Here is a 54046-nt window from a genome sequence, read left to right on the forward strand (position 1 = left end):
CGGCACCAGCACGAACGCGCGCTCGTGGGCGCGCGGGTGCGGCAGCGTGAGGGCCGGGTCGTCGGAGAGCACCGGGGTGCCGTCCTCGCCGGTCACCGTGACGACGTCGACGTCGAGGGTGCGCGCCCCCCAGCGGACCTCACGGGTGCGCCCGGCGGCCTGCTCGAGCTCGTGCGCACGGGCCAGCCAGCCGGCGGCGTCGCGCTCGCCGCGGACGACCACCACGGCGTTGAGGTAGGGCGGCTGCTCGACCGGGCCCCACGGCGGGGTCTCGTACAGCCGGGAGCGGGCCACCAGCCCGTCGGGCCGCAGCGCCTCGATCGCGCCGCGCAGGGCCCCGGCGCGGTCGCCGAGGTTGGCGCCCAGGGACAGGACGGCGCGGCTCACGGGCGCTCACGCCGGATGGTGACGGTGACGTCGTCGAAGGGGACGCCGAGGTCGGCCTGCGGCTTGTGCACGGTGATCTCGGCGGCCTGCACCAGCGGGTCGGCCAGGCAGGCGTCGGCCAGCCGCCGGCACAGCGTCTCGAGCAGGTCGACCGGCTCGCCGGTGAGCACGGCGTGCAGCCGCTGGGCGAGCTCGGCGTAGTTCACCGTCAGCGCGAGGTCGTCGGTGGCGGCGGCCGGGGCGGTGTCGACCTCGAGGACGGCGTCGACGGAGAACGTCTGCCCGTTGTCGCGTTCGAAGCCGTAGACGCCGTGGTGGGCGTGCGCGGTCAGCCCGCGGACGGCGATCCGGTCGGGGGTGCCGCCGCCGGGGGTGGGCTGCTCAGTCACGGCGGCTCTCCTCGCGGGCGCGCTGGACGGCGGCCACGGTGGCGACGGCGTCGGCGGAGGCGGCGGCGTCGTGGACCCGCACCCCCCAGGCGCCGGCCTCGGCGGCCAGGACGGTGGTGGCGAGGGTGGCGGCGTCCCTCCCGGCCGCGGGGCGCGGCGCCCCGCCGGGGCCGGCGAGCAGCCGGCCGAGGAAGGACTTGCGGGAGCTGCCGACCAGCACCGGCAGGCCGAGGGCGACCAGCCGGGGCAGCGCGGCGAGCAGCGCCCAGTTGTGCGCGGCCTGCTTGGCGAAGCCCAGGCCGGGGTCGAGCACGAGCTGGGTGGTGTCGACCCCGGCGGCCAGCGCGGCGTCGACCCGGGCGGACAGCTCCGCGCAGACCTCGCCGACGACGTCGTCGTACTCGGCGCGGGCGTACATCTCCCGGCTGTGGCCGCGCCAGTGCATGAGCACCCACGGGACGCCGGCGTCGGCGACCAGCGCGGCCATCCCGTCGTCGGCCAGCCCGCCGCTGATGTCGTTGACCAGCACCGCCCCGGCCGCGAGTGCGGCCTCGGCGACCTCGGTGCGGGTGGTGTCGACGCTCGCCCGGACACCGGCGGCGGCCAGGTCCCGGACGACGGGGACGACGCGGCGGCGCTCCTCGGCGGCGTCGACCCGGTCGGCGCCCGGGCGGGTGGACTCACCGCCCACGTCGACGTAGTCCGCGCCGGCGGCGGCCATCGCCAGGCCGTGGGCGACCGCGGAGTCCCGGTCGGCGAAGCAGCCGCCGTCGGAGAAGGAGTCGGGCGTGACGTTGAGGACGCCCATCACCACGCACCGTCCCGGGTGCAGCAGCTGCGCCCCGGGTGCGCTCACCGGCCGGGCTTCATCGACCCAGGACGAGGCTCATCGCCTCGGCGCGGGTGGCGGGGTTGTCGCGGAAGATGCCGCGCACGGCGGAGGTGACCGTGGTCGAGCCGGGCTTGCGGATCCCGCGCATGCCCATGCACAGGTGCTCGGCCTCGACGACGACGATCACGCCGCGCGGCTTGAGGTGCTCGGCGAGGGCGTCGGCGATCTGCCGGGTCATCCGCTCCTGCACCTGCGGGCGGCGCGCGTAGACGTCGACCAGCCGGGCCAGCTTCGACAGCCCGGTCACCCGGCCGTCCTCGCCCGGGATGTAGCCGACGTGCGCGGCGCCGTGGAAGGGCACCAGGTGGTGCTCGCAGGTCGAGTACATCGGGATGTCCTTGACCAGCACCAGCTCGTCGTGGTCCTCGTCGAAGACCGTTGCGAGGATCTCGCCGGGGTCCTGCCAGATGCCGGCGAAGGTCTCCGCGTAGGCGCGCGCCACCCGGGCGGGGGTGTCGCGCAGCCCGGGCCGGTCGGGGTCCTCCCCGACCGCGATCAGCAGCTCGCGCACGGCCGCCTCGGCGCGCGCGGAGTCGATCCGCGCCGGGTCGGGGCGGACCTCGTCCTCGGGTTCCTCGGGGAGGACGCTCATGCCACGTCCGCCGAGCTCGCGCACCCGCTCACCGCTGGACGGGTGCGCCGATGTCCCCGACCGGGTTGGTGCCGCCCTTGACCAGCCCGGTGCCGTTGCCGTTGGCCCCGACCGCGGTGGCCCCGTGGCCGGCACCGTGGCCGTTGGCCGCGGCGGCCTCGGCGGGGGTGAGCACCGGCGGCTGGTCCGAGGGCGTGCGCTTGCCGAACCCGTTGTAGGGCGCGAGCGAGGGCCGCTTGGTGACCGGCGCGCAGATGCGGGCCATGTCCTCCTTGGAGAGGGTCTCCTTCTCGATCAGCTCGAGCACGAGCTGGTCGAGGACGGCCCGGTACTCCACGAGGATCTCCCACGCCTCGTCGTGCGCGGCCTCGATGAGCGCGCGGATCTCGCCGTCGATGTCGGCGGCGACGGCCTCGGAGTAGTCCGGCCGCGAGCCCATGTCCCGGCCGAGGAACGGCTCGGAGTCGGTGCTGCCGTACTTGACCGCGCCGAGCTTGGCGCTCATGCCGTACTGGGTGACCATCGCGCGGGCCATGGAGGTGGCCTTCTCGATGTCGTTGCCCGCGCCGGTGGTCGGCTCGTGGAAGACCAGCTCCTCGGCCGCGCGCCCGCCGAGGGCGTAGGCGAGGGTGTCGATCATCTCCGAGCGGGTCTGGGTGTACTTGTCCTCGGTGGGCAGCACGAGGGTGTGCCCGAGGGAGCGGCCGCGCGGCAGGATGGTCACCTTGTGCACCGGGTCCAGGTTGGGCAGTGCGTGCGCCACCAGGGCGTGCCCGCCCTCGTGGTAGGCGGTGACCTTCTTCTCCTTCTCGCTCATCGCCCGCGTCTTGCGCTCGGGGCCGGCGATGACGCGGTCGATCGCCTCCTCGAGGACGGCGTCGGTGATGACGGTGGCGTTGCCGCGGGCGGTGAGCAGCGCGCCCTCGTTGAGCACGTTGGCGAGGTCGGCACCGGTGAAGCCGGGGGTGCGGCGGGCGACGGTCTCGAGGTCGACGTCTGGCGCGAGCGGCTTGCCCTTGGCGTGCACCTCGAGGATCCGCTTGCGGCCCTCCAGGTCGGGCCGGTCGACGGCGATCTGCCGGTCGAAGCGGCCCGGGCGCAGCAGCGCCGGGTCGAGGATGTCGGGCCGGTTGGTGGCGGCGATCATGATGACGCCGCCCTTGACGTCGAAGCCGTCCATCTCGACGAGCATCTGGTTGAGGGTCTGCTCGCGCTCGTCGTGCCCGCCGCCCATGCCGGCGCCGCGGTGGCGGCCGACGGCGTCGATCTCGTCGACGAAGATGATCGCCGGGGCGTTGGTCTTGGCCTGCTCGAACAGGTCGCGCACCCGGCTGGCGCCGACGCCGACGAACATCTCGACGAAGTCCGACCCGGAGATCGAGAAGAACGGCACGCCGGCCTCCCCGGCCACGGCGCGCGCCAGCAGCGTCTTGCCGGTGCCGGGCGGGCCGAACAGCAGCACGCCCTTGGGGATCTTGGCGCCGACCGCCTGGAACTTCACCGGGTTGGCGAGGAAGTCCTTGATCTCCTGGAGCTCCTCGATGGCCTCGTCGGCCCCGGCGACGTCGGCGAACGTCGTCTTCGGGGTGTCCTTGCTGACCACCTTGGCCTTCGACTTGCCGAAGGCCATGACGCCGCGGCCGCCGCCCTGCATGGAGTTGAACAGCCAGAACAGCAGCAGCAGGAGGATGAGGAACGGCAGGAAGCTGATCAGCACGCTGACGAAGACGCTGTCCTGCGTCACGTTCGTCGTGAACTCCACGCCGTCACCGGCGGGCTGGCCGTCCGGGCCGAGCCCGGAGACCAGGGCGAAGACGTCGTCGGAGGCGCCGATCGGGTACGAGGCGCTGATCTGGGAGTTGCCGTCGACCGGGTCCCGCAGGTCCAGGTCGAGCGTCTGCTCCTTGTCGTTGATCGTGACGGACTCGACGTTGCCGTCCTCGATCTGCTGGAGCGCGACGGAGGTCCCGACCGGCTCGTAGGCCGAGCCGCCGCTGAACACGGCGGACAGGCCGAGGGCCACCAGGACGACGAGCACGACCCAGAACCACACGGAGCGGAAGATCTTCTTGCGTTCCATACACCGATGCCGGGCGGCCGGGGCGCCGGCCTGGCCCGTCGACCCTCCTGATCGTCCGGGTGACGCTCCGCGCGACCCGGGCGGGCACCCTGGCGCTCGGTCAGGCGTCGTAGGCCTCGACGGTACACCGGGACGGCTGTGCGTCCCCTGTGTGCGAACTGCACGGACGCCGCCCGCTCACCCCTCGGGAGGAGCCGCGGGGGGCCCTCCTCCGGGGGTCAGGTCTCGTAGACCTCGGGCTTGAGGGTGCCGATGTAGGGCAGGTCGCGGTAGCGCTCGGCGTAGTCCAGGCCGTAGCCGACGACGAACTCGTTGGGGATGTCGAAGCCGACGTAGCGCACCGGCACCTCGACCTTGATCGCGTCGGGCTTGCGCAGCAGCGTGCAGACCTCCAGGGACGCCGGCCGGCGGCTGCCCAGGTTCTTCAGCAGCCACGACAGGGTCAGCCCGCTGTCGATGATGTCCTCGAGGACGAGCACGTGCCGGTCGCTGATGTCGCGGTCGAGGTCCTTGAGGATCCGCACCACGCCCGAGGAGCTGGTGGCGCTGCCGTAGGAGGAGACGGCCATGAACTCCATCTGCGTGGGCAGCCGCAGCGCCCGGGCGAAGTCGCTCATGAAGAGCACCGCGCCCTTGAGGACGCCGACCAGCAGCACCTCGCGGCCGGCGTAGTCGCGCGCGACCTGCTCGGCGAGCTCACCGATCTTGGCCTGGATCTGGTCCTCGGAGAGCAGCACGTGGTCGATGTCGGGGCCGTAGCCGTGGTCGGGCCCCAGCAGCGCAGAGGCCGACGCGGTCTCGCTCATGTGCGTTGCTCCTCCGGATCGGGTGCCTGACCGGCCCTCCCGCCCGGGGAGCCGGCGGGCCGCAGCACCAGCCTGCCAGACGCCCGGAGCGCCTCCGCACCGCCGGGGAGGGTCACCGGCCCCTGGCCGCGCCAGGCCGCGACCAGCGCGTCGACGGCGGTGAGGTGCACCGCCTGCAGGTCCGGCACCCCGCCGTCGCGCAGCCAGCCGCGCAGCACCCGCCGGCGCAGCGCGGCCGGCAGCGCGGCGAGGTCGGCGGCCGGCAGGCCCGCCGGGCCGGCCAGCCGGGCCAGGTGCCCGTCGGCCAGCGCGTCGAGGGCGTCGAGGTCCTCCCGCAGCAGCTCCGCGGTCCGGGCGAGGGCCGGGGCGACGCCGCCGCCGAGGACGTCCTCGAGCAGCGGCAGCACCTCGGCGCGCAGCCGGGCGCGCCGCAGGGCCGGGTCGGTGTTCCACGGGTCGTCCCAGACCGGCAGGCCGAGCGCCGCGCACGCCGCGCGGGTGGTGGCGCGGCGGACCTCCAGCAGCGGCCGCCACCACGGCGGGCGGTCGGCGACCATGCCGGCGACCGAGCGCGGGCCCGAGCCGCGGCCCAGGCCGAGCAGCACCGTCTCGGCCTGGTCGTCGAGGGTGTGGCCGAGCGCGACGCGGGCGCCGTGCGCGGCGGCCTCGCCCGACAGCGCCGCGTAGCGAGCGGTGCGGGCGGCGGCCTCCGGTCCCCCACCGGTGCCGACGTCGACGGCGACCACGCGCACCGGGTCCAGGCCGAGCCCGCGCAGCAGCTCCGCCGTCGACGCGGCGCGCTGCGCCGAGCCCGGCTGCAGGCCGTGGTCGACGGTGACCGCCCCGGCCGGCACCCCGGCGCGCGGCGCCTCGAACGCCACGGCGGCGGCCAGCGCGAGGGAGTCCGCTCCCCCGCTGACGGCCACCAGCACCGGCCGGGCGTCGGCGCGCAGCCCGGGCCGGACGGCGCTGCGGACGCGCGCGACCGCGGCCGGCGGGCCGCTCACCCGGGGCGGCTCAGGCGGTCACGGCGGGGCGGCCGTGCACCCGCTCGACCCACCGGGCGGGGTCGGTGAGCTCCTCGACCAGGGGCAGGGTCGCAGGGCCGGTCCAGACCCGGTTGAAGCCGTCCATGCCGACCAGGTCGACGACGCCCCCGACGAAGTGCCGCCCGTCGGCGTACTGCTTCATCTTCTGCTCGAGCCCGAGCAGCCGGCGCAGCGCGCGGTCCAGCGGACCGCGGCCCTTGCGGCGCTGGGCGAACCGCTTGCGCAGCGTGCGCACCGACGGGACGACGTCGGGGCCGACCCCGTCCATGACGTACTCGGCGTGCCCCTCGACCAGGCTCATCACGGCGGTCACCCGGTCGAGCACGGCGCGCTGCGCGGGGTCGCGCACCAGCGCCATGAGGCCCTGCCCGCCGCCGTCGTCGTCCCCGCCGCGGACGGCGTCGGTGACCCCGCGCAGCAGGTCGGTGAGCCGGTCGCGCAGCGCGTCGGGGCTGAGGTCGGTGGCGTCGACGAACTCGGCGATCTGCCCCTCGAGGTGGGTGGTCAGCCACGGGAAGGCGGTGAACTGCAGCTGGTGGGTGACCTCGTGCAGGCACACCCACAGGCGGAAGTCCGCGGGGTCGACGCCCAGCTTGCGCTCGGCGTCGACGATGTTGGGCGCGACGAGCAGCAGCCGGCCCCCGGTGCCGAAGACCTCGTACTGGCCGAGCACCCGCGAGGACAGGAAGGCCAGCAGCGCGCCGGCCTGCACACCGGTGGCGCGGGAGCCGATGGCGGTGGCCAGCGGCCCGGGGCGGCTCTCCTGCCGCTCGGCGAGCGCGGTGACCAGCGGGTCCATGAGCGCGGCCATGCCGCTGGTGTTGGCGGCGATCCAGCCGGGCCGGTCGACGACGGCCACCTCCGGCACCGGCCCCCCCTCGACGGGGTGCAGCCCGGTCAGCCCCTCCACGTGCGCGACGGCGGCCGCGGCGGCCTGGTGCAGCTCCCGGACGACGGCGGTGGCCTCCTCGCGGGTGGTCTCCGGACCCTGCCCCGACAGCCGGCGGGCGGTGCGCCCGGCGAGCTCCCAGTCGACCAGTGAGCTGCTCGTCATCGCCTCACCGTACGCGGGCGGCCCCCCGGGACGCCCCCGCGTCAGCGGCAGCCGCAGGCGGCCAGCGCGGAGGCCACGTCGTCGAGGGCGGCCTCCTCGGGCAGGCCGCCGCCGACGCTGCCGTTGACCACCAGCGCGTAGGCCAGCAGCCGGCCGTCGGCGGTGACCACGGTGCCGGCCAGGCCGTGCACGCCCAGCAGCGTGCCGGTCTTGCCGCGGACGGCGCCCGGCGCGGTCGCGGGGTCGTCGTCGCCGCGGTCGGCCAGGGTGCCGTCGTACCCGGCCACCGCCAGGCCCGAGACCACGGCCGAGGTGCCCTCGATCGACCCGTCGGCGGCGCCGGCGACCAGGTCGGTGAGGACGGCCAGGGGCACCCGGTCCAGCCGGGACAGGCCGCTGCCGTCGTGCATCTCCACGCCGGAGACGTCGACGCCGGCGTCGTCCAGCGCCGCGGTGACCCCCTGCGCCGCGCCGTCGAAGGTCGCGGGCAGGTCGCGGGCGAGGGCCACGTGGCGGGCCAGCGACTCGGCCAGGAGGTTGTCCGACTGCGACAGCGCCTGCTCGACCAGGCGGGCGACCGGCGCGGAGGAGACGGTGGCCAGCGTCTGCGCGTCCGCCGGGGCCGTGCCGAGCTCGACCACCGCCCCGGGCGCGCCGAGAGCGGTGGCCAGGGCCCGGCCGGCGTCGGTGCCGGGAGCGCCGCTGCGGGGGTCCTCGCCCGGCACGACGCGGGCGCCGTCGACGGCGGTCGCGGTGACCGGCGAGGCGTAGGTCGACGGCGCGTCCTCGGGACCCCAGCCCTCGGCGGTCAGCGGACCCTCGAACAGCGAGTTGTCGACGACGACGCGGCTGACGGCGGTGCCCGGCGGGAGGGCGGCCTGCACCTGGGCCGCGAGGTCGGCCACGGTGGCCGCGCCCGGGTAGTCGACCGACGGCGCGGTGGTCGACAGGGTCGGGTCCCCGCCGCCGACGAGCACCACCTCGCCGGGCGCGCTGCCGGCGACGACGGTGGTCTCCAGGGTGTCGTCGGGGTCGAGGGTCCTCAGCGCGGCGACGGCGGTCAGCAGCTTGGCCGTGGAGGCGGGCGTGACCGCCCGGTCGGCGCCGTCGTCGAGCAGGACCTCACCGCTGGCGACGTCGACGACCTCGGCGGACAGGCCGCCGCCGAACACGGGGGCGGCCAGCAGCGGGCGCAGCGTCGCGGCGAGGGCGGCGGGGTCGGGGACCGGCGCCTCCGACGACAGCGGGGCGAGCACCGGCGCGGGGTCGCCGACCTCGGGCAGCTGCGCGGAGGGGGCGGCGGGACCGGCGGTGGTCGTGCGCTCGTCCCCGCCGAGGGACAGCACCACGCCGGTGGCCACCGCCGCCACGAGGACCAGCGCCAGCAGGCTCACCAGGAGCCGTCGGCGCAGCCGCCGGTAGCTGGGCGTGACGGTCGAGGACCCGCTCGGCGTGATGGTGCGCTCCCCCCGGAAGAGGCCCCCCGGACGCCCTGCGCCGGTGGACCTGGTACCGGTGCGCCACACTAGCTGCCGTGCAGTTCGACGTGACGGTAGAGATCCCCAAGGGCCAGCGGAACAAGTACGAGCTGGACCACGCCACCGGGCGCATCCGGCTCGACCGGATGCTGTTCACCTCGACCCGGTACCCGGCCGACTACGGGTACATCGAGAACACCCTCGGTCTGGACGGCGACCCCCTCGACGCCCTGGTGATCCTCGACGAGCCGACCTTCCCCGGGTGCCTGATCACCTGCCGGGCCATCGGCATGTTCCGGATGACCGACGAGGCCGGTGGCGACGACAAGGTGCTCACGGTCCCGGCGACCGACCCCCGCATGGCCCACCTCCAGGACATCACCGACGTGTCGGAGTTCGACCGCCTGGAGATCCAGCACTTCTTCGAGACCTACAAGGACCTCGAGCCGGGCAAGTCGGTCGAGGGCGCCGAGTGGGTCGGCCGCGCCATGGCCGAGGCCGAGATCGAGGCCTCGATCAAGCGGGCCCAGGAGGCCGGCGGCCACTGAGCCGCACCCGTCCGGCCCCGGGCCGGAGGGACGAGCAGGACGGACGACGACGGCGGCGCGCCCCGACGGGTGCGCCGCCGTCGCCGTCCCGGGACCCGGTCCTCAGCGGCCGGTGTCGTGCAGCACGGCGGTCAGGAAGCCCAGCTCGCCGCGGTAGCCCTCCAGCCACTGCCGCCGGTGCGTGCGGGCGGCCGCCAGCGCCTCCTCGCGCTCGCCGGGCTGAGCCTCGGTCAGCGCCCACTCGGTGACGGCGCCGGTCCAGCACCACTCGTACTCGTCCCACTCGGCGAGGGTGCTGACGTGGCCGTAGCCGGGCTCGAACCCGGCCCGGGCCACCTCGGCCAGCAGGCCGGGCAGGTCGGGCAGCTCGCCGGGCTCGGCGCCGAGGCCGGCCAGCGCCGCCTCGCTCGGGCCGGCCTCCCAGAACCCGTCCCCGAAGAGCACGCGCCCGCCGGGACGCAGGTGGCGGCGCACGGCCTCCAGCGCCCCGGCGGTGCCGCCGAAGGCGTGCGCGGCGCCGACGCACAGCACGACGTCGGCCGGTTCACCCTCCCAGGTCGCGGCGTCGGCCTCGACGAACGCGACGCGGCCGACCAGGCCGGCCATTGCCGCCCCGTCGCGCGCGGCGTCCAGCGCGGGCGCGGAGGTGTCGACACCGACCCCCACCATCGCCGGGTGCGCGGCCAGCAGCGCCAGCAGCCACGAGCCCGGCCCGCAGCCGAGGTCGAGGGCGCGGCCGCCCCGGCCGGCCGGGGCCAGCCGGCCGACCAGGCGGGTCAGGGCCTCGTCGGAGACGGGGGCGGCGACGGGGTGCCAGCGGTGCGCGACGGCGCTGAGTCGGGCTCGGTCCACGCCGGGATCAGATCAGGCCGCGGGAGCGCAGGTCACGCAGCTCGGCGAAGACCCGGCGCCGGATGGTGTCCTCGCGCCGCTCGCCGAGCCCCACGAACCGCAGCGACAGCTCGGTGTGGTGGTCGTCGCGGGGGTGGCGGCGGATCACCTCGGCCTTGGCGGCCAGCCGGTCCCCGTCGAGGTCGACGACCACGGGGAGCACGGTGCCGACCTCGATCTCCGGCCGCTCGGCCCCGGGCTTGCCGGTGAGCAGGCAGTGCGTGCCGCCCTCGCTGAGGTCGATGGTCGTGCCGGCCAGCACGCGCTCCCCCACGGCCAGCTCGACGGGCACCGACATGGGGGCGCGGACGGCGTTGCGCCGCTGCCCCCGGGACGCCGGGCCGACGATCTTCAGCCGCCACGTCGGCGAGTCCCCGGTGACCACCTCGACGAGCTCCGCGGGCAGGGACCGCAGCTCCTCCGGTCCGCGCCAGATCAGCTCCAGGTGCTCACCGGTGTCCAGCCGCACGCGCCGCTTCTGCGCGTCCTCGCCCACGCTGACCACGAGCTCGGAGCCCGACACCCGCTCGACGAAGCTGGTCAGGACGTCGGCGCGGCTGCTGGCCTTGACGTCGAGCACCGCCTTCTCCTCGGGGTGGTCCACTCCCGGCGTCGTCATGCTCCGTCCTCCGTCTCCGGCGTTCCGGTCCTCGTCCCGCTCTGCGGTCCTGGGGACAGGCATCGGCACGGAGGGGCCGGAAGTGCAGCCGGGCGGTGCAGGAATCCGGTCTCAGCCGCCGACGTAGGCCGCCAGGTGCTCGCCGGTGACGGTGGAGCGGGCGGCGACGAGGTCGGCCGGGGTGCCCTCGAACACCACTCGGCCGCCGTCGTGGCCGGCGCCCGGACCGAGGTCGACGATCCAGTCCGCGTGCGCCATGACCGCCTGGTGGTGCTCGATGACGACGACCGACGTGCCCGAGTCGACGAGCCGGTCGAGCAGCGCGAGCAGGTTCTCCACGTCGGCCAGGTGTAGGCCGGTGGTCGGCTCGTCGAGGACGTAGACGCCGCCCTTCTCGCCCATGTGGGTGGCCAGCTTCAGCCGCTGCCGCTCCCCGCCGGACAGCGTCGTCAGCGGCTGGCCGATGGTGAGGTAGCCCAGGCCGACGTCGGCGAGCCGGCCGAGGACGGCGTGCGCGGCCGGCGTGCGCCCCTCGCCGGAGCCGAAGAACTCCTCGGCCTCGGCCACCGACATGGCCAGCACCTCGGCGATGTCCCGGCCGCCCAGCGTGTAGTCCAGCACCGCCGGCTGGAACCGCCGGCCCTCGCACGCCTCGCAGGTGGACTCGACGGTGGCCATGACACCCAGCTCGGTGTAGACGACGCCGGCGCCGTTGCAGGCCGGGCAGGCGCCCTCGGAGTTGGCGCTGAACAGCGCCGGCTTGACGCCGTTGGCCTTGGCGAAGGCCTTCCGGATCGGCTCGAGCAGGCCGGTGTAGGTGGCCGGGTTGCTGCGCCGGGAGCCGCGGATGGCGCCCTGGTCGATGGTCACCACGCCCTCCCGCCCGGCGATCGAGCCGGAGACGAGCGAGCTCTTGCCCGAGCCCGCCACCCCGGTGAGGACGACGAGCACGCCGAGGGGGATGTCGACGTCGACCCCCTGCAGGTTGTTCGTGCGGGCGCCGCGCACCTGCAGCGCGCCGGTGGGGGTGCGCACCGACGGCTTGACCGACGCGCGGTCGTCGAGGTGCCGCCCGGTGAGGGTGCCGCTGGCCCGCAGCTGCTCGACGGTGCCCTGGAACACGACCTCGCCGCCGCCCGCGCCGGCCCGGGGCCCGAGGTCGACGACGTGGTCGGCGATGGCGATGGCCTCGGGCTTGTGCTCGACGACGAGCACGGTGTTGCCCTTGTCCCGCAGCTGCAGCAGCAGCCGGTTCATCCGCTCGATGTCGTGCGGGTGCAGCCCGATCGTGGGCTCGTCGAAGACGTAGGTGACGTCGGTGAGCGAGGAGCCCAGGTGGCGGATCATCTTGGTGCGCTGCGCCTCGCCGCCGGACAGCGTGCCCGCGGGCCGGTCGAGGGAGAGGTACCCCAGGCCGATGGTGGCGAAGGAGTCGAGCAGGTGCTGCAGCCCGGCCAGCAGCGGGGCGACCGAGGGCTCGTCGAGCTCGCGCACCCAGTCGGCGAGGTCGGTGATCTGCAGGGCGCAGACGTCGGCGATGCTCTTCCCCCGGATCAGCGAGGACCGCGCCTCCGCGCTCAGCCGCGTGCCGCCGCAGTCGGGGCAGGTCGTGAAGGTCACCGCCCGCTCCACGAAGCGCCGGACGTGCGGCTGCATCGCCTCGACGTCCTTGGACAGCATCGACTTCTGGATCCGCGGGATCACGCCCTCGTAGGTGAGGTTGATGCCCTCGACCTTGATCTTGACCGGCTCCGCGTACAGGAGCGTGTCCAGCTCCTTCTTCGTGTAGTCGCGGATCGGCTTGTCCATGTCGAGGCCGGCGCCCTGGAAGAGGCGGCCGTACCAGCCGTCCATGCTGTAGCCGGGGATGGTCAGGGCGCCGTCGTTCAGGGACTTGGCGTCGTCGTAGAGGGCGGTGAGGTCGATGTCGTTGACCGAGCCCATGCCCTCGCACCGCGGGCACATGCCGCCCTGGTAGACGGCCTCGCGCACCACGTTCTTCTCGACCCGGCCGCCCTTCTCGGTGCTCATGACCCCGCTGGCCTTGCGGGTCGGCACGTTGAAGGCGAACGCGGTCGGCGGGCCGATGTGCGGCTGCCCGAGCCGGCTGAAGAGGATGCGCAGCATCGCGTTGGCGTCGGTGGCCGTGCCGACGGTGGAGCGCGGGTTGGCGCCCATCCGCTCCTGGTCGACGATGATCGCCGTCGTCAGCCCCTCCAGGAGGTCGACGTCGGGCCGCGACAGCGACGGCATGAAGCCCTGCAGGAAGGCGCTGTAGGTCTCGTTGATCAGCCGCTGGGACTCCGCGGCGATCGTGCTGAACACCAGGGAGCTCTTCCCCGAGCCGGAGACGCCGGTGAAGGCCGTGAGCCGGCGCTTGGGGATGTCGACGCTGACGTCCTTGAGGTTGTTCTCGCGGGCGCCGTGCACGCGGATGAGGTCGTGCACGTCGGCCGGGTGCCCGCCGGGCTCCCGCGTGCGGGTCCCCGTGCCGTCGCTGGTGGCGGTGCTCATCGTGTCTCCGTCCGGTGGGCGCCGCCGTCGTCGGCGCCCTCGTTGTCTACCTGCTGGGGGTGACGACCGGAACGGCGCGACGCCCGTCCGGCTGACGCGGGGCTCAGCCGGTCTGCTGGATGCGGACCAGGTTGCCGGCGGGGTCCCGGAAGGCGCAGTCGCGGATCCCGTAGGGCTGGTCGGTGGGCTCCTGGACGACCTCGGCGTCGCCGGCCTGCAGCCGGTCGAAGGTGCCGTCGAGGTCCTTCGTGGCCAGCAGGATCCAGCCGTAGGTGCCCTTGGCCATCATCTCGGCGACGGTGCGGCGCTCGTCGTCGGTGATGCCCGGGTCGACGGCCGGCGGGGCCAGGAGGACCGAGGTCCCTGGCTGGCCGGCGGGGCCGACGGTGATCCAGCGCATCGCGCCCCGGCCGACGTCGGTGCGCACCTCGAAGCCGAGGGTGTCGCGCCAGAAGGCCAGGGAGGCCTCGGGGTCGGTGTGCGGGAGGACGGTGGTGTGGATGGTGAGGTCCATGCCGGTCACGCTAGGGACGGCGCACCGGCCGGTGCTTCTCGATTCCTGACCGGTCGGGTGACCTGCTTGGCGACGCACGCCGGCAGGCCCTCGGTGCCCTCCGCGGCGAGGCGCCGGTAGGTGCTCGGCGGCATGCCGACCAGTTCGGTGAAGCGGGTGCTGAAGGTGCCCAGCGACGAGCAGCCGACGGCGAAGCAGGCGTCGGTGACGCTCACGTCGCCGCGGCGCAGCAGGGCCATGGCCCGCTCGATGCGCCGGGTCATCAGGTAGGAGTACGGGGACTCGCCGTAGGCCCGCCGGAAGGCGCGGCTGAGGTAGCCGGCGGAGACGTGCACGCCGCGGGCGAGGGCCTCGACGTCGAGCGGCTGGGCGTACTCCCGGTCGATCCGGTCGCGGACGCGGCGCAGCCGGGCGAGGTCGCGCAGGTGCTGCTCGGCGCTGCCGCTGGTCACGTCCCGGGATGCTGGCAGAAGGAGCCGACGATCCCCAGGGACGGGGGTGCGAGCCGCCTGTCGGAATCGAACCGACGACCTTCTCATTACGAGTGAGATGCTCTACCGACTGAGCTAAGGCGGCGGACGTGCGGTGCCCAGCGTACGGCACCGTCCTGCCGCGCCCGCGCCGGCCCGGCGGCTACGCGGGCAGGCGCAGCGCCACGGTGAGCGCCTCGACGGCGACCTGCGGCTTGACGTTCTGCTCCAGCGCCGTCCGGCAGGCGAGCACCGCGTCGATGCGCCGCAGCGCCCCCTCCGCGCCGATGCGCCGGGCCAGCTCCTCGGCGTCGGCGCGCCGGTCGGGGTGGTCCAGCGGCAGCGACTCACCGGGTGCGGCGGCGAGGACGAGGGCGTCGCGGTAGAGGCCGGCGAGGTCGACCAGCGCCCGGTCGAGGGAGTCGCGGCCGATGCGGGTGGCCCGGCTCTTCTGCCGCTTCTCCAGCTCCTTGAGCTGCCCGGCCCCCCGGCTGGCGGCGGCCACGCCCGGGCCCCGCGCGCCGACGCCCAGGCTGGCCTTGACCGCCTCGGTCTCGGCGCCGTCGAGGGCCGCGGTGGTCCGGTCGGACTCCTCCTTGGCCGCGCCGACGAGGTCGTCGGCGGCGGTCAGGCAGGCGGCCAGCGACACCAGTGACAGCGGGACGTCGAGGACGGCCTTGCGCACCAGCCGGGCGCTCTCGTCCTGCGCCAGGTGGCGTGCCCGCCCGACGTGCCCGCCGGCCGCGGCCGCGGCCCAGGCGGCCAGCGCCGGGTCGACGCCGTCGCGGCGCACCAGCACGTCGGCGACGGCGTCGGTCGGCGGCGTCCGCAGGCCCACGACGCGGCAGCGGGAGCGGATGGTGACCGGCACGTCCTCGGGGTGCAGGCTCGGCGCGCACAGCAGGAACACCGTCCGCGGCGGCGGCTCCTCGATCATCTTGAGGACGGCGTTGGCGGCCTGCTCGGTCATGCGGTCGGCGTCCTCCACGACGACGACCTGCCAGCGCCCCTGCGACGGCGCGCGGCCGGCCACCCGCACCAGCTCGCGCGCCTCCACGACGCCGATCGACAGGCCCTCGGGGACGACGGTCTGCACGTCGGCGTGGGTGCCAGCGAGCACCGTGCGGCAGGCGTGGCAGGTGCCGTCACCGCCGTCGGGGCACTGCAGCGCCGCGGCGAAGGCCCGCGCGGCGACCGAGCGGCCCGAGCCGGGCGGGCCGGTGAACAGCCAGGCGTGGGTCATGGCGGCGGGGTCGGCGACCGCGGCCTGCAGCTCGGCGACGACGGCCGGCTGGCCGACGACCTGCGCCCAGACCCCGCCCGGCGCGGCTGAGCCTCCTGGCGACCTCGCGAGCTCGGTCATGCGACCCGCCCGGGCAGCAGGGCGGCGACCCGCTCGCGCACGGCGCCGGCGAGCTCCTCGGCGGGCCGGCCGGCGTCGAGGACCAGGTAGCGGTGCGGCTCGGCGTCGGCCAGCGCGCGGAAGGTGGCGCGGACGCGCTCGTGGAAGTCGACCGACTCCGCCTCGAGCCGGTCGGCGGCGGCGCGGCCCAGGGCCCGCGCCAGGCCCGCCTCGGGGGGCAGGTCGAGCAGCACGGTGAGGTCGGGCACCAGCCCGCCGGTGGCCCACTGCGACAGCCGGCGCACCTCCTCCAGCGCCAGCGCCCGGCCGGCGCCCTGGTAGGCCAGCGAGCTGTCGACGTAGCGGTCGGTGACCACGACCTCGCCGGCCTCCAGCGCCGGGCGGACCACCGCGTGCACGTGGTGGGCGCGGTCGGCGGCGTAGAGCAGCGCCTCGGCGCGCGGCGCGAGGTCGCCGGTGGCCGGGTCGAGGAGCAGCGCGCGGATGCGCGCGCCGGGTGGGGTCCCGCCGGGCTCGGAGGTCAGCCGCGCGGGGATCTCGTGCCGCCCCAGCCAGTCGAGGAGCAGGCGGGCCTGGGTGGACTTGCCGGTGCCCTCCCCGCCCTCGAAGGCGACGAACAGCCCGCGGCCGGGCAGGCGCGGGTGGGCGGCGATCGGGAGCTCCCGGGGGTGGCTGGCGGGGTGGGTCACGGCCGGTCCACGGTACCGGCCGGGTCCGACGCCGCCGGGTTCCCGCAGCCCCTAGCGTCGCCGGCGTGGACGCCGCCTGGGACCCCGCGACCTACCTGCGCTTCGCCGGCGAGCGGGCGCGCCCGTTCGCCGACCTGCTGGCCCGCGTGGACGCGGCCGACCCGCGGGTCGTGGTCGACCTCGGCTGCGGCGAGGGTGCGCTGACCGCCTCGCTCGCGGCGCGCTGGCCCGGTGCGCGGGTGACCGGCGTCGACTCCTCCCCGGAGATGCTGGCCGCGGCGGCCGCGCACGCCGTCGACGGGCGGGTCGGCTTCGCCCTCGGCGACGTCCGTGAGTGGCGGCCCGACGGGCCGGTCGACGTCGTCGTCTGCAACGCCGTCCTGCACTGGGTGCCCGGCCACGCCGGGCTGCTGGCGCGCTGGGCCGGGCACCTCGCCCCGGGCGGGCGGCTGGCGGTCCAGGTGCCCGGCAACCACCGGGCGCCGACGCACCGGCTGCTGGCCGACCTGTGCACCTCGCCGCGGTGGTCGGCGCGGCTGGCGGCCGCCGCTCCCCCGCCGGACCCGGTGCTCGACCCGGCCGGCTACCTCGACGTGCTGGTGGGTGCGGGCCTGTCCGCCGACGTCTGGGAGACCACCTACCTGCACGTGCTGCGCGGGACGGACCCGGTGCTGGGCTGGGTGCGCAGCACCGTGCTGCGGCCGGTGCTGGCCCTGCTCGACGACGACGCCGCCGCCGAGCTGACCGCCGCCTACGCCGCGGCGCTGCGGGAGGCCTACCCGGCGCGGCCCGACGGGACCACCGTGCTGCCGTTCCGGCGGGTGTTCGCGGTGGGCTCCCGGCCGCTCAGCGGGGGGTGAGCCGGTAGGCGTCGGTGCGGTAGGGCAGCTCCAGGACGTCGCGTCCGGCGGTGTCGGGATGACTCGCGAGCAGGTCGCGCAGGCCGCCGAGGAAGGCCGCCCGGGCCCGCGGGGTCATGGTGGCCACGTAGCTGCGGGTGCCGATGCCGCCGACGACCTGCTCGGGGGGAACCCGCTGGACGACGCGGAACGGCGCGTGGGTGACGTCGGCCGGCAGCGCCCGGGCGAACCGGCCGACGACGCCCTGGTCGGCCTCGTGGCCGCGGGCCTCGGCGGCCAGCGCGGCGCCGAGCGCGGCGACCCACGGCACCCGCTCGTCGCGGACGTTCCACACGAGGCCGACCACGCCCCCGGGCCGCAGCACGCGGCGCAGCTCGGCGGCCGCCGGCTCCGGGTCGAACCAGTGCGCGGCCTGGCCGGCGACCACGGCGTCGACGCTGCGGTCGGGCAGCGGGACCGCCTCCGCGCCGCCGACGTGCACCGGCACGCCGGGGTGGCGGGCGTGCAGCTGGTCGAGCATCTGCGGTGCGGGGTCGACCGCGACCACCTCGTGCCCGGCGGCGAGCAGGACGCCGGTGAGCAGGCCGGTGCCGGCGCCCAGGTCGAGCACCCGCCGCGGCCGCCCGCCCAGGAGGAAGGCGACGGCGGCGGGCGGGTAGCCGGGTCGCAGGGCGGCGTAGTCGGCCGCGACCGACCCGAACGACGTCCGCCGCTGCTGCCAGTCGGCGGGGTCGAGCGGGTCGGTCACGGCCGCGGGTCAGCTCGCGGGGACGGCGTCGGTCGCCTTCGTCGCGGCCGTCTTCTTCGCCGTCGCCTTCTTGGCGGTGGTCTTCTTCGCCGTCGTCTTCTTGGCCGCCGTCTTGGCCGGTGCCTTCTTCGCCGCCTTCTTCTTCGTGGCGGCCGGCCGGCTGCGGCGGTCGGCGAGCAGCTCGGCGGCGCGGTCGAGGGAGATGGTCTCGACGTCGTCGCCCTTGCGCAGGCTGGCGTTGGTCTCGCCGTCGGTCACGTACGGGCCGAAGCGGCCCTCGCGGACGGTGATCTGGCCCTGGGTCACCGGGTCGGCGCCGAGCTCCTTGAGCGGCGCGGCCGCGGCCCGCCGTCCCCGCTGCTTGGGCTGGGCGAAGACCGCCAGCGCCTCGTCGAGGGTGACGGTGAACAGCCGCTGCTCGTTCTCCAGCGAGCGGGAGTCGCTGCCCTTCTTCAGGTAGGGCCCGTAGCGGCCGTTGAGGGCCTGGATCTCCTCGCCGTCGGGCGCGGTGCCCACGGTGCGCGGCAGCGTGAGCAGCTGCAGCGCGTCCTCGAGGGTCACCGTCTCCGGGGCCATCGAGGAGAACAGGCTCGCCGTCCGGGGGCTGTCCTTGCTGCCCTCGGGGACCACGGTGGTGACGTAGGGGCCGTAGCGGCCGGCCTTGACCACCACCGGGGAGCCGCTCGCGGGGTCGGTGCCCAGCTGCCGGTCACCGGAGGGCGCGGCGAGCAGCTCGGCGACCTTGCCGCTGGTGAGCTCGTCGGGCGCGAGGTCCTCGGGGAGGCTGACCCGCGGCCCGTCCTCGCCGCCGGCCTGCAGGTAGGGGCCGTAGCGGCCCACCCGGACGACGACCGGCTCGCCCTCCGGGCCGGTCGCCCGCAGCGGGATGGAGTTGACGCCGCGGGCGTCGATCTCCTCCAGCTGCTGGCCGATGACCTGCTTGAGGCCGCCGGACGCGGCGATGCCGCCGGCGTGCCGGCCCTCGCCGCCGAAGTAGAACTCGGTCAGCCAGTCGACCCGGCCCAGCTCCCCCGCGGCGATCTCGTCGAGCTCGTTCTCCAGCGACGCGGTGAAGTCGTAGTCGACGAGCTGACCGAAGTGCTGCTCGAGCAGGTTGACCACCGCGAAGGCGGTGAAGGTGGGCACCAGCGCGGCGCCCTTCTTCCACACGTACCCGCGGTCCTGGATGGTCTGCATGATCGACGCGTAGGTCGAGGGGCGGCCGATGCCGAGCTCCTCGAGCCGGGCGACCAGGCTCGGCTCGGTGTAGCGCGACGGCGGCGTCGTGGTGTGGCCCTTGGGCTCCAGCGAGCGGGTGTCGAGCTGCTGGCCGCGCTCGACGCGGGGCAGGCGCCGCTCGGCGTCGTCGCTGCCGGGCTCGTCGTCGCCGGCGCCGGCGCCCTCGTCGCGGGACTCGACGTAGGCGCGCAGGAAGCCGGGGAAGGTGATCGTGCGCCCCGACGCGGTGAACTCCACCCGCTCGTCGGTGGTGCTGCGCCCGGCCAGCCGGATGCTGACCGTCTGGCCGACCGCGTCGGCCATCTGCGAGGCGACCGTGCGCTGCCAGATCAGCTCGTAGAGGCGGAACTCGTCACGGGCGAGCTGCCCGGCCAGCTGGCCGGGGGTGCGGAAGGAGTCACCGGCGGGCCGGATCGCCTCGTGCGCCTCCTGCGCGCCCTTGGCCTTCTTGCTGTAGCGGCGGGCCTCGGCGGGGACGTAGGCGTCGCCGTAGAGCTCGCGGGCCTGGGTGCGGGCGGCGTTGATCGCCTCGGTGGAGAGGTTGGTCGAGTCGGTCCGCATGTAGGTGATGTGGCCGTTCTCGTACAGCCGCTGGGCCACCCGCATGACCTGCGCGGAGGACCAGCCGAGCTTGCGGCCGGCCTCCATCTGCAGCGTGGAGGTGGTGAACGGCGCGTAGGGACGACGCCGGTAGGGCTTCTCGTCGACCCGGCTGACGCCGACCTGCCGGCCCTCGAGGCGGGCGGCCAGCCCGCGGGCGCCGGCCTCGTCGAGGTGCACGACGTCGCCGGTGACCCGGCCGGTGGCGGGGTCGAAGTCGCGGCCGGTGGCCACGCGGCTGTCGTCGACGCTGACCAGGCGGGCGCGCAGCGTCGTCGGCTCGCCGGCGTCGGCACCGGACCTGCCGGGGACGGCGAAGACGCCGTCGAGGGACCAGTAGTCGGCGGCGGTGAACGCCATCCGCTCCCGTTCCCGCTCGACGACGATGCGGGTGGCCACCGACTGCACGCGGCCGGCCGAGAGCCGTGGCAGGACCTTCTTCCACAGCACGGGGCTGACCTCGTAGCCGTAGAGGCGGTCGAGGATGCGGCGGGTCTCCTGCGCGTCGACCAGGGCGGTGTCGAGCTCGCGGGGGTTGGCCACGGCGCGGGCGATGGCCTCCGGGGTGATCTCGTGGAAGACCATGCGGCGGACCGGGACCCGCGGCTTGAGGGTGTCGACCAGGTGCCAGGCGATGGCCTCGCCCTCGCGGTCCTCGTCGGTGGCGAGGTAGACCTCGCTGGCGTCCTTGACCAGCTGCTTGAGCCGGCTGACCTGCTGCTTGCGGTCGGGGCTGATGACGTAGAGCGGCTCGAAGGCGTTGTCGACGTCGACGCCTAGGCGGGCCCAGGGAGCGCCCTTGTGCTCGGCCGGGACGTCGGCGGCGTTGCGGGGCAGGTCGCGGATGTGCCCGACGCTGGCCTCGACGACGTAGCCGTTGCCGAGATAGCCGGCGATCTTCCCGGCCTTGGTTGGTGACTCCACGATGACCAGCGGGCGACCGCCCCCGGTGGCGGCGGTCCGGCGGCGGGCGGGCGTGCTGGTGCCGCCGGCCGTGCGGCCGGCGCTCTCGCCGTTCTTCGCGGTCTTCGTGGGCACGGTGCTCCTGTCGGTGGTGCTCGCTGGGCGGCGGTGCGGGTGCGGTGTCGGCACCCGGCGCGCCCCTCGGCGGGCCACGGTAGGCCACGACCGCGGAACGCGACCGGCTGGCGACCCCGGGTGGGCGCGCCGTCACCGCGTCCAACGGTGCAGCACCGCGGCTGTTCCCGGGCCTCATCCGGTGGGTCGGTCCGGCTCGCGGGCGCCGGCGACCACCTCCCCGACGGCGGCCAGGGTCGGCCGGTCGCGCTCGAGGTACCAGCCGTGCCAGGTGTCCGGGTCGGTCGGCAGCGGGGTCGCGCCGAAGTCCGGGTTGTCGGTCTCCGTGCCGTGCACGTCCACCAGCCAGGTGACCGGGTCGAGCGGCGCGGAGGCCTCGTGGACCTCCGCCACCTCCAGGTCCGACGCCGGGCCGTCCATCCCGGGGCTCCCGAGGAGGACCAGGGCATCGGCGGCCAGCTCGCCCCGCTCCTCCACGGCGCGGTCGACCACGACGGTCCCGTAGCTGTGGGCCACGACCGTCACCCGCGGCGGGGTGCCGCTGCTCCCCGGGTCCCCGGCGCGCGCCGCGGCCAGGCCCGCGAGGTCGCCCGCGAGGGCGCCGCCACCGGCGGCAGCCCGTCCCTCGAACCAGGCGCGGGGGGAGGCGACGGTGCCGGGAGGGCGGTAGCCGAGCCAGGCGACCGTGGCCACGGCGGCGGCCGGCGCCGCGGCCCGGGCGGCGTCGGCCACGGCCTGCGCGTCGTCGCCCATGTCGCCGAGGTCGTCGACGTCGTTGCCGACACCGGGGACGAGGAACGCGACGTCGTCGGCGGTGTCGAGGTCGCCGTAGGCGAGGGCCACCAGGTGGTCGTCGGCGTCGAAGGACCACAACTGCACCGTGCGCCCGGCCGCCTCCTCGGCCGCGATCTCGTCAGAGACAGCCCGCGCCGTCGCGTACCCCTCGGCGGACGGGTCGGCAAGCGCGCGGTGGAGCAGGACGCGGTTGGCCTGGTCCCGCGCCCAGGCGGGGAGCCCGTCGAGGCTCCCGACCAGCGCCGGATCGGCCGTGGTCACCGCGTCGCGGGTGGGCGACGACAGGCCGGCCCACCAGGCCGCCACCGCCTCCGGCGAGGTCCCGGCCACCGGCAGGCAGGACCGGATCCAGGCGCCGTCGACCTGGGCGACCGCCGCGAGGTCGGGGAATCCGGCGGGACGGGCGGCGCCGAGCCCGCCGAGGAGGGCGAGAGGGCCGGAGGAGTCCGCGGCGGCGGCCGCGGCCCGGGCAGCGGCGTGCAACGCCTCGGCGGCGGTCGCGGCGACCCGTTCCGCGGCGGCCGCCTGCTCGGCGAGCCGGTCGTGGTGGGCGGCGAGGACGTCCGGCGAGGCGCCGGCGGGCACCGCGACCGGTGCGGGTGCGACGACGCCGCCCGCCTCGTCCAGCACCACCCCGGACGCGGCGGCCGCGGTCAGCGCCTGGGCCGCCGTCTCCTGGGCGGCGCGCGCCTGGCGGGCCGCCTCGTGCAGCGGGGACAGGGAGGCGGACAGGGCACCGGTGACCTCCGTCGCCACGGCCGAGACCTGGTCGAGCGCGGTCGCGGCGGCCGTCCCCGCCTGCCCCGACCAGTACTCGGCACCGGCGAGGGCGCGCGCCACCGCCTCCACCCGGGCGCGCCACGGGGGCAGCCGCTCGGTCACCGCCTCGAGCGTGTACACCGCGCCGTCGAGCAGCGGGGTGTCCCAGCCGGCGACGGCGGTCAGGCCGGGCGCGCTCACGCGGCCGCCTCCTCTGCGATCGCCGCCCGGGCGGCCAGCAGCCGGTCGGAGACGGCGGCGTCGGCGAGGCGGTAGCTGCGGACCGCGGCCAGCAGCGTCCGCGCGGCGGCGTCGGCGCCCTCGACGAGGTCGGCCACCAGCGCCGCCCACGCCCGGCCGGTCCCGCCGGCGTGCTCGGAGACCTCCCCCGGCGCGGCCGCCGCGAGAGACACCGCGGTGGAGGCGCACAGGTCGGCGTCGGCCGACAGCTCGGTGGCGAGCGCGGCCAGCTCCTCACCCAGCGCCTGGACGGCGTCGAGCTGGATGGCGATCGGTACGGACACGGCCCCTCCTGGCGTCGGTGCCGGCCCGGGGTCGGGACGGCGCCGCGGACGCTAGGGCCGCACCGGGACCGACCTGCGGGAGCCGTCCACAGCCGGGTCGGCCGTCCACAGGGCGCGCCGCGAGCCCCCACCCGGTCGGTGTCCGGGCGGAGGCTCGCGGCGTGGGGTCAGGGAGCGGTGGTCGTCGGTGCGGTCGTCGGAGCGGTCGTGCCCGCCCGGGGCGTGACGGCCTGGGCCGGCGTCGGGCGCCCGGCGCCGGGGAGCGACCCGGAGGGCCCGTCGTCGGTGCCGCCGACGACGACCGAGCGCCGCTTGGACACCACCACGGCGCCGATGACGACCAGCGCCGCCACGCCCGCGATGAGCAGCCGCACGGCGGTGTTGGCGTCCTCGCCGACCGACAGGCTGACCACCGCGGGGGCGATCAGCAGCGCCACCAGGTTCATCACCTTGATGAGCGGGTTGATCGCCGGGCCCGCGGTGTCCTTGAACGGGTCGCCCACGGTGTCCCCGATGACCGTCGCCGCGTGCGCCTCGCTGCCCTTCCCGCCGAACGCGCCGTCCTCCACCATCTTCTTGGCGTTGTCCCAGGCGCCGCCGGAGTTGGCGAGGAACACCGCCATGAGCGTGCCGGTGGCGATGGCGCCGACGAGGTAGGCCGCGAGCGGGCCGAAGCCGAGCCCGAAGCCGACCGCCACCGGGGCGAGGACGGCGAGCAGGCCGGGCGTCGCCAGCTCCCGCAGCGAGTCCTTGGTGCAGATGTCCACGACGGCGGAGTAGTCGGGCCGCTCGGAGTAGTCCATGATCCCGGGCCGGGTGCGGAACTGCTCGCGGACCTCGAACACGACCCGCCCGGCGGCGCGGGAGACCGCGTTGATCGCCAGGCCGGAGAAGAGGAACACGACCGCGGCACCGATCACCGCGCCGACGACGTTGTCCGGCTCGACGAGGCTGAACGACTCCGCCAGGTCGACGTCGCCGAGCGCGGTCCGCACCTGCTCGTTGTAGGACCCGAACAGCGCCGTCGCCGCGAGGACGGCGGTCGCGATCGCGATGCCCTTGGTGATGGCCTTGGTGGTGTTGCCGACGGCGTCGAGGTCGGTCAGCACCCGGGCGCCCTGCTCGTCGATGTCCCCGGACATCTCGGCGATGCCCTGGGCGTTGTCGCTGACCGGGCCGAAGGTGTCCATCGAGACGATGACGCCGGCCGTGGTGAGCAGCCCGCAGCCGGCGAGCGCGACGGCGTAGAGCGCCGCGCCGCCGCCGATGAGGAAGGCGCCGTAGACCGCGCCGCCGATGAGCAGAGCGGCGTAGACGGCCGACTCCAGGCCGAGGGAGATGCCGGACAGGACGACGGTGGCCGGCCCAGTGAGCGAGCTGCGGCCGACGTCGCGGACCGGCTTGCGGGAGGTCTCGGTGAAGTAGCCGGTGAGCTGCTGGATGGCGGCGGCCAGGACGATCCCGACGAGGACCGAGAGGAAGCCGAGCACCTGCGGGTTGACCACCGAGTCGGGGACGTCGGCGACGCTGGGCAGCACGGTGAACGCGGCGACGGCGACGAGCACGAGGGAGACCACCGCGGAGGTGAAGAAGCCGCGGTTGATCGGCGCGAGGCCGCTGGAGTCGCTCTTGCCGGGGTTGCTGGCGAGGATGCCGACGACGGAGGCGAGCACGCCGATCGCCGCGACGACGAGCGGGAAGACCATGCCGTCCGCGCCGAAGAAGACCTGCCCGAGGATGAGGGCGGCGACCAGGGTGACGGCGTAGGACTCGAAGAGGTCGGCGGCCATGCCGGCGCAGTCGCCGACGTTGTCGCCGACGTTGTCGGCGATGGTCGCGGCGTTGCGGGGGTCGTCCTCGGGGATGCCGGCCTCGACCTTGCCGACGAGGTCGGCGCCGACGTCGGCGGCCTTGGTGAAGATCCCGCCGCCGACGCGCATGAACATCGCCAGCAGCGCGCCGCCGAACCCGAAGCCCTCGAGGACCACCGGGGCGGTCTCGTCGAAGAGCAGCAGCGCCAGCGCGGCGCCGAACAGGCCGAGGCCGACGGTGATCATCCCGCAGACCCCGCCGGTGCGGTACGCGATGCGGAAGGCCGGCCGGTAGCCGCCGGCCTGGGCGGCGGCGGCGACCCGGACGTTGCCGCGGGTGGCCAGCGTCATGCCGATGAAGCCGACGGTGGCGGAGAACAGGGCGCCGACGAGGAAGAAGACCGCCCGGCCGATCCGGGTGCCCCAGCCGCCGTCGGCGACGGGCAGGACGAGCAGCAGGAGGAAGACGATCACGGCGAAGACGCCGAGGGTCCTGAACTGGCGCCGCAGGTAGGCGCCGGCTCCCTCCTGCACCGCGCGCGCGATCTCCCGCATGCGCGTCGTGCCCTGGTCGGCGGCCAGGACGGCACGGACCAGCGACGCGGCGAAGACCAGCGCGGCGAGCGATACGACGAGGGCTGCCGTCACGAGGACGACGTCCCCGCCGGAGAGAGAACTGTCCGGCATCTATACCTCCCAGCGGTGAGCTGCCACCGGGCGGCCCCGCGTCCCCGGTCGGCGGAGAGCACCCGTGGACGGCGGGCCGCCCACGGATGCCGCGCCACTGTAATCGAGATCACACTCTGCGGTAGGTCGTCTTTCGTGGTGGTTCGGTCGCGGACAGCGACCACGGGCGAAGGAGGGTTGCCCCCGGGTGTGACAGTGGAGGGGTGACCGCGCTCCACCCGGTCCGGCCGGCTGCTCCCCCACCCGGCCGTGAGGGCACCGCAGGGGGCGACGAGCGCCCGGGTGCCGCGCCCGGTGCCGCGGACGTGCACGGCTCGGCCGAGGGACACGGCAGCGGGCACCGGCCCGGCGAGGGACCCGGCCACCGGCCCGGCGAGGAGCCCGGGAGCCGGCCCGGCGGCCCCCTGCCCGGCTCCGAGCTGCTCGAGGAGCTGCTCGCGGACACCCCGGAGGAGGAGCACCCGGTCACCCACGTGCACCACCTGCCGGTGCGCGGGTCCCGGACGCTGCCCTGGCCGGCCTGGGTCGACCCGGGGCTGCGCGCGCGGCTGCAGGAGCAGGGCGTGACCGCGCCCTGGCGGCACCAGGTCGAGGCCGCCCAGCTCGCCCACGACGGCACCTCGGTGGTGGTCGCCACCGGCACGGCGTCCGGCAAGTCGCTGGCCTACCAGCTGCCCGCGCTGACCCGCCTGGCCGAGGACCCGCGCGCCTGCGTGCTGTACCTGGCGCCCACCAAGGCCCTGGCCCGTGACCAGCTGGCCTCGGTGGCGGCGCTCGCCGACCCGTCGGTGCGCCCGGCCGCCTACGACGGCGACACCCCGGGCGAGGAGCGGGACTGGGTGCGCCGCCACTCGCGGTGGATCGTCACCAACCCGGACATGCTCCACCGCGGCGTGCTGCCCGCCCACCAGCGCTGGTCGTCGACGCTGCGCCGGCTGGCCTACGTCGTCGTCGACGAGTGCCACGCCTACCGCGGGGTGTTCGGCTCGCACGTCGGGCACGTGCTGCGCCGGCTGCGGCGCATCTGCCGCCGCTACGGCGCCGACCCGGTGTTCGTGCTGGCGTCGGCGACGGTGGCCGAGCCGGCCGCAGCCGCGACCCGGCTGGTGGGCGCGCCCGTCGTCGCGGTGACCGAGGACGGGTCGCCGCGCCCGGGTGCGACCTTCGCGCTGTGGGAGCCCCCGCTGACCGAGCGGACCGGTGAGCACGGCGCCCCGCTGCGCCGGTCGGCGGCGGCGGACGCGGCGGGGCTGCTGGCCGACCTGGTCGAGCGGGGCGCCCGGACGCTGGCGTTCGTGCGGTCGCGGCGCAGCGCCGAGTCGGTCGCCGAGCAGGCCCGCCGACTGCTGCAGGAGCGGGGCCGCGGTGACCTGGTCCGGCGGGTGGACTCCTACCGCGGCGGCTACCTCCCCGAGGAGCGCCGGGAGCTGGAGCGGGCCCTGTCGTGCGGCGAGCTGCTCGGCGTGGCCACCACCAACGCCCTCGAGCTGGGCATCGACATCGCCGGCCTCGACGCCGTGGTGCTGGCCGGGTACCCCGGGACGCTGGCGTCGCTGTGGCAGCAGGCGGGCCGGGCCGGACGCGCCCAGCGCGAGTCGCTGGTCGTCTTCGTCGCCCGCGACGACCCGCTGGACCACTACCTGGCCCACCACCCGCGGGCGGTGTTCGGCCGTCCGGTCGAGGCCACCGTCACCGATCCGGCCAACCCCTACGTCCTCGGCCCCCAGCTGTGCTGCGCGGCGGCCGAGCTGCCCCTGACGCCCGCCGACCTGCCCGACTTCGGCGGCCCGGTCGCCGAGGCCCAGCTCGACGAGCTCGTCGCGGCCGGCCGGCTGCGGCGGCGCCCGGCCGGCTGGTACTGGGCCGGGCGCGGGCGGCCCGACGTCGACATCCGCGGCAGCGGCGGCGAGCCGGTGGCGATCATCGAGGACGGGACCGGGCGGCTGCTCGGGACCGTCGACGGCGGCGCCGCGCACGCCACGGTGCACACCGGCGCGCTCTACGTGCACCGCGGCGACACGTTCGTCGTCGACGAGCTCGACCTCGACGACGCCTGCGCCGTCGTGCACGCCGAGAGCCCGGACTGGACCACCGTCGCCCGCGACGTCACCGACCTCGGCGTCGTCCGCACCGACCGGGTCCGGCGGCTGGGCACCGTCACCGCGCACACCGGCGTCGTCGACGTGACCAACCAGGTCGTGGCCTACCAGCGGCGGCGGGCCGGCACCGGTGAGGTGCTCGCCGAGTTCCCGCTCGACCTGCCCGCCCGCCAGCTGCGCACCCGCGCGGTGTGGCTGACACTCGACGCGGACGCCGTCGCGCGCGCCGCGCTCGACGACCTGTCGCTGCCCGGCTCGCTGCACGCCGCCGAGCACGCCGCGATCGGCATCCTGCCGCTGCTGGCCACCTGCGACCGCTGGGACCTCGGCGGCCTGTCCACGGCCCTGCACCCCGACACGGGCACCGCCACGGTGTTCGTCTACGACGGGCACCCCGGCGGCGCCGGCTTCGCCGAGCGGGGGTTCGCCGCCCTGCGGCGCTGGCTGCTGGCCACCCGGGCCACCGTGGCCAGCTGCGAGTGCGAGAGCGGGTGCCCCTCGTGCGTGCAGTCGCCCAAGTGCGGCAACGGCAACGACCCGCTGGACAAGGCCGGCGCGGTGCGGGTGCTCGACGTCGTGCTGGACGAGCTGGCCGCCGCCGACGAGGCGGGCACGGGGGTGGTGGAGGTGGTTCCCGGAGGTCTCACCGCCTCCGACGGCCCCGCCGTGCCGGTCGAGGAGAGCGACGGGACCGCCGACGAGGCCGGCGACGACGCCGCCGGGGACGGCGGGCGCGGTGCCCGGCCCGTCGAGGACGACCTCGTCTTCTGACCCCGTGGGGGCGTCCGGCGGGACGGGTCCGGCGCGGGCGGTGGCCCGCGCGTACCGGGTGCCCAGCGGACCCAGGCGGACGCCGACCTCGGCGGTCACCTCGACGACCGTCCCCTCCCCGACCGCGCAGCCGACCAGTGCGGCGCCGTTGCCGCGGGTGACGCCGGCGGCCACGGTGCAGGCGGCGGGGTCGCCGGTCACCGCCGCGCCGGCCGCCGCCAGCGCGGCGAGGTCGGCCGCCGTGCCGGCCCGGTGGCGGGCGACGGCCGCGGCACCGACCAGCACGGCGGCCATCCCCACGGCGGCGAGCACGCCGGCCAGCGCGACCGTCCAGACCGTCGCCGACCCCCGCTCCCCCGCCGTCACCCGGCGATCCCGGGCTCGAGCCGGGCGACCGCGCTGGCGCCGATCCCGACCCCCAGCTGCACCGGCCCCAGCGGCGCGACCTCCGCGGTGACGGTCACCCGCACCTCACCGCCACCGACGTCGACCTCCGTCCGCGCCCCGTCGGGCGCCACCCGTGCCACGAGGGCGCGCACGACGGCCTCGTCCTCACCGCGCGCGGCGGCCCGCGCGCCCTCCCGGGCGGCGTCCACGCAGCGCACCTGCGCGCCGACCACCACGACGGCGGCGACGACCGCCGCCAGGACGAGCAGGAGCACGGGCAGCACCACGGCCGTCTCGGCGGTGACCATGCCCGCCTCGCCGTCCGCTCCGCCGTCGCCTCGCCGCGCCCGGCGGGTCAGGACAGCACCTGCAGCGCGGAGGAGACCAGGTCGCCGAGGGCGGTGACGACCGAGCCGCCGGTGACCACCCGGTAGAGGACGGCGGCGAAGGCGCAGGCGGCGACCGTGCCGACGGCGTACTCGGCGGTGCTCATGCCGGCCTCGGCGTCGGCGCGCAGCCGGGCCCAGCGCCGGGCCAGGCCGCGCGACCGCGGGAGGGCGCCGGGCGGGGCGGGGACGGTCGCGGCGGGGGCGGTCTCGGGCGTGGTGTCGGTCATCGCGGGCTCTCCTCGGGTCGGCGGCCCCGGCACGGGGCGCGGCCCGACCCTCGCCGCGGACACCGGGTCCGGCCGGGCCCCGGCCGCACCTGTGGACGGCGCGGCGGCCTGTGGACGGCGCGGGCGGCGGTGTCGCCGGGGTCGCTTCCACTTCAGGACGGCAGGGCGACTGCCGATCCAGCCATGAGGTGGCGCTACCGCACCGCCGGGCACGATCCGGGAGGAGGATCCGTGGCGCACGGCACCGACCGTCCCGAGGGGCGCCCGCTCGTCCTCCTCGGCTACGCCCTCGCCCTGGCCGCCGCGGTCGCCCTCTTCGGACTCGACCCGACCCTCGGTGTGATCGCCGGCGCGCTCAACGTGGTCTTCGGCGTCTACTTCTGCCGGCACCTGGGCTTCGCCGTCGCCGCGGCGCGGTGGGCCGAGCGCGACCTGCTGGCCGCCGACGTCGGCCTGGACAGCTACACGCCGCCGGCCGCCGTCCTCGTCGGGTGCAAGGACGAGGAGCTCGTCGTCGACGGCATGGTGGCCGCGCTGCTGACCCTCGACTACCCGGCCGACCGGCTCACCCTCGTCGTCGTCGACGACGGCTCGTCCGACGCGACCGGCGCGAAGCTCGACGCGTGGGCCGCCCGCGAGCCGCGGCTGCGCCTGCTGCACCGGCCTCCGGGGGCCGGCGGCGGGAAGTCCGGCGCGCTCAACGACGCGCTGGCCCTCGTCGACGCCGAAATCGTGCTCGTCTTCGACGCCGACCACGAGCCCGAGCCGACGGCGCTGCGCCGCCTGGTGCGGCACTTCCGCGACCCCGCCGTCGGCGCGGTCATGGGCCGGTGCGTCATCCGCAACGGCCAGGACTCCTCGATGGCCACCACCGTCTTCGTCGACTACCTCTCGGGCTACCTGGTCAACGAGTACGGCCGGCAGGCGCTGTTCGAGCTGCCCGCCTACGGCGGCGCCAACTGCGCCGTCCGGGCTTCCACGCTGCGGACGCTGGGCGGCTGGAACCCCGAGACGGTCACCGAGGACACCGACCTGACCCTGCGCATCCTGCGGATGGGGCAGCGGGTCCGCTACGACGTCTCGGCCATCGACTTCGAGGAGGCGGTGGTCAGCGCCCAGCGCTTCTGGAAGCAGCGCTACCGCTGGGCCCGCGGCCACCAGAAGTGCCTGCGCGACCACTGGCGCCCGCTGATGCGCTCGCCGCACCTGTCGCCCCTGGAGAAGGTCGAGACGACGCTGTTCCTCGGCGTCTACCACGTGCCGGTCCTGGCCGGGCTGGGCCTGCTGCTCACCGTGCTGCGCGCCGCGGGCATCGGCGACCTGCCCGTCGTCGGGCTGCTGCCGCTGTCGATGCTGCTGTTCATCGGCCCGCTGGCCGAGCTCTGCGTCGGACTCCTGGTCGGCCGCGTGGAACGCCGCTCGGCGTGGCGGCTGCTGGGCTTCCTCCCCGCCTTCGCGCTGTCGATCTGGATCACCACGCGCGCCTACCTCGACGGCATGCTCGGCCGGCCCTACAGCTGGGTGAAGACCTCCCGCTCGGGCGCCACCTCCACGGTCCCGCGCGCGGCCGCCGCCCCCACCCCCGCTCCCGCCGCGGCCGCGGTCCCCGCCCGCCCGCGGTCGTTCGCACTGCTCCCGGAGGACCGGTGACCACCGCACCCGCGCTCGGCAGGCGCCGGCTCTCCCGCGGGACGACGCAGCGGTTGCTGCCCGTCCTGCTCGACCTGGCGCTGGCCGGGGTCATCTGCGTCGCCGGCTTCGCCACCCTGTCCGGGCCGCTGCAGGTGCTCGAGGCCCGCGCGGTCGCCCTGGTGCTCGGGTGGCTGGACCCCACGTGGTCCTCCGGCGTGCTGCCCGGCCACGTCCTGCTCTTCCGCGGGGACGGGGAGATCATCGACGCGGTCGTCACCGCGTCCTGCTCGTCGGTCCTGTCGGTCCTCGGGCTGGTGGCCCTGACCGCGGTCGTCCTGCGCGGCCGCCGGCTGCACGCGCTGGGCGGGCTGGTCGTCGCGGTCCTCGCCGTCGTCGTCCTCAACCACGGCCGGCTGCTGCTGTCGGCCCTGGCCGGGCTGCAGTGGGGCGACGGCGCCCTGGTCCTGTTCCACGACTGGGTCGGCACGGTGTGGAACCTGGTGGCCACCCTGGGCGGCTTCCTCGTCATGGTGTGGGTGACGCTGCCGGCCGCCGAGCGCGCCGAGCAGGACGTCGGGGGACGGCACACCGCCCGGCGTCCCGACAGCTGGGCCCGCCCGGGCCTGGGCTACCGCGCCGTCGAGGCCGAGCAGGCCCCGGCCCGCGGCCGCCGGACGACACTGACCGGGCTGCTGCACCGTCACGTCCTCCCCCGTCGGCTCTCCGCCTGGCTGGCCGCGCGCCGCGAGGCCGCCCGCGTCGACTACCGGCTCGGGCACCTCCCGGCCTCCCAGCGGGTCGAGCGCGTGCGCGAGCTGGCCGCCGACGGCCTCGGGGCGCACAGCGCCACGCTCGTGGCGGTGGCCACCTACGAGGTCGACCCGCTCGTCCTCGACGCCCTCGCCGACGCGGTCGCCGCGCGGCAGTGGGAACCGGTGACCGACCACCGGGTGGCCGCGCTCCGGCTGTGGGCCCGCGGCTGGCTGCTGGCCCGGCCGGTCAGCACCTCCCCGGTCCCGGAGGACCCTCCCGGGGACGACGGCGCCGTGGTCGCGGTCGCCCGGATCCCGGTGCCGCCGCCCGCTCCGTCCCGCGCGACCGCGCCGTCCCCCGACCGCCCCTCGCACGCCGCCGGGCCGCCGGGCCCGCCCAGCTTCGCCCGCCCGTCCGCCCCGCACCCTCCGGAGACCGCCCGGTGACCGCCACCCTGCCCAGCCGCCCGACCACCACCGTCCCCCCGGTGCCCGACGGGCCCGACGGCCGGCCCGGTGCGGCCGCGGTGCTGGTCACCGGCGCCGGGGGCCCCGCCGGGGTCGCCGTCGTCCGCCGGCTGACCGCGCTGGGGCACCGCGTGGTCGGCGTGGACGCCGACGCGACCGCCGCCGGTGCGGCGCTGGCCACCGTCGGCGCGGTCGTCCCGCGGGCCGACCACGTCCGCTTCGTCGACGCCCTGGTGGCACTGGCCACCGCGCACGGCGCCGACGCGCTCGTGGGCACCGTCGCCGAGGAGCTGCCCGCCCTGGCCGCGGGCGCCGGGCGGCTCGCGGCGGCCGGGGTGGCCACCTGGCTGCCCGACGTGGCCGCCGTCGAGGTGTGCTGCGACAAGGCCGCGTTCGCCCGGGCGATGCGCGCGGCCGGCGTGCCCCACCCCGCGACCACCGACACCACCGCCGGCCTGGTCACCGTCCCCGGCCCCTGGGTGGCCAAGCCCCGCGCCGGCCGCGGCAGCCGCGGCGTGCGGCTGCTCGACGCGCGCTCCGACGTCGTGACGGCGATGCGCGAGGACCCCTCGCTCATCGCCCAGACCCGGCTGACGGGCCGCGAGTTCACCGCCGACGCGCTGGTGGGCCGCGACGGCTCGCTGGTCACCGTGGTGCCGCGGTGGCGCGACGACACCCGCGCCGGCATCTCGGTGAAGGGCACGACCTTCGACTCCGCCGAGGTGACCGCGGTGGTGGCCGCGGCGCTGGAGGCGGTGGCGCTCACCGGGCCGGCCAACGTGCAGGGCTTCGTGGCCGACGACGGGCGGGCGACCGTGGTGGAGGTCAACCCGCGCTTCTCCGGCGGGCTGCCACTGACCCTGGCCGCCGGGGCCGACGTCGTCAGCGCCTACCTGACCGGCATCCGCGACCCGCGCGCCGTGCTGCCGCACCTGTGGTTCACCCCCGGCGTCCGGATGAGCCGCTACTTCGCCGAGACGTACGCCACCGACGACGGCAGCCCGGTGGCCGACCCGTGCGCGGCGACGGCGGTGCGGGCGTGACCCGCGCCCGGCACGTCCTCGTGCCCTTCGGGACCCGGCCCGAGGTGGTCAAGCTGGCGCCGGTCGTGCGGGCCCTGACCGCGGCGGGGCACCGGGTCGACGTCGTCGACACCGGCCAGCACACCGACCCGGACCTCGCCGGCCGGCTGCAGGAGTCCCTCGGGCTGGCGCCCACGTGCCGGTTCGCGCTGCCCGCCGGCGACCCGGCCGCGCGCTCCGGGGCGCTGCACGCCGACGCGGCGCGCGCGGTCGCCCGGTTCCGCCCCGACCTCGTGCTCGCCCTCGGCGACACGAACACCGTCCCCGCCTACGCCCTGGCCGCGCGCGGCGCCGGGGTGCCCTTCGCCCACCTGGAGGCCGGGCTGCGCAGCCTCAACCCGCGCAGCGTGGAGGAGGTCAACCGGCGGGTGGCCGCGGCGGTCGCCGCGCTGCACCTGGCGCCCACCCGGCGCGCGGCGGCCTTCCTGGCCGCCGAGGGCGTGCCCGCCGAGCGGGTGTTCGTGGTCGGCAACCCGGTGGTCGACACGCTGGTGGCGCGGGGCGTGCGGCCGGTCCCCGTGGGGCAGCGCCGCGGGGTGCTGGTCACCGCGCACCGCCCCACCAACGTCGACGACCCGGTGCGCCTGAAGCGCCTGGTGGGCGTCGTGCGGGCGCTGGCCGACGACGTGGGTCCGGTGACCTTCCCGGTGCACCCGCGCACCGCGGCGCGGCTGGCCGACTCCGGATTGGACGCCGACCTGGAGCACCCGGCGATCACCCGCACCGGCCCGGTCGGGTACGACGCGCTGCTGGCCGCGCTCGCCTCGGCGCGGCTGGCGGTCACCGACTCCGGCGGCATCCAGGAGGAGGCGGCCTTCCTCGGCGTCCCCGTCGTCGTCCTGCGCGGCTCGACCCCGCGCTGGGAGGGCGTGGAGGCCGGCACGACGACCCTGGCCGGGCTGGCCGACGACTCGGCCGCCGACGCCGTCCTCGCCGCGGCCGCCGCGCACACCAGCCCACGGGGCCAGGCGCACGCGGCCGCGCTCCCCTGCCCGTACGGCGACGGCACGACGGGCGCGCAGGTGGCCGCGCTGCTGGCCGACGAGGCGACCGACACCCTGCTCGCCCTCGACGAGCCCGACTTCACCGACGGCTCGCTGCCGTGGTGACCGCGGCACCGGGATGGGACGGCCCGCCGCCGCTGGCGGTGGTGGTCGACCTCGACGACACGCTGTACCCCCAGGCGGCCCACCTCGCCGGCGCGGCGGCCGACGTGGCCGCCGCCGCCGCGGCCGCGGGGCTCGACGGCGCCCGGGTGCACGCCGCACTGCTGCGGGAGCTGGCCGCCGGGTCCGACCGCGGCGGGACGATCGACCGCGCGCTGCTCGCCGTGGGCGTGCCCGCCGGCGACGTGCCCGGGCTGGTCGCGCCGCTGGTGGCGGCCTTCACCGCGCACGCACCCGCCTCGCTGACCCCCTACCCGGGCGTGGCGCGGGCCCTGGCCGACCTCGGCGCGGCGGTGCCGGTGGGCTGCCTGACCGACGGCAACCCGGCCGTCCAGGCGGCCAAGCTCGCCGCGACAGGCCTGCTGCCGCTGCTGCCGGAGGTGCTGGTCACCGACACGCTCGGCGGCCGGGCCGCCCGCAAGCCGGCGCCCGAGGGGCTGCGGGTGCTGGCCGGCCGGCTCGGGGTCCCCGCCGATCGCGTGCTCGTCATCGGGGACCGCCCGGGCAAGGACGTCGCCGTCGCGGCCGCGGTCGGCGCCCGCGCCGTCCGGGTGCGGCAGGGCGAGTACGCCGCCGCCCCCGACGAGCCGCGCGCGTGGGCCGTCACAGGTGACTTCCCGACGGCCGCCGCCCTGGCGCTGGCCGCCGTGACCGCCCCGGCCGCGGTCGCCGGCTGACCCGTCCGGTCCCCGCCCCGCCGACGCGGCGATCCGTCGTGCACGACCGGTTCTCCCCCTGACGGGGGAGGAGCCGGCCCGCCGGATGCAGGCGCCCGACGCGGCCGCCGATGCACGGAGGGACAACGGGCGGGTGACCGCCCCGGACGGACGGGACGGCGGCCATGGACGGCGCAGGCAGGCGGGGCACGGGACGCAGCGTCCTGGCCATCGGGTCGCACCCCGACGACGTCGAGCTCGGCTGCGGCGGTGCCCTGCTGGCGCACGTCGCGGCCGGCGACACGGTGACGATGCTGGTCATGACCGGCGGCGAGAACGGCCCCGGCGACGACAGCCAGGTCGCCGGCCGACGCGCCGAGCAGGAGCGGGCCGCCCGCACCATCGGCGCCACGCTGCTCTGGGGCGGCCTGCGCGACTGCGAGGTCGTCGCCGACTCCGCCGCGGTCCGCCGCATCGAGCAGGTTTTGGACGCCACCGCCGCCGACCTCGTCTACGTGCACGCCCCCGACGACAGCCACCAGGACCACCGCGCCGTCGCCGCGGCCACCCTGGGCGCCGCCCGCCGCCTGCCGCGGGTGCTGCACTACCAGAGCCCCTCGACGCTGACGTTCACGCCGACCGTGTTCGTCGACGTCACCGCCCACCTCACCGGCAAGCTGGCCGCGCTGGCCGCGCACGCCTCGCAGGTGGAGCGCTCGGCGATGGTCGAGCCGGACGCGATCGTCGCCTCCGCCCGCCACTGGGGCGCGCAGGCGCGGATCGGCTACGCCGAGGCCTTCCAGCCCACCCGGATGGTGCTCGACCTCGGCCCGGTGGGCGGCGGGGTGCCGCGGGCGGTCCCGGCCGCGTGGTCGCTGGCGCCCTCGTTCGTCCCGCACAGCGCGTCGTCGTTCGCCGCCGGCCAGCGCTGACCCCGCCCGGGACCGCGCGTCCCGGGTCACCCGAACACCTGCCCGGCGATGCCGATGACCATCGGCGCGATGCCGAGGCAGACGAAGGCCGGCAGGAAGCAGGCGCCGAGCGGCGCGAGCACCCACACGCCGGCCCGGCGCACCGCGGCCTCGGCGTCGCTGCGGGCGGCCGACCGTGCCTCGGCCGCCAGCACGTGCAGCGCGGGGACCGCCGCGGCGCCGGACTCCCCCGCCCGCACCAGCACCCGGCCCAGCCCCGCCACACCGGCCGGCGCGCCGGTCCAGGCGGCGTGCGGCGCGGCGCCCAGCCGCAGCCGCCCGGCGACCGCGCCGAGCGCGTCCCCGGAAGGTCCGGGCAGCGCCGTGGCGACCGCGCCCAGCGCACCGGCGACCGGCATCCCGGCCGCCAGGCAGACCGCCAGCAGGTCGCAGGCCACCGGCAGTTCGACTGCGCCCGCGTCGTCCGCGGATGCCGCGCGCCCGCCGCGGCGCAGGAGCCGGTCGGCCAGCACCCCGGCCAGCACGCCCAGCACCGCACCCGGCGGCCCGCCCACCAGCAGCGCCACCGCTCCCCCGACCGCCCCCGGGAGCAGGACGCGGCGCACGGCACTCCTCCGCGGCGCCGCAGCCGGAGGAGCGGGGCGGGGGCCGGTCACCGCCCGCACCCGCGCGGCCATCCGCAGCGCCGGGGAGGGCCACAGCAGCAGCGCCGCCGACAGCAGGGCCAGGGCGGCGCTCACGCCGGCGCGCTCCCCGCCGCCCGGCGGACCAGCCGCCCCGACCAGGCCAGCCCGGCGGCCTCCAGGGCGACACCGGCGACGAGCAGCACCTGCCCGGCCGGGGTGGTGGTCAGCACCGCCCACGGGTCGGCGCCGATGCCGCTGCCCATCGCCAGCGCGAGCAGCGGCAGCCCGGCGAGCAGCGCCGCGCTCGCCCGGGGACCCGCCGTGGCCGACCGCAGCTCGAGCCGCTGCCGCCGACGGGCGCGCAGGTCGTCCTCGACCGCGGCGACCACGGCGGCCAGCGAGCAGCCGGTGCGCTCGCTGAGCAGCACGGCCGCGGCCACCCGCGCCAGGGCCCGGTCGAGGTCGGTGCCGGGCCCCGCCGGGACCGCCGCGGGCGCCCGCAGCGCCCGTGCGAGACCGGTCGCAAGGGTCTCGTCCCCGCAGCCGGCCAGGACCGACGCGGTGGCCGCCGCGAGCGGCCGGCCGGCGCGCAGCTCCGCGGCCACGGCGCCGAGCGCGTCGGTGAGCGCCTCGACCCGTGCCTCCTCCGCGCGGCGCGCCCGGGCCCGCGCGAGACCCCGGGCCCCGGCCGCCGCACCCGTGCCGGCGAGGACCGCGACGAGCGGCGTGCCGACCGCCGCGCCGAGCAGCGCGCCGAGCACCGCGGCGGGCAGCGGCCAGACCGCGGGTGGTGCCGCGGTGATCCGGGCCAGGAGCGCCGGGCGCCGCCGCACCAGCCGGCGCACCCGCCGGCGGCGCTGCGCGGCCGGGCCGGGCCACAGCAGGAGCGCCGCCGCGACCAGCGCCAGTGTCGCGGTCATCCCGCGCTCCCGCCGTCGAGGAGCGCCGTCAGCCGTCCCGCGCCGGGGCAGGGACCGCCGTCGGCGCGCCAGCCCGGCTCGACCACCACCCGGTCGCCGTCGCGGCGCACCGCCCCGATCTCCTCGACCCGCCGCCCTCCCGGTCCGCGGCGGAGGTGGACCACGACGGCCAGCGCGGCGGCCGCCTGGCTGTGCACCGCCTGCCGGTCGAGGCCCGCCGCGACCCCGAGCGCCTCCAGCCGGGCGGGCACCTCGCCGGGGCGGTTGGCGTGCAGGGTGCCGCAGCCGCCGTCGTGACCGGTGTTGAGGGCGGCGAGCAGGTCGGTGACCTCGGCGCCCCGGACCTCGCCGACCACCAGCCGGTCGGGCCGCATCCGCAGCGCCTGGCGCACCAGGTCGCGCAGGGTCACCCGCCCGGCGCCCTCCACGTTCGCCGGTCGGGTGAGCAGCCGGACGACGTGCGGGTGGGCCGGCGCCAGCTCCGGGGCGTCCTCGCACAGCACCAGCCGCTCCCCCGGCGGCAGCTCCCCGAGCAGCGCCGCGAGCAGCGTCGTCTTGCCCGACCCGGTGCCGCCGGTGACGAGGAAGGCCAGCCGGGCCCGCAGCACCGCGCGCAGCAGGCCGGCCGACGCCCCGGGCAGCGTCCCCCGGTCGGCGAGGTCGTCGAGGCCGAGGCGCGCCCGGCGCAGCACCCGCAGCGACAGGCAGGTGCCGCCGCCCGACACCGGCGGGAGCACCGCGTGCAGCCGGGTGCCGTCGGGCAGGCCGGCGTCCACCCACGGCGCGGCGTCGTCGAGGCGGCGCCCGGCGCTCGCCGCGAGCCGCACGGCCAGCCGCCGGACGGCGTCCTCGTCGGGGAAGCGCACCGGGGCGGGCTCGAGCCCGGCGCCGCGGTCGACGTAGACCGATGCCGGGCCGTTGACCAGGACGTCGGTGACGCCCGGCTCGCGCAGCAGCGGCTCGAGCGGTCCTGCGCCGGCGAGCTCGGCCACCGCGTCGCGCACCGCGTCGAGGACCTCGGCGTCGCCGACCAGCCCGGCCTCGTCGCGGACGAGCGCGGCGACCGCGGCCCGGCTGGGCGGTCCGGGCTCCAGCGCCAGCCGGGCCCGGACCCGCTCGACCAGCGGCAGCCCGCTCACGCCGCGCGCTCCGCGCGCACGAGCTCGCCGAGCAGCGCGCGGGTGACCGACCCGAGCGGGCTGCGGGGTGTCACCAACGGCGGCTCGCCGCGCTCGCCCCGGGCCACCGCGCCGCGGTCGTGCGCCAGCGCGGCCAGCACGGGACGGCCGGTCACCGCGGTCACCTCCGCCGTCGACAGGCCGCCGGGGACCTCGCGGACCACCAGCCGGGCCGCGCCCCACGGTGCCGGCTCCCCCGGAGCGCCGGTGAGGAGCAGCCGCGCCGCCGACGCCGGGCGCAGCCGGGCCGGCACGAGCAGCACCGCCAGGTCGGCCTCGGCGAGCACCGCGGCCGCCGTCGCGTCGTCGGGGCCGGCCGGCCGGGGCAGGTCGACCACCACCGGCCGGCCGCACCCGCGGGCCGCCTCCACGACCGCCGTCACCGCCGCGGGCGGCACCGGCGCCGGGTCGTCCCGGGCGGCGGCAAGCACGGTGACGCCGGCGACCTCCGGCAGCGCGGCGAGGAGCGCCTCCCCGGCGATGCGGCCGCGGACGCCGGAGAGCGCCGGCCAGCGCAGGCCGTCGGCGTCCTCGGCGCCGAGCAGCAGGTCCAGTCCCCCGCCGCAGGCGTCGGCGTCGACGAGCAGCACGCCGCCGGCGGTGTCCGCGGCGGTCAGCGCGAGCGCGGTGGCCAGGGTGCTCGTGCCGGCCCCGCCGCAGCTGCCGCCGACCACGGCCAGCCAGCCGCGCTCGACCGGCGAGCGGACGGCGTCGGCGGCCCGGGCGGCCAGCCACGCCTCGTCGTCGGGCAGGACCGCGACCCGCTCGGCGCCGAGCTCGACCGCCGCCGCCCAGTCCTGCGGGCCGGGCACCGCCCCGGCGACGACCACCACCCCGGGACGGCGCGGCAGCGCCCGCACCGCGGGGGCGTCGAGCGCGTCGGCGCCGAGCAGGACCAGCCCCGCGTCGCGGTGGGCGCGGCGCAGCGCGGGGCCGCCGGTGGCGACCTCGGGTTCGGTGCCGGCGGCGGCGAGCACGCGCAGGACGTCGTCGAGCAGGTCCTCGTCGGCGCTCACGACGAGCGGACGGGGCGGGGACAGGAGGGCGGGACGTCGGGCCACGCGCCGGAGCCCACCGCGCCGGGCGGCCCGGGTCACCCCCGACGAGGGACCTGTGGACGACCCGGAGGGGTGTGGACGGCGCGCGGGGAGCCGTCACCGGCCTCCGCTCCCCTTACCCTCGTGAACCGTGACCCGCGCTGCGGCGTTCTTCGACCTGGACAAGACGGTCATCGCCAAGTCCAGCACCCTGGCCTTCGGCCGGCCGTTCTTCGCCGGCGGGCTGATCAACCGCCGTGCCGTGCTCAAGGGCGCCTACGCCCAGCTGGTCTTCTCCCTCGCCGGCGCCGACGCCCAGCAGATGGAGCGGATGCGCGCCCAGATCACCCGCATGGCCACCGGCTGGGACGTCGCCACCGTGCACGAGATCGTCAGCGAGACGCTGCACGAGGTCGTCGACCCGCTGGTCTACGCCGAGGCCGCCGACCTGATCGAGTCCCACCGGGCGGCCGGCCGGGAGATCGTCATCGTCTCCAGCAGCGGTGCGGAGATGGTGGAGCCGATCGGCGAGATGCTCGGCGCCGACCGCGTGGTGGCCACCCGCATGGTGCGCGCCGACGGGCACTACACCGGCGAGATCGAGTTCTACGCCTACGGCGAGAACAAGGCCGAGGCGATGCGGCAGGTGGCCGCCGAGAGCGGCTACGACCTGGCCGACTGCCACGCCTACAGCGACTCGGTCACCGACCTGCCGATGCTGACCGCGGTCGGGCACCCGACGGCGGTCAACCCCGACCGGGCGCTGCGACGGGTCGCCGCCGAGCGCGGCTGGCCGGTCCTGGAGTTCACCCGGCCGGTGTCGATGCGCCGCCGCTTCGCCGCGCCGCCGGTCCCGGTGGTCACCGGCGCCGCGATGGGCGTCGGCGCGGCCGTGGGCCTGGCCTGGTACGCGCGGCGGCGGGCGCTGCGCGTCGTCTCCGCCGCGGCCGCGGTGGCCCCGGCGGTGGCGAACGGCGGCCGCCGGCACCGCCACGGCGCCTAGGTCCGGGCGCCCAGCCGCTCCCGGACGCCGTCGGCGAGCGTGCGCACCGCCGACACCGGGGTGAACGCCCGCGCCGCCGCGGTCAGCGCCGCCACCTCGTCGGCACGCAGCTCCAGCTCGCCCGCCGCCGCGTTGGCCTCCACCTGCTCCACGCTCGAGGCGCCGGGGATGACCACGACCTGCGGCAGCGAGACCAGCCACGCCAGCGCCACCGTCCCGGGCCGCACCCCGTGGGCGTCGGCGACCTGGCGCAGCGCGTCGAGCAGCGGCTGCGCGCGGCGCAGGTTCTCGGTGCCGAACAGCGGGTTGGCCGCACGCACCCCGCCCGGGCGGTGGTCGGGTCCGTACCGGCCGCCGAGCAGGCCCTGCGCCAGCGGGCTGTAGGCGATGACCAGCCGCCCCTCGCGCTCGGCGAAGGGCACCAGGTCCTCCAGCGGGGCGGGGCGGGCGAGGGAGAAGTGCACCTGGTTGCTGATGACCGGCCGGCCCAGCGCCGCGTCGGCGGACCGCCAGCGCCGCAGCGAGTAGTTGGAGACGCCGACGGCGCCGATGCGGCCCTCGTCGAGGAGGGTGCGCAGGGCGGGCATCGGCACGCTGTCGGGGACCACCGGGTTGGGCTGGTGCACCTGGTAGAGCGGCACCCGGTGCAGGCCGAGCCGGCGGGCGCTGCCCTCGAGCCGGTGGCGCACCACCGGCGGGAACGGCGCCACGGGGAGCAGCTTGGTGGCGACGACGACGTCGGAGCGCTGGTCGCCCAGGGCCTCGCCGAGGATCCGCTCGCTGCGGCCGAAGCCGTAGACCTCGGCGGTGTCGAAGAGGGTCACGCCCAGCTCGAGCGCGCGGCGCACGATCCGGCGGGCCGCACCGGCGGCGTAGCCCTCGCCGTAGCCCCACTCCCGGGAGCCGAACTGCCAGGTGCCCAGCCCGATCCGGCTGACGCGGCCGAGCCCGTCGACGTCCAGGGAGCGCATGGCGCCACTGTCCCCCGGGCGGCGGCGGGGCGCAGGAGGAGCCGGGAGCGCCGGGAGGGCTCAGCCGCGCACGATCGCCTCGGCGATGGCCAGGCCCTCGCGGGCACCGAGCTCGGTGGCCCGGCAGCAGTGCACCAGCCAGGCGGCCACGCCCTCGGGGGTGCCCGCGGCGTAGCCGGTCAGCCGGTCGCGGTAGGCCTCGGTGCCGAGCTCGAGGAAGCCGACCTCGGGCACCGACACCGCCTTGGGGTCCAGGCCCCGGCCGATGGTGGTGAGCCGGCCGGCGGCGCGGGCGACGACGCCGTCGGCGGTGCCGAAGGGCGCCAGGGCGGCGAGCTCGCCGTGGACCAGCCCGGCGACCAGCACCGCCGGCACGGCCGAGGTGCCGGTGACCAGCTGGAACAGCCCGCCCAGGCGCGGGCCGGCGTGCGGTGCGGGGCGGCCGAGGTCGGCGCGGTCGGCGAGGTCGGCTGCGGCCAGCACGTGCAGCCGGGCGAGCACCTGCCCGGGCGCCCGCGACCAGGTGTCGACCATGGCGCCCAGCCCGACCGAGACGCGCAGCGAGCCCTGCACGACCGGGTCGGCCACCGAGCCCGCGCGCAGGTCGGCCAGGGCGACCTCGACCCCGTCGAGCGCGGCCGAGGCGCGGGCGCCCCGGAGCGCGGACTCGCTGCTGACCTCCGCCGACCGGTTGCGCATGAGCCGGTGCGCCAGCAGCCGGTCGATGCCGCCGCGGGCGGCGTCGGCGGCCTCGCGGACGCCGGGCAGGTCGAGCAGCGGCGCGAGCGGGTCGGGGCCGGCAGGCCGGGCGGCTGCGCGGGCGGCACCGGGACGGACGGGGATGGTCACGTCCCGACGGTACGAGCACCGGCGCGGGGGTCCTCGGTCGCCTGTCCTACGCTCGGCGACCACCATGGCCCGCCCGCTCACCCTCCTCCTCGTCCGCCACGGCCAGAGCGAGTGGAACGCCGCCGGGCTTCTGCAGGGACAGACCGCGCACGTGCCGCTGACCGCCCTCGGGCACGAGCAGGCCGCCGGCGCCGCCCGCGAGCTGGCCGCACTGCGGCCCGAGGCGATGCTGTCGAGCGACCTTCGCCGCGCGGTGCAGACCGCCGAGCACTGCGCCCGCGCCACCGGGCTGCCGTTCAGCACCACCCCGGCGCTGCGCGAGCAGGCCTACGGCGTCCTGGAGGGGCGGCCGTCGCGGGAGCTGTGGGACGTCGTCGACTGGACCGATCCGCACTGGTCGGCCGAGGGCGGCGAGAGCCTGGCGCAGCTGCACGCCCGGGTCGCGGCCCTCCTGGCCGGGCTGACCGCACGCCCACCGGCCGACGTCGTCGCGCTGGTCACCCACGGGGACACCATCCGGGCGGCACAGGCCGTCGTCGCCGGACGGGGCCCCGACGGGATGCCGGCGGTGACCCCGCACAACGGCACGGTCACCCGGCTGGAGCTCACGACGGCGGCCGCCTGATGGCGCGGGTGCTGGTGCTGGGAGGGTCGCGGTCGGGCAAGTCGGCGCACGCGGAGTCGCTGGTGACCGGCCGTCCCGACGTCGTCTACCTCGCCACCTCTGTGCCGGTCGCCGACGACGTGGAGTGGGCCGCCCGGGTGGCCGCGCACCGCGCGCGGCGGCCGGCCGGCTGGACGACGCTGGAGACCACGGCGCCCAGCGACCTGCTGCGCGGCGGGACGGTGCTGGTCGACAGCGTGACCACCTGGGTGGCCGCGTTGATGGACGAGACGGGCGTGTGGGCCGAGGAGGCGGGCGCGCTCGACCGGCTGGCCGGGCGGGTCGACGCCCTGGTCAACGCCTGGGCGATGACGCCGGCGCACGTGGTGGCCGTCAGCGACGAGGTCGGACTCGGGGTGGTGCCGGAGTCCCGCGCGGGCCGGCTGTTCCGCGACACCCTCGGCGAGGTGAACCAGCGGCTGGCCGGCACCGCCGACGAGGTGTGGTTCGTGGTCGCCGGGCTGCCGCAGCGGCTGCGGTGAACGGGCGGGGGGCAGACGGGCGGCGCGCCCGGTGGGCCGGTCCGCTGGAGTCGGCCGCGCTCCTCACCGCGCTGCGCGTGCCCGCCGCCGGGACGACGTCGACCCGCGGCGTGCTGCCGTGGGCGCCGCTGGTCGGGCTCGTGCTGGGCGGGGTGGCGGCCGGGGTGGGCGTCGCCGGCACGCGCCTGGTGTCCGCGCTCGCCGGGGCGGTGCTGGCGCTGGCGGTGCTGGCCTGGCTCACCCGGGCGCTGCACCTCGACGGGCTGGCCGACACCGCGGACGGGCTGGGCCCGCTGCGCGGGCGGGAGCGGGCGCTGCAGGTCATGCACCAGGGCGACGTCGGCCCGTTCGGCGTGGTGACCCTGGTGCTGACGCTGCTGCTGCAGGCCGCCGCGGCCGCGGCGCTGCTCGGCTGCCGGGGCGGCTGGGTGGCGCTCTGGACGGCGGTCGTGGTGGCGCGGCTGGCGATGGCGCGCACCGGGCTCCCGCGGGTCCCCGTCGCCGGCGGCTCGGCGCTGGGCCGGGCGGTGGCCGGCACCGTCTCGCTGCCGTGGCTGGCCGGGTGGACGGTGCTGGTCCTCGGCGGTGCCGCGGCGGCGGGCTGGGCCGTGGCGGGCGCGGCGGCCGGGGCGGCGCTCGCGGGTGCGGCGGCGACCGGGCTGCTGGCGGCCGAGGTCGTCCGCCTCCGCGCGACGGCGCGCCTCGGCGGCGTCACCGGGGACGTGATGGGGGCGATGGGCGAGGCGGCGGCGACCGTCGTGCTGCTGGTCGCCGCCGCCTCGGTGTCCTAGCGGTGTGGTGCCCGCCCGCCGGCCGGCGGCGGCCGGGCGGTGGTCAGCGCCGGCCGGTGAGCGAGCCGAGCAGGCGACCCAGCCCGCCGGAGGCCGCGGTGGTCGGTGCGCCCCGGCCGAAGCGGCGGGTCGGGGTGCCGGTCGCCATGCGGGTGCGGCCCATGCCGCGGCCGGTCGACACGCCCCGGCCGGCAGCCGTGCCCCGGCCGCCCATCCCGCGTCCGGTGGTGCGGCCCGCGGCGGCGCGGCCGCCGGCGGCCCCGCGACGAGCCGTGGTCTCAGCAGTTCCCAGGAGTCGGTTCAGGATGCCCATGCCGCAGGCGTACCCCGTGATCCGGAACGCGAACCGGCAGTTCGGCCCGCCTCAGGCCGGTGCGCCGGACTGCGCCGGGGTCTCCCCGCCCTCGAGGTCGCCCTCGGTGTCGAGGTAGGCCTGCCGCAGCTCGGCCAGCAGCGCGGGGTCCGGCTCGGCCCACATGCCGCGGTCGACCGCCTCGAGCAGCCGCTCGGCGATGCCGTGCAGCGCCCACGGGTTGGACCGCTCCATGAACGCGCGGTTCTCCGGGTCGAGCACGTAGGTCTCGGTGAGCTTCTCGTACATCCAGTCGGCGACCACGCCGGTCGTGGCGTCGTAGCCGAACAGGTAGTCGACCGTGGCGGCCAGCTCGAAGGCGCCCTTGTAGCCGTGCCGGCGCATCGCCGACAGCCACTTCGGGTTGACCACCCGCGCCCGGAACACCCGCGAGGTCTCCTCGGTCAGCGACCGGGTGCGCACCTGCTCGGGCCGGGTGGAGTCGCCGATGTACGCCCGCGGCGCGGAGCCGGTCAGCGCTCGGACGGTCGCCACCATCCCGCCGTGGTACTGGAAGTAGTCGTCGGAGTCGGCGATGTCGTGCTCGCGGGTGTCGACGTTCTTCGCCGCCACCGCGATCCGCCGGTAGGCCGCCTCCATGTCCGGGCGGGCCTGCACGCCGTCGAGGTCGCGGCCGTAGGCGTAGCCGCCCCAGACCGCGTACACCTCGGCGAGGTCGGCGTCGCCGCGCCAGTCCCGCGAGTCGATCAGCGACAGCAGCCCCGCCCCGTAGGCGCCCGGCTTGGAGCCGAACACCCGGGTGGTGGCCCGCCGCCGGTCGCCGTGCCCGGCGACGTCGGCCTCGACGTGGGCGCGCACGAAGTTGTCCTCCGGGGACTCCGCGTCCAGCCCCGCCACCAGGGTCACCGCGTCGTCGAGCATGGTCACCACGTGCGGGAAGGCGTCCCGGAAGAAGCCGGAGATGCGCACCGTGACGTCGACCCGCGGCCGGCCGAGCTCCTCCAGCGGCACCGCCTCCAGCGAGGTCACCCGCCGCGAGGCGTCGTCCCACACCGGGCGGACGCCGAGCAGCGCGAGCACCTCGGCGACGTCGTCGCCGGAGGTCCGCATCGCCGAGGTGCCCCACACCGACAGGCCCACCGACCGCGGCCACTCCCCCGTGTCGGCCCGGTAGCGCTCCAGCAGCGAGTCGGCCATCGCCTGCCCGGTCTCCCACGCCAGCCGCGACGGGACCGCCCGCGGGTCGACGGAGTAGAAGTTGCGCCCGGTCGGCAGCACGTTGACCAGCCCGCGCAGCGGCGAGCCCGAGGGCCCGGCCGGCACGTAGCCGCCGTCGAGGGCGTGCAGGGTGGCGTCGAGCTCGTCGGTGGTGCGCTCCAGCCGGGGCACGACCTCGTCGACGGCGAACCGCAGCACCTCGGCGACCCGGGAGTCCTCGCGCCCGAGCACCTCCCGGACGACGTCGTCGACGGCGGTGGCCGCCCAGCCGGCGTCCTCCATGCCCGACACCAGCGCGGCCGCCTGCGCCTCGACGGCGTCGGTGGCGCGCAGCCCCGCCGACCCGTCCTCGGCCAGGCCCAGCGCCTCCCGCAGCCCGGGCAGCGCCACCGAGCCGCCCCAGATCTGCCGGGCCCGCAGCACCGCCAGCACCAGGTCGACCCGGTCCTGCCCCGACGGCGGGACGCCGAGGACGTGCAGGCCGTCGCGGATCTGGGAGTCCTTGATCTCGCAGAGCCAGCCGTCGACGTGCAGGATCATCTCGTCGAAGTGCTCGTCGGCCGGGCGCTCGTTCAACCCCAGGTCGGAGTCGAGCTTGGCGGCCTGCAGCAGCGTCCAGATCTGCGCCCGCACCGCCGGCAGCTTCGCCGGGTCCATCGCCGCGACGTTGGCGTGCTCGTCGAGCAGCTGCTCCAGCCGCGCGATGTCGCCGTAGGAGTCCGCGCGCGCCATGGGCGGCACCATGTGGTCGACCAGCGTGGCGTGGGCCCGCCGCTTGGCCTGCGAGCCCTCGCCGGGGTCGTTGACCAGGAACGGGTAGACCAGCGGCAGGTCGCCGATCGCGGCGTCGGGCCCGCACGAGGCCGACAGCCCCACGGTCTTGCCCGGCAGCCACTCCAGGTTGCCGTGCTTGCCCACGTGCACCAGCGCGTGCGCGCCGAACTCCGACCGCAGCCACCGGTAGGCGGCCAGGTAGTGGTGCGAGGGCGGCAGGTCGGGGTCGTGGTAGATCGCGATCGGGTTCTCGCCGAAGCCGCGCGGCGGCTGCACCATCACGACGACGTTGCCGGCCCGCAGCGCGGCGAACACGATGTCGCCCCCGTCCACGAACAGCGACCCCGGCGGCTCGCCCCAGTGCGCCACCATCGCCTCGCGCAGATCCGCGGGCAGGGTGTCGAAGAAGCGCCGGTACTCCGCGGCCGGGATGCGCACCGGGTTGCCCGACAGCTGCTCCTCGGTCAGCCAGTCCGCGTCCTGCCCGCCGGCGGCGACGAGCGCGTGGATCAGCGCGTCGCCGTCGAGGTCGGCCACGCCGGGCAGCGCGTCAGGGCCGTCGAACGGGCCGACGTCGTAGCCCTGCCCGTGCATGGCGGCCAGCAGCCGCACCACCGAGGCCGGGGTGTCCAGGCCGACGGCGTTGCCGATCCGCGCGTGCTTGGTCGGGTAGGCGCTGAGCATCACCACGATGCGGCGGTCCCGGGGCGCCACCGACCGCAGCCGGGCGTGCGCCACCGCCGTCCCCGCCACCCGGGCCGCCCGCTCGGGGTCGGCGACGTAGCGGGTCAGGCCGTCGTCGTCGGTCTCCTTGAAGGAGAACGGCACGCTGATCAGCCGCCCGTCGAACTCCGGGATCGCGACCTGGTTGCCCACGTCGAGCGGGGACAGGCCGTCGTCGTCGGCCAGCCAGTCCGCGCGCGAGCGGGTCAGGCACAGCCCCTGCACGACCGGCACGTCGAGCGCGGCGAGCCGGCCGACGTCCCACGCGCCGTCGTCCTCGCCGGCCGACGCGGTGGCCGGCCGCGAGCCGCCGGCGGCGAGCACCGTGACGACGAGCGCGTCGGCGGTGCGCAGCACGTCGAGCAGGTCGTCGGGGACGCTGCGCAGCGAGCTCACGAACACCGGCAGCGCCTGCCCGCCGGCGTCCTCGACGGCGCGGCAGAGGTCCTCGACGAACGCGGTGTTCCCGGCCAGGTGGTGGGCCCGGTAGTAGAGGACGGCGACCCGCGGGCCGGCCGAGGTCCGGGCGGCGCGCTCCAGCACCCCCCAGTCGGGGGCGACCGACGGCGGGGCGAAGCCCTCGCCGGTGAGCAGCACCGTGTCCGAGAGGAACCGGTGCAGCTGCACGAGGTTGTCCGGCCCGCCCTGCGCGAGGTAGCCGTGGGCCTCGGTGGCCACGCCCATCGGGACGGTGGACAGCTCCATCAGCTCGGCGTCGGGCACCTGCTCCCCGCCGAGGACGACGACCGGTGCGGGACCGGCCAGCAGGGGGCGGAGCATCTCCTCGTACTGCCGGCGGACGCCGAGGATGCGGACGACGACGAGGTCGGCGCCCTCGGTCAGCGCCGCGATGCCGTCGGTCCCCAGCCGGACCGGGTTGCCCGGGCGCCAGTCGGCACCGCTGGCGCGGGCGGAGAGCAGGTCGGTGTCGCTCGTGGAGAGCAGGACGAACACGCGGTCAGACGCTACCCGGGCGCCTGCGCCCGCTCGCCGAGCGCGCGGAGCACCGCCGCGCGCAGCCGCAGGTACTGCTCGCGGTTGCGGCGGGGCGGCCCGGGCGGGCGGACGACGACCCGCGGCGCCTGCACCACCTCGTGCGGTGCGAACTGCTCGCGGGTGAGGTCGGCCTCGGTGCCGTCGGGCAGCCGGTTCCACCAGTGCACGCCCTGGCGCGCCCCGTCGGGCAGGAGCACCTCGGCCAGCAGCAGGTCCCCGCCGAGGAGGTCGTGCAGCACCAGCGCCGTGGCGCCGCACTGGCCGCGGGCGGGGTTCGCCGGCGACCAGTCGGCGAGGTCGCTGTCGTCGCAGGTCCCGCGGCACCAGGCAGCGCGCACGGCGGCGGTGAGCTGCTCGGGGACGGGCACGCCCGGCACCCTGCCCGACGGGGGTGACGTCAGCGCAGCAGCAGGCGGTCGAGGGTGTCGGCCACCCAGTCGGCGAAGCGGGCGGCCGGCCAGCCGCACCCCACCATGAGCCGGGACTGCGTCGAGGGCGAGAAGACCGACCAGGCGACGTCGGTCGCCGTGTCGAGGTCGAGGTCCTCGCGCAGGTCGGGCGCGAAGGCGCCGAGGAGGGCGGTGGTGTCGGCGCGCCGCCGGCGCTCGTACTCCTCGTAGGCGGGCCGCACGTCCGGGTCGGCCGCCGCGGCCGCCGCGAAGACGTCCTGCATCGCCCGGGACCCGGGGGCGGCCTCGAGCACCAGCTCCCGCAGCGCCGCGAGCCGGCCGGCGCGGTCCGGCGCGGCGAGCAGCTGCGCGAACGGGCCGAGCTCCCGCACCGCCCGGTCCTCGTCGGAGCCGACCAGCGCGCGGTCCACGCAGGCGAGCAGCAGCGCCGCCTTGCCGCCCTGCGCGAACACCGTCGGCACCGACACCCCGGCGGCGGCCGCGACGTCGCGCATCGTCGTCGCGGCGTAGCCCTGCTCGACGAAGCAGCGGGTCGCGGCGTCGAGCACCTGCACGCGGGTGCGCCGGGCCTGCTCCTGCCGCAACTCGGAGCGGTACACCCTCTTGCCCTCGGACACGGTTCCACCCTACCGTGCCTCTATTCGTTTGAGCGTTACTCAGCCGAAAGAGGTCACCGTGACCACCGCTCCTCCCCACCCCGTCCAGCTCCTGCTGCCCGGCCAGGCCGCCGCACCCGACGGCCCGGTCGACGTGGCGGCGATGTACGTCATGCACCGGGCGTTCCGGCGCGACCTCGACGCCTTCGCCGCCGTCGTCCCCACCGTGGACGTGAGCGACCGGGCCCGCTGGCAGGCCCTCGCCCGGCGCTTCGAGCTGTTCGCGCGGTTCCTGCACAAGCACCACGCCGGCGAGGACGCCCACCTGTGGCCCCTGCTGCGGGAGCGCGGCGCCGACCCGGAGGTCCTCGACCGGCTCGAGGCCGAGCACGCCGGCATCGACCCGCTGCTGGCCTCCTGCGCGGCCGGGCTGGCAGACCTGGCCGCCGGTCGGGGCGGCACGGACACCCGGCAGCGGCTGACCGACACCCTCGCCCGGACCTGCGACGCCCTCGGCGCCCACCTGGCGCACGAGGAGCGCGACGGGATGGCGCTCGTCCAACGGCACCTCACTCCCGAGGACTGGGCCCGCCAGGACGCCGCGTTCGCGCGGGAGTACGGCCCCCGCGACACCGTGGTCGCGCTCGGCTGGGTGGTCTCGGCGATCCCGCCGGAGGCCGCGGCCCGGATCCTCGGCGGGCAGCCGGTCCTGTCGGCGCTCGGCCGGCTGCTCGGCCGGCGCGCCGCCCGGACCGACGCGCGCCTGTTCGGGACCGCCCGGTGACCGCCGCCCTGTCCCGCGGCGACCGGGTCCTCACGGCCGTGTCGCGGCGGCTGGCCGCCGGGCACACCGCCCTGCTGCGCCGCTCCGGAGGTCGCCTCGGCAACCGCTTCCGCGGCGGGGACGTCGTCCTGCTCACCCACCGCGGCCGCCGGTCGGGGCGCACGCTGACCACGCCGCTGCTGCACGTCCGCGACGGCGACGACCTGGTCGTGGCCGCCTCGAACGGCGGGGTGGACGCCGAGCCGCAGTGGTGGCTGAACCTGCAGGCCGACCCGCGCGGCGAGGTCGAGGTGCGCGGACGGCGGTGGCCGGTGGTGGCGACGGCGGCCGACGACGCCGACCGCGGCCGGCTGTGGCAGGCGCTGATGGACCGCTGCCCGACCTACGACGACTACCAGGCGAAGGTGAGCCGGCGGATCGCGCTGGTCCGCCTGTCCCCCGCCCGGTAGGGCCGGCGTCCGGCCCGGTCCTCAGGCGGCCACCGGCTGCCCGGACGAGGTGCGGTACAGCTCGGCGTAGCGCCCACCGAGGGCCAGCAGCTCCTCGTGCCGGCCGCGCTCGACCACCCGCCCGCCCTCGAGGACGAGGATGCAGTCGGCCGCGCGCACGGTCGAGAGCCGGTGGGCGATGACGATCGCCGTCCGGCCCTCGAGCGCCTCGTCCAGGGCCTCCTGCACCGCCGCCTCCGACGTCGCGTCCAGGTGCGCGGTGGCCTCGTCGAGCAGCACCACCCGCGGCCGGGCGAGCAGCAGCCGGGCGATGGTCAGCCGCTGCCGCTCGCCGCCGGAGAAGCGGTAGCCGCGCTCGCCGACGACGGTGTCCAGGCCGTCGGGCAGCGCGCGCACCAGGTCGGCCAGCCGCGCGCGGGTGAGCACGTCCCACAGCTGCGCGTCGGTGGCGCCGGGGTCGGCGAGCAGCAGGTTGTCCCGCAGCGACTCGTGGAACAGGTGGCCGTCCTGCGTGACCAGCCCGACGGTGCGGCGGATCGAGGCGGCGGTCAGGTCGCGCACGTCGACGCCGCCGAGCCGGACGGCGCCGGCGTCGACATCGTAGAGGCGCGGCAGCAGCGCGGCGATGGTGGACTTGCCCGCACCCGAGGACCCGACGACGGCCAGCACCTCGCCGGGCCGCACGGTGAACGAGACGTCGTGCAGGACGTCGCCGCCGCCGCGGCCGTCGAGCCGGGCGACGTCCTCGAGCGAGGCCAGCGAGACCCGGTCGGCCGAGGGGTAGGCGAACGTGACCCCGTCCAGCTCGACCGACACCGGGCCGTCGGGGACCTCGCGGGCACCGGGCCGCTCGCGGACCAGCGGCACGAGGTCGAGCACCTCGAACACCCGCTCGAAGCTGACCAGGGCCGAGGCGACGTCGACCCGGGCACCGGCCAGCGCGGTCAGCGGCGCGTACAGCCGGGTGAGCAGCAGGGCGAGCGCGACGACGGCCCCGGGTTCCAGCGCGCCGGCCAGCGCGTGCGTGCCGCCCAGCCCGTAGACCAGCGCGAGCGCCAGCGCGGACACGAGGGTGAGCGCGCTGACGAACGTCCACTGCACCATCGCCGTCCGCACCCCGACGTCGCGGACCGCCCGCGCCCGGGCGGCGAAGCGCGCGGACTCCGCGTCGGGACGGCCGTAGAGCTTGACCAGCGTGGCGCCGGGCGCGGAGAAGCGCTCCGTCGTCTGCCCGGTCATCGCGGCGTTGGACTCCGCGGCCAACCGGCGCAGGCCGGCCAGCTGGCGGCCGATCCGGCGGGCGGGCAGCAGGAACACCGGCAGCAGGAGCAGCGCCAGCAGCGTCACCTGCCACGACAGCGTGAGCATCGCGGCGAGCGCGAGCAGCAGCGTGACGGTGTTGGTGACGATCCCCGACAGGGTGTCGCTGAAGGCGCGCTGGGCCCCGAGGACGTCGTTGTCGAGCCGGGACACCAGCGCGCCGGTGCGCGTGCGGGTGAAGAAGGCCACCGGCATCCGCTGCACGTGGTCGAACACGGCGGTGCGCAGGTCGAGGATGAGCCCCTCGCCGAGGGTGGCCGACAGCCACCGGCCGAGCAGGCCGAGCGCGGTCCCGGCGAGGGCCACCGCGGCGATGACGACAGCGAGGCCGACGACGGTGCCGGCGCTGCCGCCGCCGACGATCTCGTCCACCACCCGGCCGGCCAGCAGCGGCGTGGCGACGGCGAGCACCGCCTCGACGACGCCCACTGCGACGAAGGCGCCGATGCGGGCCCGGTGCGGCCGGGCGTGGGTCAGCACCCGCCGCAGGGTCGCGCGGGAGATCGCCCGCCGGTCGGTGCGGGCGTGCGTGGCCCGCGACAGCGCCGACCACGCCGTCATCTCCATGCTCACGGCGGGGACGCTAGGACCTCGAGCCGACTCGAGGTCAACGCCCGTGCCGGAACCGCAAGAACGGTCGGCGGGCTACTCCGCGCAGGGAGCGGTCACTCGGCGCCGAGCGCGTCGGCCATGCGGTGGTGCGGCACGGCCTCCTCGCCCCGGCTCTGCCGCTCCAGGGTGCGGGCCAGGGCGCGGCGGGCCCACCCGTTGGCGGGGGCCAGCTCGACCAGCCGGCGCAGCGCGTCCTCGGCGCGCTGCAGCTGGGCCGAGCCGAAGTAGCTGCGCGCCAGGAGCTCCAGCGCGGCCTCGTTGCCCGGCTCGGCCGCCACGAGCGGCTCCAGGACGCGCGCGGCCTCGACCGGCTGCCCCATGGAGAAGAACAGGTCGGCACGCAGGTAGTCGGAGTGCAGGTCGGACTCGAAGGGCTGGTTCACGCCGACGGAACGACGGCGGGGGGTCCGCTCTTCCCGGCCCGCGACACGCCCGGTGCGTGCGCGGCACGAGGAAGTCCGGAACGAGGTGCATCCGCACGCCATCGAGTTGGGAACAACCGATGCCAGCAGTCCTCCGGCTCGAGGAGCACACCATGGCCCTGTCGCTGCACCGCCACCGGACGGCCGACCGCTCGCCGGCCCCGCCCCGTCAGCAGCCCGACGCGCCGCCCGCGGCGGACCGCAACCGCGTCTACACCGTGCAGCGCATCGGCGCCTTCGTCGTCGCCGGCGTCATCGCCGTCTTCGGTGTGCTCGGGTTCGCCAACGGGCTCGACTACTTCTCCACCGACGGCGAGCGCGTCCTCGGCCTGTCGTCGAACGGCCTGCTGTCGACCATCTCGATCGTGACGGCGGTCGTGCTGGTGTTCTCCGCGCTGCGCAGCCCGCGGACCGCCTCGACGGTCATGATCGTCATCGGCGTGCTGTTCCTGGTGTCGGCGCTGGCCAACCTGGCAGTGCTCAACACCGACCTGAACGTCCTGGCGTTCGGCATCAGCAACGTCGTCTTCTCCGTGGTCGCCGGCCTGGTGCTGCTGCTGCTCGGCGCCTACGGCCGGGTGAGCGGCAACCTGCCGCCCGACAGCCCCTACGCCCGGGAGCGCGACGACGAGGTGTCCCCGGTCTCGCCCGACGAGTACCCGTCGACGCCGGCCGAGTTCGCCGCCGAGCGGGCCATGCGCGACGCCGAGGTCGCCGTCGTCCAGCACGTCGCCTCCTTCGAGCAGCGCCGCCGCGTCGCCGCGATGGCGCAGGTGACCACCCGCAAGGAGCGCCGCGAGGTCTGGATGTCGTTCGACCGGGCCCGCCGGGACGCCTGACGACGGCCGGTCGTGGGGGGGGGGGGGGGGGGGGGGGGGGGGGGGGGGGGGGGGGGGGGGGGGGGGGGGGGGGGGGGGGGGGGGGGGGGGGGGCGGGGGGGCGGGGGGGCCG

The 54046-nt window shown here is 76.9% G+C and carries 51 protein-coding genes, 1 tRNA gene and 1 pseudogene (1 of these 53 cut by a window edge); 16 read left to right on the plus strand and 37 right to left on the minus strand.

Annotated features, from left to right (window positions below; translation table 11 throughout):
• The 9 genes from folK to dacB form a co-directional block, all read right to left on the minus strand.
• Positions 1–387 carry the 5' portion of a 2-amino-4-hydroxy-6-hydroxymethyldihydropteridine diphosphokinase gene (folK, locus tag ACI780_RS16575; RefSeq protein WP_457004269.1) on the minus strand. The gene continues 117 nt to the left of window position 1, outside the view, so 387 of the gene's 504 nt are visible here — the first part of the coding sequence; it begins with the start codon at positions 385–387; its stop codon lies off the left edge, out of view.
• Positions 384–776: a dihydroneopterin aldolase gene (folB, locus tag ACI780_RS16580; protein WP_457004271.1), complete on the minus strand. Its 393-nt coding sequence runs from the start codon at positions 774–776 to the stop codon at positions 384–386. Before folB ends, folK begins: the two co-directional genes overlap by 4 nt.
• The gene (folP, locus tag ACI780_RS16585) at positions 769–1632 is read right to left on the minus strand and encodes a dihydropteroate synthase (protein ID WP_457004273.1); all 864 of its coding nucleotides are present in this window, start codon (positions 1630–1632) and stop codon (positions 769–771) included. Before folP ends, folB begins: the two co-directional genes overlap by 8 nt.
• A 10-nt stretch (positions 1633–1642) precedes the next feature.
• On the minus strand, positions 1643–2260 hold the full coding sequence (gene folE, locus ACI780_RS16590) for a GTP cyclohydrolase I FolE (protein ID WP_456868902.1): 618 nt from the start codon (positions 2258–2260) through the stop codon (positions 1643–1645).
• Between the two features lie 28 nt (positions 2261–2288).
• Positions 2289–4340 (minus strand): ATP-dependent zinc metalloprotease FtsH, encoded by a 2052-nt coding sequence (ftsH, locus tag ACI780_RS16595; RefSeq protein ID WP_457004275.1) that lies wholly within the window; start codon positions 4338–4340, stop codon positions 2289–2291.
• A gap of 218 nt (positions 4341–4558) precedes the next feature.
• Positions 4559–5146 (minus strand): hypoxanthine phosphoribosyltransferase, encoded by a 588-nt coding sequence (hpt, locus tag ACI780_RS16600; RefSeq protein WP_457004277.1) that lies wholly within the window; start codon positions 5144–5146, stop codon positions 4559–4561.
• Positions 5143–6153: a tRNA lysidine(34) synthetase TilS gene (gene tilS, locus ACI780_RS16605; RefSeq protein ID WP_457004279.1), complete on the minus strand. Its 1011-nt coding sequence runs from the start codon at positions 6151–6153 to the stop codon at positions 5143–5145. Before tilS ends, hpt begins: the two co-directional genes overlap by 4 nt.
• 10 nt (positions 6154–6163) lie before the next feature.
• Complete coding sequence (locus tag ACI780_RS16610) at positions 6164–7249, minus strand: zinc-dependent metalloprotease (RefSeq protein WP_457004281.1); 1086 nt, start codon at positions 7247–7249, stop codon at positions 6164–6166.
• Between the two features lie 41 nt (positions 7250–7290).
• Positions 7291–8643: a D-alanyl-D-alanine carboxypeptidase/D-alanyl-D-alanine endopeptidase gene (gene dacB / locus ACI780_RS16615; protein ID WP_457004283.1), complete on the minus strand. Its 1353-nt coding sequence runs from the start codon at positions 8641–8643 to the stop codon at positions 7291–7293.
• Positions 8644–8783: 140 nt separating this feature from the next.
• Here dacB and ACI780_RS16620 point away from each other — a divergent pair, with 140 nt between their 5' ends.
• Positions 8784–9275: an inorganic diphosphatase gene (locus ACI780_RS16620; protein ID WP_456868908.1), complete on the plus strand. Its 492-nt coding sequence runs from the start codon at positions 8784–8786 to the stop codon at positions 9273–9275.
• A gap of 102 nt (positions 9276–9377) precedes the next feature.
• Here the strand turns inward: ACI780_RS16620 and ACI780_RS16625 are convergent, their stop codons facing one another.
• The 8 genes from ACI780_RS16625 to tmk all read right to left on the minus strand — a co-directional run bounded on the left by ACI780_RS16625 (position 9378) and on the right by tmk (position 16335).
• A complete protein-coding gene (locus ACI780_RS16625; RefSeq protein WP_457004285.1) occupies positions 9378–10127 on the minus strand; it encodes an SAM-dependent methyltransferase in 750 nt (249 codons plus the stop codon).
• Between the two features lie 7 nt (positions 10128–10134).
• The gene (locus ACI780_RS16630; RefSeq protein ID WP_457004287.1) at positions 10135–10785 is read right to left on the minus strand and encodes a flagellar brake protein; all 651 of its coding nucleotides are present in this window, start codon (positions 10783–10785) and stop codon (positions 10135–10137) included.
• A 111-nt stretch (positions 10786–10896) separates the two neighbouring features.
• On the minus strand, positions 10897–13299 hold the full coding sequence (locus ACI780_RS16635; RefSeq protein ID WP_457004289.1) for an ATP-binding cassette domain-containing protein: 2403 nt from the start codon (positions 13297–13299) through the stop codon (positions 10897–10899).
• Between the two features lie 103 nt (positions 13300–13402).
• Positions 13403–13813: a VOC family protein gene (locus ACI780_RS16640; RefSeq protein WP_457004291.1), complete on the minus strand. Its 411-nt coding sequence runs from the start codon at positions 13811–13813 to the stop codon at positions 13403–13405.
• A gap of 5 nt (positions 13814–13818) precedes the next feature.
• Positions 13819–14265, minus strand: a complete 447-nt coding sequence (locus ACI780_RS16645; RefSeq protein ID WP_456868913.1) for a helix-turn-helix transcriptional regulator — start codon at positions 14263–14265, stop codon at positions 13819–13821.
• 51 nt (positions 14266–14316) lie between these two features.
• Positions 14317–14389 (minus strand) — tRNA-Thr (locus ACI780_RS16650).
• 57 nt (positions 14390–14446) lie between these two features.
• A complete protein-coding gene (locus tag ACI780_RS16655; protein ID WP_456868914.1) occupies positions 14447–15646 on the minus strand; it encodes a DNA polymerase III subunit delta' in 1200 nt (399 codons plus the stop codon).
• Entirely contained in the window at positions 15643–16335 is a 693-nt protein-coding gene (gene tmk / locus ACI780_RS16660) for a dTMP kinase (protein ID WP_457004294.1), read from the minus strand. Before tmk ends, ACI780_RS16655 begins: the two co-directional genes overlap by 4 nt.
• Before the next feature lie 65 nt (positions 16336–16400).
• Between tmk and ACI780_RS16665 the strand changes: the two genes are divergently transcribed.
• The gene (locus tag ACI780_RS16665) at positions 16401–17195 is read left to right on the plus strand and encodes a trans-aconitate 2-methyltransferase (protein ID WP_457004296.1); all 795 of its coding nucleotides are present in this window, start codon (positions 16401–16403) and stop codon (positions 17193–17195) included.
• Here ACI780_RS16665 and ACI780_RS16670 read toward each other — a convergent pair.
• The 5 genes from ACI780_RS16670 to ACI780_RS16690 form a co-directional block, all read right to left on the minus strand.
• Positions 17182–17943, minus strand: coding sequence for a class I SAM-dependent methyltransferase (locus ACI780_RS16670; protein ID WP_457004298.1), 762 nt, complete (start codon positions 17941–17943; stop codon positions 17182–17184). The two genes, ACI780_RS16665 and ACI780_RS16670, sit on opposite strands and share 14 nt — an antisense overlap.
• A 9-nt stretch (positions 17944–17952) precedes the next feature.
• Positions 17953–20820, minus strand: coding sequence for a type I DNA topoisomerase (gene topA, locus ACI780_RS16675; RefSeq protein WP_457004300.1), 2868 nt, complete (start codon positions 20818–20820; stop codon positions 17953–17955).
• A 174-nt stretch (positions 20821–20994) separates the two neighbouring features.
• Positions 20995–22575: an alpha/beta hydrolase gene (locus ACI780_RS16680; protein ID WP_457004302.1), complete on the minus strand. Its 1581-nt coding sequence runs from the start codon at positions 22573–22575 to the stop codon at positions 20995–20997.
• Positions 22572–22898 carry a hypothetical protein gene (locus tag ACI780_RS16685; protein WP_456868920.1) on the minus strand — a complete coding sequence of 109 codons (327 nt, stop codon included), beginning with the start codon at positions 22896–22898 and terminating at the stop codon, positions 22572–22574. The genes ACI780_RS16680 and ACI780_RS16685 overlap by 4 nt, the downstream gene beginning before the upstream one ends.
• A gap of 167 nt (positions 22899–23065) precedes the next feature.
• Positions 23066–25396 (minus strand): sodium-translocating pyrophosphatase, encoded by a 2331-nt coding sequence (locus ACI780_RS16690; RefSeq protein WP_456868921.1) that lies wholly within the window; start codon positions 25394–25396, stop codon positions 23066–23068.
• Between the two features lie 203 nt (positions 25397–25599).
• Between ACI780_RS16690 and ACI780_RS16695 the strand changes: the two genes are divergently transcribed.
• Positions 25600–28266, plus strand: a complete 2667-nt coding sequence (locus ACI780_RS16695; protein ID WP_457004304.1) for a DEAD/DEAH box helicase — start codon at positions 25600–25602, stop codon at positions 28264–28266.
• A 36-nt stretch (positions 28267–28302) separates the two neighbouring features.
• Here ACI780_RS16695 and ACI780_RS16700 read toward each other — a convergent pair.
• The 3 genes and pseudogenes from ACI780_RS16700 to ACI780_RS16710 form a co-directional block, all read right to left on the minus strand.
• Positions 28303–28632: pseudogene (locus tag ACI780_RS16700) on the minus strand (Rv3654c family TadE-like protein); the annotation flags it as partial.
• Positions 28629–28961, minus strand: a complete 333-nt coding sequence (locus ACI780_RS16705; protein WP_457004306.1) for a TadE family type IV pilus minor pilin — start codon at positions 28959–28961, stop codon at positions 28629–28631. The pseudogene ACI780_RS16700 and the gene ACI780_RS16705, both read right to left, overlap by 4 nt.
• 47 nt (positions 28962–29008) lie before the next feature.
• Positions 29009–29269 (minus strand): DUF4244 domain-containing protein, encoded by a 261-nt coding sequence (locus ACI780_RS16710; RefSeq protein ID WP_456868924.1) that lies wholly within the window; start codon positions 29267–29269, stop codon positions 29009–29011.
• A 231-nt stretch (positions 29270–29500) separates the two neighbouring features.
• Here ACI780_RS16710 and ACI780_RS16715 point away from each other — a divergent pair, with 231 nt between their 5' ends.
• From ACI780_RS16715 to ACI780_RS16740, 6 genes are all read left to right on the plus strand, one after another.
• Positions 29501–30919 (plus strand): glycosyltransferase, encoded by a 1419-nt coding sequence (locus ACI780_RS16715; RefSeq protein ID WP_457004308.1) that lies wholly within the window; start codon positions 29501–29503, stop codon positions 30917–30919.
• Entirely contained in the window at positions 30916–32100 is a 1185-nt protein-coding gene (locus ACI780_RS16720) for a hypothetical protein (protein ID WP_457004310.1), read from the plus strand. Before ACI780_RS16715 ends, ACI780_RS16720 begins: the two co-directional genes overlap by 4 nt.
• Positions 32097–33164 carry an ATP-grasp domain-containing protein gene (locus ACI780_RS16725; RefSeq protein ID WP_457004313.1) on the plus strand — a complete coding sequence of 356 codons (1068 nt, stop codon included), beginning with the start codon at positions 32097–32099 and terminating at the stop codon, positions 33162–33164. The genes ACI780_RS16720 and ACI780_RS16725 overlap by 4 nt, the downstream gene beginning before the upstream one ends.
• Positions 33161–34312 (plus strand): non-hydrolyzing UDP-N-acetylglucosamine 2-epimerase, encoded by a 1152-nt coding sequence (gene wecB / locus ACI780_RS16730; RefSeq protein ID WP_457004315.1) that lies wholly within the window; start codon positions 33161–33163, stop codon positions 34310–34312. Before ACI780_RS16725 ends, wecB begins: the two co-directional genes overlap by 4 nt.
• A complete protein-coding gene (locus ACI780_RS16735; RefSeq protein WP_457004317.1) occupies positions 34309–35046 on the plus strand; it encodes an HAD family hydrolase in 738 nt (245 codons plus the stop codon). Before wecB ends, ACI780_RS16735 begins: the two co-directional genes overlap by 4 nt.
• Before the next feature lie 164 nt (positions 35047–35210).
• A complete protein-coding gene (locus ACI780_RS16740; RefSeq protein ID WP_457004319.1) occupies positions 35211–35957 on the plus strand; it encodes a PIG-L deacetylase family protein in 747 nt (248 codons plus the stop codon).
• Between the two features lie 26 nt (positions 35958–35983).
• Here the strand turns inward: ACI780_RS16740 and ACI780_RS16745 are convergent, their stop codons facing one another.
• The 4 genes from ACI780_RS16745 to ssd are packed head-to-tail and all read right to left on the minus strand — an operon-like array spanning position 35984 to position 39697.
• Positions 35984–36697, minus strand: coding sequence for a type II secretion system F family protein (locus ACI780_RS16745; RefSeq protein ID WP_456868931.1), 714 nt, complete (start codon positions 36695–36697; stop codon positions 35984–35986).
• A complete protein-coding gene (locus tag ACI780_RS16750) occupies positions 36694–37503 on the minus strand; it encodes a type II secretion system F family protein (protein ID WP_457004321.1) in 810 nt (269 codons plus the stop codon). The genes ACI780_RS16745 and ACI780_RS16750 overlap by 4 nt, the downstream gene beginning before the upstream one ends.
• On the minus strand, positions 37500–38642 hold the full coding sequence (locus tag ACI780_RS16755; protein WP_457004323.1) for a TadA family conjugal transfer-associated ATPase: 1143 nt from the start codon (positions 38640–38642) through the stop codon (positions 37500–37502). Before ACI780_RS16755 ends, ACI780_RS16750 begins: the two co-directional genes overlap by 4 nt.
• Complete coding sequence (gene ssd / locus ACI780_RS16760; protein ID WP_457004325.1) at positions 38639–39697, minus strand: septum site-determining protein Ssd; 1059 nt, start codon at positions 39695–39697, stop codon at positions 38639–38641. Before ssd ends, ACI780_RS16755 begins: the two co-directional genes overlap by 4 nt.
• A gap of 172 nt (positions 39698–39869) precedes the next feature.
• Between ssd and ACI780_RS16765 the strand changes: the two genes are divergently transcribed.
• On the plus strand, positions 39870–40721 hold the full coding sequence (locus ACI780_RS16765; RefSeq protein ID WP_456868935.1) for an HAD family hydrolase: 852 nt from the start codon (positions 39870–39872) through the stop codon (positions 40719–40721).
• Here the strand turns inward: ACI780_RS16765 and ACI780_RS16770 are convergent.
• Both ACI780_RS16770 and ACI780_RS16775 read right to left on the minus strand, forming a co-directional pair.
• A complete protein-coding gene (locus ACI780_RS16770; protein WP_456868937.1) occupies positions 40718–41692 on the minus strand; it encodes an aldo/keto reductase in 975 nt (324 codons plus the stop codon). The two genes, ACI780_RS16765 and ACI780_RS16770, sit on opposite strands and share 4 nt — an antisense overlap.
• 60 nt (positions 41693–41752) lie before the next feature.
• The gene (locus tag ACI780_RS16775) at positions 41753–42541 is read right to left on the minus strand and encodes an oxidoreductase (protein WP_457004328.1); all 789 of its coding nucleotides are present in this window, start codon (positions 42539–42541) and stop codon (positions 41753–41755) included.
• Positions 42542–42605: 64 nt separating this feature from the next.
• Here ACI780_RS16775 and ACI780_RS16780 point away from each other — a divergent pair, with 64 nt between their 5' ends.
• From ACI780_RS16780 to ACI780_RS16790, 3 genes are read left to right on the plus strand one after another with little or no spacing between them, the layout of a single operon-like run.
• Complete coding sequence (locus tag ACI780_RS16780; RefSeq protein ID WP_457004330.1) at positions 42606–43166, plus strand: histidine phosphatase family protein; 561 nt, start codon at positions 42606–42608, stop codon at positions 43164–43166.
• Complete coding sequence (cobU, locus tag ACI780_RS16785) at positions 43166–43687, plus strand: bifunctional adenosylcobinamide kinase/adenosylcobinamide-phosphate guanylyltransferase (RefSeq protein ID WP_457004333.1); 522 nt, start codon at positions 43166–43168, stop codon at positions 43685–43687. Before ACI780_RS16780 ends, cobU begins: the two co-directional genes overlap by 1 nt.
• A complete protein-coding gene (locus tag ACI780_RS16790; protein ID WP_457004335.1) occupies positions 43684–44478 on the plus strand; it encodes an adenosylcobinamide-GDP ribazoletransferase in 795 nt (264 codons plus the stop codon). Before cobU ends, ACI780_RS16790 begins: the two co-directional genes overlap by 4 nt.
• Before the next feature lie 43 nt (positions 44479–44521).
• Here ACI780_RS16790 and ACI780_RS16795 read toward each other — a convergent pair whose 3' ends face one another.
• The 4 genes from ACI780_RS16795 to ACI780_RS16810 form a co-directional block, all read right to left on the minus strand.
• Positions 44522–44659, minus strand: coding sequence for a hypothetical protein (locus ACI780_RS16795; RefSeq protein WP_457004337.1), 138 nt, complete (start codon positions 44657–44659; stop codon positions 44522–44524).
• Between the two features lie 183 nt (positions 44660–44842).
• Positions 44843–48460: a cobaltochelatase subunit CobN gene (gene cobN, locus ACI780_RS16800; RefSeq protein ID WP_457004339.1), complete on the minus strand. Its 3618-nt coding sequence runs from the start codon at positions 48458–48460 to the stop codon at positions 44843–44845.
• 11 nt (positions 48461–48471) lie between these two features.
• Entirely contained in the window at positions 48472–48870 is a 399-nt protein-coding gene (locus tag ACI780_RS16805; RefSeq protein WP_457004341.1) for a YunG family protein, read from the minus strand.
• Between the two features lie 29 nt (positions 48871–48899).
• Entirely contained in the window at positions 48900–49529 is a 630-nt protein-coding gene (locus ACI780_RS16810) for a TetR/AcrR family transcriptional regulator (protein WP_456868945.1), read from the minus strand.
• Positions 49530–49587: 58 nt separating this feature from the next.
• On the opposite strand from ACI780_RS16810, the gene ACI780_RS16815 reads away from it, so the two are divergent.
• Together ACI780_RS16815 and ACI780_RS16820 are read left to right on the plus strand one after the other, a co-directional pair.
• Complete coding sequence (locus ACI780_RS16815; RefSeq protein WP_457004343.1) at positions 49588–50292, plus strand: hemerythrin domain-containing protein; 705 nt, start codon at positions 49588–49590, stop codon at positions 50290–50292.
• Positions 50289–50741 carry a nitroreductase family deazaflavin-dependent oxidoreductase gene (locus ACI780_RS16820; protein WP_457004345.1) on the plus strand — a complete coding sequence of 151 codons (453 nt, stop codon included), beginning with the start codon at positions 50289–50291 and terminating at the stop codon, positions 50739–50741. Before ACI780_RS16815 ends, ACI780_RS16820 begins: the two co-directional genes overlap by 4 nt.
• A 21-nt stretch (positions 50742–50762) precedes the next feature.
• Here the strand turns inward: ACI780_RS16820 and ACI780_RS16825 are convergent, their stop codons facing one another.
• Entirely contained in the window at positions 50763–52628 is a 1866-nt protein-coding gene (locus tag ACI780_RS16825) for an ABC transporter ATP-binding protein (protein WP_457004349.1), read from the minus strand.
• Between the two features lie 98 nt (positions 52629–52726).
• Positions 52727–53056, minus strand: coding sequence for a tetratricopeptide repeat protein (locus ACI780_RS16830; protein WP_456868948.1), 330 nt, complete (start codon positions 53054–53056; stop codon positions 52727–52729).
• A 119-nt stretch (positions 53057–53175) separates the two neighbouring features.
• Here ACI780_RS16830 and ACI780_RS16835 point away from each other — a divergent pair, with 119 nt between their 5' ends.
• Positions 53176–53934 carry a DUF4383 domain-containing protein gene (locus ACI780_RS16835; protein WP_457004347.1) on the plus strand — a complete coding sequence of 253 codons (759 nt, stop codon included), beginning with the start codon at positions 53176–53178 and terminating at the stop codon, positions 53932–53934.
• Positions 53935–54046 lie beyond the last annotated feature (112 nt).

The organism is Geodermatophilus sp. SYSU D00814 (assembly GCF_054050055.1).

Excerpts from the sequence above, each read along its gene's own strand:
- hpt (WP_457004277.1), bottom strand. The coding sequence starts at position 5,146 with ATGAGCGAGACCGCGTCGGCCTCTGCGCTGCTGGGGCCCGACCACGGC.
- ACI780_RS16640 (WP_457004291.1), bottom strand. The coding sequence starts at position 13,813 with ATGGACCTCACCATCCACACCACCGTCCTCCCGCACACCGACCCCGAG.
- ACI780_RS16705 (WP_457004306.1), bottom strand. The coding sequence starts at position 28,961 with ATGGTCACCGCCGAGACGGCCGTGGTGCTGCCCGTGCTCCTGCTCGTC.
- ACI780_RS16655 (WP_456868914.1), bottom strand. The coding sequence starts at position 15,646 with ATGACCGAGCTCGCGAGGTCGCCAGGAGGCTCAGCCGCGCCGGGCGGG.
- ACI780_RS16825 (WP_457004349.1), bottom strand. The coding sequence starts at position 52,628 with ATGGAGATGACGGCGTGGTCGGCGCTGTCGCGGGCCACGCACGCCCGC.
- ACI780_RS16750 (WP_457004321.1), bottom strand. The coding sequence starts at position 37,503 with ATGACCGCGACACTGGCGCTGGTCGCGGCGGCGCTCCTGCTGTGGCCC.
- ACI780_RS16635 (WP_457004289.1), bottom strand. The coding sequence starts at position 13,299 with ATGAGCACCGCCACCAGCGACGGCACGGGGACCCGCACGCGGGAGCCC.
- ACI780_RS16770 (WP_456868937.1), bottom strand. The coding sequence starts at position 41,692 with ATGCGCTCCCTGGACGTCGACGGGCTCGGCCGCGTCAGCCGGATCGGG.
- cobU (WP_457004333.1), top strand. The coding sequence starts at position 43,166 with ATGGCGCGGGTGCTGGTGCTGGGAGGGTCGCGGTCGGGCAAGTCGGCG.
- folE (WP_456868902.1), bottom strand. The coding sequence starts at position 2,260 with ATGAGCGTCCTCCCCGAGGAACCCGAGGACGAGGTCCGCCCCGACCCG.
- ACI780_RS16610 (WP_457004281.1), bottom strand. The coding sequence starts at position 7,249 with ATGACGAGCAGCTCACTGGTCGACTGGGAGCTCGCCGGGCGCACCGCC.
- ACI780_RS16630 (WP_457004287.1), bottom strand. The coding sequence starts at position 10,785 with ATGACGACGCCGGGAGTGGACCACCCCGAGGAGAAGGCGGTGCTCGAC.
- ACI780_RS16780 (WP_457004330.1), top strand. The coding sequence starts at position 42,606 with ATGGCCCGCCCGCTCACCCTCCTCCTCGTCCGCCACGGCCAGAGCGAG.
- ACI780_RS16690 (WP_456868921.1), bottom strand. The coding sequence starts at position 25,396 with ATGCCGGACAGTTCTCTCTCCGGCGGGGACGTCGTCCTCGTGACGGCA.
- ACI780_RS16835 (WP_457004347.1), top strand. The coding sequence starts at position 53,176 with ATGCCAGCAGTCCTCCGGCTCGAGGAGCACACCATGGCCCTGTCGCTG.
- ftsH (WP_457004275.1), bottom strand. The coding sequence starts at position 4,340 with ATGGAACGCAAGAAGATCTTCCGCTCCGTGTGGTTCTGGGTCGTGCTC.
- ACI780_RS16740 (WP_457004319.1), top strand. The coding sequence starts at position 35,211 with ATGGACGGCGCAGGCAGGCGGGGCACGGGACGCAGCGTCCTGGCCATC.
- ACI780_RS16710 (WP_456868924.1), bottom strand. The coding sequence starts at position 29,269 with ATGACCGACACCACGCCCGAGACCGCCCCCGCCGCGACCGTCCCCGCC.